At 73.3% G+C, this 55,361-nt stretch carries 52 protein-coding genes and 3 pseudogenes (2 of these 55 cut by a window edge); 26 read left to right on the top strand and 29 right to left on the bottom strand.

The features are described 5' to 3' along the window. Positions 1-1,101, bottom strand: the 5' portion of a protein-coding gene (locus ACIOC0_RS32270; protein WP_402159277.1) for a dihydrolipoyl dehydrogenase family protein. It extends 345 nt beyond the left edge of the window; the window shows 1,101 of its 1,446 coding nt (coding positions 1-1,101); the start codon lies at positions 1,099-1,101; its stop codon lies beyond the left edge, outside the window. A 143-nt stretch (positions 1,102-1,244) separates the two neighbouring features. Between ACIOC0_RS32270 and trxA the strand changes: the two genes are divergently transcribed. After that, the gene (trxA, locus tag ACIOC0_RS32265; RefSeq protein ID WP_356685148.1) at positions 1,245-1,625 is read left to right on the top strand and encodes a thioredoxin; all 381 of its coding nucleotides are present in this window, start codon (positions 1,245-1,247) and stop codon (positions 1,623-1,625) included. 73 nt (positions 1,626-1,698) lie between these two features. Here the strand turns inward: trxA and ACIOC0_RS32260 are convergent, their stop codons facing one another. The 4 genes and pseudogenes from ACIOC0_RS32260 to ACIOC0_RS32245 all read right to left on the bottom strand — a co-directional run bounded on the left by ACIOC0_RS32260 (position 1,699) and on the right by ACIOC0_RS32245 (position 5,203). Beyond that, positions 1,699-3,135 carry an aldehyde dehydrogenase family protein gene (locus tag ACIOC0_RS32260; RefSeq protein WP_402159276.1) on the bottom strand — a complete coding sequence of 479 codons (1,437 nt, stop codon included), beginning with the start codon at positions 3,133-3,135 and terminating at the stop codon, positions 1,699-1,701. Positions 3,136-3,165: 30 nt separating this feature from the next. After that, positions 3,166-3,350, bottom strand: a pseudogene (locus ACIOC0_RS32255) (4-hydroxybenzoate 3-monooxygenase); the annotation flags it as partial. 70 nt (positions 3,351-3,420) lie between these two features. Further along, positions 3,421-4,455: a LacI family DNA-binding transcriptional regulator gene (locus ACIOC0_RS32250; protein ID WP_402159275.1), complete on the bottom strand. Its 1,035-nt coding sequence runs from the start codon at positions 4,453-4,455 to the stop codon at positions 3,421-3,423. Positions 4,456-4,552: 97 nt separating this feature from the next. Then, positions 4,553-5,203 carry a TetR/AcrR family transcriptional regulator gene (locus ACIOC0_RS32245; RefSeq protein WP_402159274.1) on the bottom strand — a complete coding sequence of 217 codons (651 nt, stop codon included), beginning with the start codon at positions 5,201-5,203 and terminating at the stop codon, positions 4,553-4,555. Between the two features lie 120 nt (positions 5,204-5,323). On the opposite strand from ACIOC0_RS32245, the gene ACIOC0_RS32240 reads away from it, so the two are divergent. The 6 genes and pseudogenes from ACIOC0_RS32240 to ACIOC0_RS32215 all read left to right on the top strand — a co-directional run bounded on the left by ACIOC0_RS32240 (position 5,324) and on the right by ACIOC0_RS32215 (position 10,711). Continuing rightward, positions 5,324-5,887 (top strand): NAD(P)H-dependent oxidoreductase, encoded by a 564-nt coding sequence (locus ACIOC0_RS32240; RefSeq protein WP_402159273.1) that lies wholly within the window; start codon positions 5,324-5,326, stop codon positions 5,885-5,887. A 334-nt stretch (positions 5,888-6,221) separates the two neighbouring features. Continuing rightward, positions 6,222-6,760, top strand: a pseudogene (locus ACIOC0_RS32235) (PucR family transcriptional regulator); the annotation flags it as partial. 142 nt (positions 6,761-6,902) lie between these two features. Next, positions 6,903-8,336: an amidase gene (locus tag ACIOC0_RS32230; RefSeq protein ID WP_402159272.1), complete on the top strand. Its 1,434-nt coding sequence runs from the start codon at positions 6,903-6,905 to the stop codon at positions 8,334-8,336. 26 nt (positions 8,337-8,362) lie between these two features. Further along, positions 8,363-8,581, top strand: a complete 219-nt coding sequence (locus tag ACIOC0_RS32225; RefSeq protein WP_352253522.1) for a hypothetical protein — start codon at positions 8,363-8,365, stop codon at positions 8,579-8,581. A gap of 133 nt (positions 8,582-8,714) precedes the next feature. After that, complete coding sequence (locus ACIOC0_RS32220) at positions 8,715-10,205, top strand: SPFH domain-containing protein (RefSeq protein WP_352253520.1); 1,491 nt, start codon at positions 8,715-8,717, stop codon at positions 10,203-10,205. Positions 10,206-10,264: 59 nt separating this feature from the next. Beyond that, positions 10,265-10,711, top strand: coding sequence for a type II toxin-antitoxin system PemK/MazF family toxin (locus ACIOC0_RS32215; protein ID WP_351098415.1), 447 nt, complete (start codon positions 10,265-10,267; stop codon positions 10,709-10,711). Here ACIOC0_RS32215 and ACIOC0_RS32210 read toward each other — a convergent pair. Further along, complete coding sequence (locus ACIOC0_RS32210; RefSeq protein WP_402159271.1) at positions 10,696-11,556, bottom strand: TIGR02452 family protein; 861 nt, start codon at positions 11,554-11,556, stop codon at positions 10,696-10,698. The two genes, ACIOC0_RS32215 and ACIOC0_RS32210, sit on opposite strands and share 16 nt — an antisense overlap. 311 nt (positions 11,557-11,867) lie before the next feature. On the opposite strand from ACIOC0_RS32210, the gene egtA reads away from it, so the two are divergent. Genes egtA through egtD form a run of 4 tightly spaced genes read left to right on the top strand, consistent with a single transcriptional unit; the run spans position 11,868 to position 16,280 of the window. Beyond that, complete coding sequence (egtA, locus tag ACIOC0_RS32205) at positions 11,868-13,181, top strand: ergothioneine biosynthesis glutamate--cysteine ligase EgtA (RefSeq protein WP_402159270.1); 1,314 nt, start codon at positions 11,868-11,870, stop codon at positions 13,179-13,181. Further along, positions 13,178-14,533, top strand: a complete 1,356-nt coding sequence (gene egtB / locus ACIOC0_RS32200; protein WP_402159269.1) for an ergothioneine biosynthesis protein EgtB — start codon at positions 13,178-13,180, stop codon at positions 14,531-14,533. Before egtA ends, egtB begins: the two co-directional genes overlap by 4 nt. Further along, on the top strand, positions 14,533-15,321 hold the full coding sequence (gene egtC / locus ACIOC0_RS32195) for an ergothioneine biosynthesis protein EgtC (RefSeq protein WP_402159268.1): 789 nt from the start codon (positions 14,533-14,535) through the stop codon (positions 15,319-15,321). Before egtB ends, egtC begins: the two co-directional genes overlap by 1 nt. Next, complete coding sequence (gene egtD / locus ACIOC0_RS32190; protein ID WP_402159267.1) at positions 15,318-16,280, top strand: L-histidine N(alpha)-methyltransferase; 963 nt, start codon at positions 15,318-15,320, stop codon at positions 16,278-16,280. The genes egtC and egtD overlap by 4 nt, the downstream gene beginning before the upstream one ends. Positions 16,281-16,331: 51 nt before the next feature. Here egtD and ACIOC0_RS32185 read toward each other — a convergent pair whose 3' ends face one another. Continuing rightward, complete coding sequence (locus ACIOC0_RS32185) at positions 16,332-17,801, bottom strand: glycosyl hydrolase family 28-related protein (RefSeq protein WP_402159266.1); 1,470 nt, start codon at positions 17,799-17,801, stop codon at positions 16,332-16,334. Between the two features lie 61 nt (positions 17,802-17,862). Between ACIOC0_RS32185 and ACIOC0_RS32180 the strand changes: the two genes are divergently transcribed. Beyond that, positions 17,863-18,564, top strand: a complete 702-nt coding sequence (locus ACIOC0_RS32180) for a CDP-alcohol phosphatidyltransferase family protein (protein WP_402159265.1) — start codon at positions 17,863-17,865, stop codon at positions 18,562-18,564. A 24-nt stretch (positions 18,565-18,588) separates the two neighbouring features. Here the strand turns inward: ACIOC0_RS32180 and ACIOC0_RS32175 are convergent. From ACIOC0_RS32175 to ACIOC0_RS32155, 5 genes and pseudogenes are all read right to left on the bottom strand, one after another. Then, a pseudogene (locus ACIOC0_RS32175) lies at positions 18,589-18,999 on the bottom strand (adenylyltransferase/cytidyltransferase family protein); the annotation flags it as partial. Beyond that, positions 18,996-20,627, bottom strand: a complete 1,632-nt coding sequence (locus ACIOC0_RS32170; RefSeq protein ID WP_402159264.1) for a fibronectin type III domain-containing protein — start codon at positions 20,625-20,627, stop codon at positions 18,996-18,998. The gene ACIOC0_RS32170 and the pseudogene ACIOC0_RS32175, both read right to left, overlap by 4 nt. Before the next feature lie 85 nt (positions 20,628-20,712). Next, the gene (locus ACIOC0_RS32165; protein ID WP_402159263.1) at positions 20,713-22,260 is read right to left on the bottom strand and encodes an oligosaccharide flippase family protein; all 1,548 of its coding nucleotides are present in this window, start codon (positions 22,258-22,260) and stop codon (positions 20,713-20,715) included. Continuing rightward, positions 22,257-23,837 (bottom strand): hypothetical protein, encoded by a 1,581-nt coding sequence (locus ACIOC0_RS32160; protein WP_402159262.1) that lies wholly within the window; start codon positions 23,835-23,837, stop codon positions 22,257-22,259. Before ACIOC0_RS32160 ends, ACIOC0_RS32165 begins: the two co-directional genes overlap by 4 nt. Next, a complete protein-coding gene (locus ACIOC0_RS32155; RefSeq protein WP_402159261.1) occupies positions 23,834-25,327 on the bottom strand; it encodes a hypothetical protein in 1,494 nt (497 codons plus the stop codon). The genes ACIOC0_RS32160 and ACIOC0_RS32155 overlap by 4 nt, the downstream gene beginning before the upstream one ends. 259 nt (positions 25,328-25,586) lie before the next feature. Here ACIOC0_RS32155 and ACIOC0_RS32150 point away from each other — a divergent pair, with 259 nt between their 5' ends. Together ACIOC0_RS32150 and ACIOC0_RS32145 are read left to right on the top strand one after the other, a co-directional pair. Continuing rightward, on the top strand, positions 25,587-26,567 hold the full coding sequence (locus ACIOC0_RS32150; protein ID WP_402159260.1) for an NAD-dependent epimerase/dehydratase family protein: 981 nt from the start codon (positions 25,587-25,589) through the stop codon (positions 26,565-26,567). 39 nt (positions 26,568-26,606) lie between these two features. Next, on the top strand, positions 26,607-27,806 hold the full coding sequence (locus tag ACIOC0_RS32145; RefSeq protein WP_402159259.1) for a glycosyltransferase family 4 protein: 1,200 nt from the start codon (positions 26,607-26,609) through the stop codon (positions 27,804-27,806). Between the two features lie 66 nt (positions 27,807-27,872). On the opposite strand, the gene ACIOC0_RS32140 is transcribed toward ACIOC0_RS32145, so the two are convergent. The 3 genes from ACIOC0_RS32140 to ACIOC0_RS32130 form a co-directional block, all read right to left on the bottom strand. Further along, positions 27,873-29,000 carry a glycosyltransferase gene (locus tag ACIOC0_RS32140; protein WP_402159258.1) on the bottom strand — a complete coding sequence of 376 codons (1,128 nt, stop codon included), beginning with the start codon at positions 28,998-29,000 and terminating at the stop codon, positions 27,873-27,875. Further along, positions 28,997-29,575: a DapH/DapD/GlmU-related protein gene (locus tag ACIOC0_RS32135; protein ID WP_402159257.1), complete on the bottom strand. Its 579-nt coding sequence runs from the start codon at positions 29,573-29,575 to the stop codon at positions 28,997-28,999. The genes ACIOC0_RS32140 and ACIOC0_RS32135 overlap by 4 nt, the downstream gene beginning before the upstream one ends. Positions 29,576-29,727: 152 nt before the next feature. Further along, positions 29,728-31,200 (bottom strand): sugar transferase, encoded by a 1,473-nt coding sequence (locus ACIOC0_RS32130; RefSeq protein ID WP_402159256.1) that lies wholly within the window; start codon positions 31,198-31,200, stop codon positions 29,728-29,730. Positions 31,201-31,435: 235 nt separating this feature from the next. Between ACIOC0_RS32130 and ACIOC0_RS32125 the strand changes: the two genes are divergently transcribed. Further along, complete coding sequence (locus ACIOC0_RS32125; RefSeq protein WP_351096401.1) at positions 31,436-31,651, top strand: dodecin; 216 nt, start codon at positions 31,436-31,438, stop codon at positions 31,649-31,651. A gap of 24 nt (positions 31,652-31,675) precedes the next feature. Here ACIOC0_RS32125 and ACIOC0_RS32120 read toward each other — a convergent pair whose 3' ends face one another. Then, entirely contained in the window at positions 31,676-32,167 is a 492-nt protein-coding gene (locus ACIOC0_RS32120) for a hypothetical protein (protein WP_402159255.1), read from the bottom strand. 63 nt (positions 32,168-32,230) lie between these two features. Here ACIOC0_RS32120 and ACIOC0_RS32115 point away from each other — a divergent pair, with 63 nt between their 5' ends. Beyond that, positions 32,231-33,229 (top strand): LLM class flavin-dependent oxidoreductase, encoded by a 999-nt coding sequence (locus ACIOC0_RS32115; RefSeq protein ID WP_402159254.1) that lies wholly within the window; start codon positions 32,231-32,233, stop codon positions 33,227-33,229. 10 nt (positions 33,230-33,239) lie between these two features. Here ACIOC0_RS32115 and ACIOC0_RS32110 read toward each other — a convergent pair whose 3' ends face one another. The 6 genes from ACIOC0_RS32110 to ACIOC0_RS32085 form a co-directional block, all read right to left on the bottom strand. Continuing rightward, a complete protein-coding gene (locus ACIOC0_RS32110) occupies positions 33,240-33,437 on the bottom strand; it encodes a hypothetical protein (RefSeq protein ID WP_402159253.1) in 198 nt (65 codons plus the stop codon). A gap of 89 nt (positions 33,438-33,526) precedes the next feature. Beyond that, positions 33,527-34,348, bottom strand: a complete 822-nt coding sequence (locus tag ACIOC0_RS32105; RefSeq protein WP_402159252.1) for a lysophospholipid acyltransferase family protein — start codon at positions 34,346-34,348, stop codon at positions 33,527-33,529. Beyond that, positions 34,348-35,121 carry a GNAT family N-acetyltransferase gene (locus ACIOC0_RS32100; protein ID WP_402159251.1) on the bottom strand — a complete coding sequence of 258 codons (774 nt, stop codon included), beginning with the start codon at positions 35,119-35,121 and terminating at the stop codon, positions 34,348-34,350. Before ACIOC0_RS32100 ends, ACIOC0_RS32105 begins: the two co-directional genes overlap by 1 nt. 205 nt (positions 35,122-35,326) lie before the next feature. Further along, positions 35,327-36,073 (bottom strand): succinate dehydrogenase/fumarate reductase iron-sulfur subunit, encoded by a 747-nt coding sequence (locus ACIOC0_RS32095; protein ID WP_402159250.1) that lies wholly within the window; start codon positions 36,071-36,073, stop codon positions 35,327-35,329. Beyond that, complete coding sequence (locus ACIOC0_RS32090) at positions 36,070-38,019, bottom strand: fumarate reductase/succinate dehydrogenase flavoprotein subunit (protein WP_402159249.1); 1,950 nt, start codon at positions 38,017-38,019, stop codon at positions 36,070-36,072. Before ACIOC0_RS32090 ends, ACIOC0_RS32095 begins: the two co-directional genes overlap by 4 nt. A 1-nt stretch (position 38,020) precedes the next feature. After that, positions 38,021-38,692, bottom strand: coding sequence for a succinate dehydrogenase (locus ACIOC0_RS32085; RefSeq protein ID WP_402159248.1), 672 nt, complete (start codon positions 38,690-38,692; stop codon positions 38,021-38,023). Positions 38,693-38,812: 120 nt separating this feature from the next. Here ACIOC0_RS32085 and ACIOC0_RS32080 point away from each other — a divergent pair, with 120 nt between their 5' ends. Beyond that, a complete protein-coding gene (locus ACIOC0_RS32080; protein ID WP_402159247.1) occupies positions 38,813-39,700 on the top strand; it encodes a LysR family transcriptional regulator in 888 nt (295 codons plus the stop codon). 456 nt (positions 39,701-40,156) lie between these two features. On the opposite strand, the gene ACIOC0_RS32075 is transcribed toward ACIOC0_RS32080, so the two are convergent. From ACIOC0_RS32075 to ACIOC0_RS32060, 4 genes are all read right to left on the bottom strand, one after another. Continuing rightward, complete coding sequence (locus tag ACIOC0_RS32075) at positions 40,157-40,543, bottom strand: DUF4440 domain-containing protein (protein ID WP_402159246.1); 387 nt, start codon at positions 40,541-40,543, stop codon at positions 40,157-40,159. A 49-nt stretch (positions 40,544-40,592) separates the two neighbouring features. Beyond that, positions 40,593-42,728, bottom strand: a complete 2,136-nt coding sequence (locus tag ACIOC0_RS32070; RefSeq protein ID WP_402159245.1) for a putative bifunctional diguanylate cyclase/phosphodiesterase — start codon at positions 42,726-42,728, stop codon at positions 40,593-40,595. Then, positions 42,725-43,537, bottom strand: a complete 813-nt coding sequence (locus ACIOC0_RS32065; RefSeq protein WP_402159244.1) for an SAM-dependent methyltransferase — start codon at positions 43,535-43,537, stop codon at positions 42,725-42,727. Before ACIOC0_RS32065 ends, ACIOC0_RS32070 begins: the two co-directional genes overlap by 4 nt. 289 nt (positions 43,538-43,826) lie before the next feature. After that, a complete protein-coding gene (locus ACIOC0_RS32060) occupies positions 43,827-44,828 on the bottom strand; it encodes an SCO0930 family lipoprotein (protein ID WP_352252815.1) in 1,002 nt (333 codons plus the stop codon). Positions 44,829-45,630: 802 nt separating this feature from the next. On the opposite strand from ACIOC0_RS32060, the gene ACIOC0_RS32055 reads away from it, so the two are divergent. Continuing rightward, positions 45,631-45,759 (top strand): hypothetical protein, encoded by a 129-nt coding sequence (locus ACIOC0_RS32055; RefSeq protein WP_402159243.1) that lies wholly within the window; start codon positions 45,631-45,633, stop codon positions 45,757-45,759. A gap of 21 nt (positions 45,760-45,780) precedes the next feature. Continuing rightward, entirely contained in the window at positions 45,781-46,545 is a 765-nt protein-coding gene (locus ACIOC0_RS32050) for a hypothetical protein (protein ID WP_351096372.1), read from the top strand. Between the two features lie 70 nt (positions 46,546-46,615). Here ACIOC0_RS32050 and ACIOC0_RS32045 read toward each other — a convergent pair whose 3' ends face one another. Continuing rightward, positions 46,616-47,131, bottom strand: a complete 516-nt coding sequence (locus ACIOC0_RS32045; RefSeq protein ID WP_402159242.1) for a hypothetical protein — start codon at positions 47,129-47,131, stop codon at positions 46,616-46,618. A 347-nt stretch (positions 47,132-47,478) separates the two neighbouring features. On the opposite strand from ACIOC0_RS32045, the gene ACIOC0_RS32040 reads away from it, so the two are divergent. Beyond that, the gene (locus ACIOC0_RS32040; RefSeq protein ID WP_402159241.1) at positions 47,479-48,144 is read left to right on the top strand and encodes a class F sortase; all 666 of its coding nucleotides are present in this window, start codon (positions 47,479-47,481) and stop codon (positions 48,142-48,144) included. A 40-nt stretch (positions 48,145-48,184) separates the two neighbouring features. On the opposite strand, the gene ACIOC0_RS32035 is transcribed toward ACIOC0_RS32040, so the two are convergent. Continuing rightward, on the bottom strand, positions 48,185-49,024 hold the full coding sequence (locus ACIOC0_RS32035) for a polysaccharide deacetylase family protein (protein WP_402159240.1): 840 nt from the start codon (positions 49,022-49,024) through the stop codon (positions 48,185-48,187). Between the two features lie 167 nt (positions 49,025-49,191). Here ACIOC0_RS32035 and ACIOC0_RS32030 point away from each other — a divergent pair, with 167 nt between their 5' ends. Next, a complete protein-coding gene (locus tag ACIOC0_RS32030) occupies positions 49,192-49,653 on the top strand; it encodes a universal stress protein (RefSeq protein ID WP_402159239.1) in 462 nt (153 codons plus the stop codon). A 51-nt stretch (positions 49,654-49,704) separates the two neighbouring features. Here ACIOC0_RS32030 and ACIOC0_RS32025 read toward each other — a convergent pair whose 3' ends face one another. Then, complete coding sequence (locus tag ACIOC0_RS32025; protein ID WP_402159238.1) at positions 49,705-50,853, bottom strand: CapA family protein; 1,149 nt, start codon at positions 50,851-50,853, stop codon at positions 49,705-49,707. Positions 50,854-51,074: 221 nt separating this feature from the next. Between ACIOC0_RS32025 and ACIOC0_RS32020 the strand changes: the two genes are divergently transcribed. The 5 genes from ACIOC0_RS32020 to ACIOC0_RS32000 form a co-directional block, all read left to right on the top strand. Then, complete coding sequence (locus ACIOC0_RS32020) at positions 51,075-51,623, top strand: sigma-70 family RNA polymerase sigma factor (protein ID WP_351096361.1); 549 nt, start codon at positions 51,075-51,077, stop codon at positions 51,621-51,623. 149 nt (positions 51,624-51,772) lie between these two features. Next, positions 51,773-52,285 (top strand): hypothetical protein, encoded by a 513-nt coding sequence (locus ACIOC0_RS32015; protein WP_402159237.1) that lies wholly within the window; start codon positions 51,773-51,775, stop codon positions 52,283-52,285. Between the two features lie 141 nt (positions 52,286-52,426). Continuing rightward, positions 52,427-53,080, top strand: coding sequence for a zf-HC2 domain-containing protein (locus tag ACIOC0_RS32010; protein WP_402159236.1), 654 nt, complete (start codon positions 52,427-52,429; stop codon positions 53,078-53,080). A 164-nt stretch (positions 53,081-53,244) separates the two neighbouring features. After that, positions 53,245-53,631 carry a hypothetical protein gene (locus tag ACIOC0_RS32005; RefSeq protein WP_402159235.1) on the top strand — a complete coding sequence of 129 codons (387 nt, stop codon included), beginning with the start codon at positions 53,245-53,247 and terminating at the stop codon, positions 53,629-53,631. A 7-nt stretch (positions 53,632-53,638) separates the two neighbouring features. Further along, positions 53,639-55,361, top strand: the 5' portion of a protein-coding gene (locus tag ACIOC0_RS32000) for a caspase domain-containing protein (RefSeq protein WP_402159234.1). Its footprint extends 86 nt past the window's final position; the window shows 1,723 of its 1,809 coding nt (coding positions 1-1,723); the start codon lies at positions 53,639-53,641; its stop codon lies off the right edge, out of view.

The raw sequence follows: 55,361 nt of genomic DNA, 5'->3' as shown, positions 1-55,361 counted from the left end.
CTGCGGTACGGCGTGGTGGTCGGCGGTGGCGGTGTGCGGTCCCCACGGTTCGCCGTCCTGGCCGGATCCGGGGGCGGGCGCTCCGCCGGCGCGGGCCGCGATGGCGGCGCCGGCGATCCGGGCCTGGTACTTGCCCTGGTGGGTGAGGAGGGCGCGGTGGTTGACGTCGCCGACGGCGTAGAGCCAATCGGTGCCGGTGACGCGCAGGCTGTCGTCGACGGACAGCCAGGAGCCGGGTTCCAGGCCGACCGTGTCGAGGCCGAGGTCGTCGGTGCGCGGGGCGCGGCCGGTCGCGAAGAGGATCTCCTCGGCCTCGAAGCGGTCTCCCTGGTCGGTGACGGCGACGACGACGCCGTCCTGCCGGGTGACCGACTCCACCGAGGTGCCCGTGCGCAGGTCGACGCCGGCTTCGGTGAGCGCCTCGGCGACCAGCTCGCCCGCGAAGGGCTCCATGCGGGGCAGCAGGCCCTTGCCGCGGACCAGGACGGTGACCTCGGAGCCGAGGGCGCGCCAGGCGGTGGCCATCTCGACGGCGACGACGGAGCCGCCGACGACGATCAGGCGGGCGGGCGCGGTCTTGGCGCTGGTGGCCTCCCTGCTGGTCCAGGGCCGGACGTCCGCGAGACCGGGCAGTGGGGGCAGCTGGGCGCGTGTGCCGGTGCACACCGCGACGGCGTGCCGGGCGGTCAGGGTCCGCTCACCGCCGTCGGGCGCGGTGACCGTGACCGTGCGTTCTCCGGAGAGGCGGCCGTGTCCGCGGTGGAGGTCGGCGCCGATGCCGTCCAGCCAGGCGACCTGGCCGTCGTCGTTCCAGCCGGAGGTCTTGTGGTCGCGGTGGGCGAGGACCGCCGCGGTGTCGAGGGGGCCGTGCACCAGGTGGGCCAGGCCGGGCACGCGGCGGGCGTCGGCGCGGGCGATGACCGGTCGCAGCAGGGCCTTGCTGGGCATACAGGCCCAGTACGAGCACTCGCCGCCGACGAGTTCGCTCTCGACGACCGCGGTGGTGAGGCCGGCCGCGCGGGTGCGGTCGGCGACGTTCTCCCCCACGGGCCCGGCCCCGAGCACAACCACGTCGTACAGGTTGGTTTCCGTTTCCGTCATGGGGTCAGTCTGGTGGGTGGTGTGCGAGGTGGCCACACGGGTAGGGGCGCGGAATATCCGACCGGCCGGCCGCGTTGTGCGGGCGGCTTCACCCCATGTCAGGACGCACCCTGGCAGAAGACACCGGGAAGAGGTAACACGCCATGAGCAGCACCGTGGAGCTCACCAAGGAGAACTTCGACCAGACGGTCCTGGAGAACGACTTCGTCCTGATCGACTTCTGGGCGACCTGGTGCGGGCCGTGCCGTCAGTTCGCGCCGGTCTACGAGCAGGCCGCCGAGGACAATCCGGACCTGGTGTTCGGCAAGGTGGACACCGAGGCGCAGCCGGAGCTGGCAGCGGCGTTCGGCATCCAGTCGATCCCGACGCTGATGATCGTCCGGGACCGGGTCGCGGTGTTCGCGCAGCCGGGCGCGCTGCCCGAGGCCGCCCTCACGGACGTCATCGGGCAGGCCCGTGAGCTGGACATGGACGAGGTCCGCAAGTCGATCGAGGAGCAGCAGGCCGCTCCCGAAGGTCAGTGACTTCGGGACGGCCGCCCCTCGCGAAGGGTGCGGCGGCCGCCCCGCGCCCGCGCCGCCTACTGGCGCGTCGTCTCTAGAAGGGGTACGGCGCCACGTCGCCGCGTACCGTCGTCCAGCGCACGTCGGTGAAGGCCTCCAGGTTGGCCTCGCCGCCGAAGCGGGCGCCGGTGCCGGAGGCGGCGATCCCGCCGAAGGGCGCGACGGCCTCGTCGTTCACGGTCTGGTCGTTGATGTGGACGATGCCGGTGGGTATGCGCTCGGCGAGGTCGAGTCCGCGGGCGGCGTCCCTGGTGACGATGCCGAGGGAGAGTCCGTAGGAACTGGCCGCGGCCAGGGTGGCGGCCTCGTCGGGGGTGCTGAAGGCGCGCACCGGGGCGACGGGGCCGAAGACCTCCTCCGCATAGGCGGGGGTGTGGTCGCCGACGCCGGCGAGGACGGTCGGGCGGTAGAAGCGTTCTTCGTGCGTGCCGCCTGCGGCGAGCTTGGCGCCGGCGGCGGTGCTGGCCTCCACCAGGCCGTGGACCTTGGCGAGTTGGCCGTCGTCGATGAGCGGACCGAGGTGGACGTGCGCGCGGTGCGGGTCGCCGACGGCGAGCGACTCCGCCTTCGCGGCGAGCCGTTCGACGTACTCCTCGTAGAGCGAGGCGTGCACGAGGTGGCGGCCGGTGGTCATGCAGATCTGGCCCTGGTGGAAGAAGGAGCCCCAGGCGGCGGTGGAGATCACCGCGTCGAGGTCGGCGTCCTCCAGCACGACCAGGGCGGAGTTGCCGCCGAGTTCGAGGTGGGCGCGCTTGAGGTGGCGGCCGGCGGCCTCGCCGACCACGCGGCCGGCCGCGGTGGAGCCGGTGAAGGAGATCACCGGGACGAGCGGGTCGGCGACCAGGGCCGCGCCGGCCTCCGCGCCGCCGGGCAGGACGTGCAGCAGCCCTTCGGGCAGTCCCGCCTCGGCGAAGACGGCGGCCAGGGAGAGGCCGCCGCAGACGGCGGTACGCGGGTCGGGCTTGAGCACGACGGCGTTGCCGAGCGCGAGGGCGGGCGCGACGGAGCGGATGGACAGGATCAGCGGCGCGTTGAACGGGGATATCACGCCGACGACGCCGACCGGGACCCGCCGGGTGTACGACAGCCGGGGCGCCTCGCTGGGCAGCACCTGGCCGGCCGGGCGGGAGGCGAGGGCGGCGGCCTCGTAGCACTCCTGGGCGGCGACGTGGAGCTCGAAGTCGGCCTTGCCGGGGACGGATCCGGACTCGCGCACGATCCACTCGCGCAGTTCCCCGGCGTGCGCCGTGAACAGGTCGCCTGCCTTGCGCAGCACGCCGGCGCGGACGAAGTGCGGCAGACGGGCCCACTCGGCCTGGGCGGCGCGCGCGGCCTCGGTGGCCGGGGCGACGTCCGCGGCGTCGGCCAGGACGACCGTGCCGAGGGCGTCGCCGGTGGCGGGCTCGGTGACGGTGTGCCGAGGGCCGGACAGCGAGCGGGGCTGCCAGGACGTGGGGTCGAGCAACGGCATGAGGGCTCTCCGATCAGTGACCCGCGGGACTCACTCGGGGAGCTGAAGTCCCGTGTCGTTCGCCGCCGGTTCGGCGGCCGCATGGCGGGATGAGGTGATCCGGCGCAGCCGTGCGAGCTGCATCCGGTGGTCGAACGCATCCCTAATTGGTTGAGCGCGCAACATCCTAGTCATGCGCGGGAGAAGCGCGTTGCCTGCCGTACGCGTTCCGGACAGGGGCGTGGTCGCGTCGACGGCCGTTTCCGCGACCGAAGTCGAACCCCGCACCTGCGGGTTGTCCGTGGATCAGGTGGAGTCGCGGTGCACCACCGTGGCCTCGAACAGTTCGTGCGACTCGGGCGCCACACCGGGGTTGCGGACGGCCCGGTCGACCAGCTCGGCGAGATCGCCTCCGGAGGGCAGCGCGATCCGGACGGTGCTGAGCCGGGGGCGCAGCAGCCGGCCGAGCATCAGGTCGTCGGCGCCGATGACCGCCGTGTCCTCGGGGACGCGTACGCCCTCGTCCTGAAGGGCGCGCATCAGCAGCATGGCGTACTCGTCGTTGTAGGCGTACACCCCGTCGATCCCGAGGGCGGACCAGCGGGCGGCGAGCGCCGCCGCGGACTCCTCGGTGTACGCGAGGGGCAGCTCGACCACGGTGGCGTCGGTGCCGTCGAGCGCCTCGCGGGCGCCGCGGAGGCGGGGCCGGGAGAACATCTCCAGGCGGCGTTCCCGGGGGACGACCACGCCGATGCGGCGTCGGCCGCGGGCGTAGAGGTGCCGGGCGGCGCTGCGGCCGACGCCCGCGTGGTCCAGCAGCAGCGCGTGGGCGCCGTCGACGGCCTCGGAGCCGACGGTGACGACGGCCCGGGCGCCGGAGCGCTTGAGCACGGCCACGCCCTCGGGACCGAGCCCGGGGCCCGGCACCAGGACGGCGACCGGCCGCAGCTCGGCCCAGGCGCGGGCGGCGTCGTCGCCGCGCAGCCCGCCGGCGCCGTACTGCACGACGATGTAGTCCAGGCGGCTCAGCGCGCCCTGGAAGTCGTGCACGAACTGGCTGTAGAGGGGGCCCGCCGGTACGGGCGGGGCGGGCATGAGGACCATGCGGCTGTGCCCCGCGCGCAGACTGCGGGCGGCCGCGTGCGGCACGTACCCGAGGTCCTTGGCGGCCTGGTGGACGCGGCGGCGGGTGGGTTCGCTGATCCGTACGGCGCTGGTGTTGTTCAGCACGTAGGAGACGGTCGCGCGGGAGACGCCGGCCAGACGGGCCACGTCGGCGCTCGTGGGTACGGAGCCCGGCGCCGGCGATCCCGGCACGGGCGTGTTCGGTAATTGCACCATGACGAGCGCATTTTGACAGAAGCGGTCACTCCGCGACCCGGCGGGTCCGCATGGGTCCCGCCGGACTCCCCACGGAGGGAAGGCATCTGACGTACGGTCAGCTTCCGGTGACCCGGTCGACCAGGTCGCTCCAGCCGGCCTCCAGCCGCTCCTGCGACATCGCGCACTGGCGGGTCAGGTGGTGGATCAGGACCGGGTTGAGGTAGCCCAGCAGCGTGTGGGCGAGGAGTTCGGCGTCGGCGCCCGGGACGGCCTGCCTGAGCAGCAGCACGACATGTCCGTGGTGCAGACGGCGCACCCCCACCGAGTACCTGCGCTCCGCGCCCGGCTCGGCGGCCAGCTGGAGGTCCAGCTCGTCGGCGGCGCGCCGCAGCATGGCCACGCCGAACGCGCGCAGCCGCTCCACGGGCGGCGCGCCGGGGCCCAGCGGCGGGGGGCCGGCGAGGAAGGCGGCCTGGAACTTCCTCTCGGAGTGGTCCAGGAGCGCCGTCAGGAGTCCGGTCCGGTCGCCGAATCGCCGGAAGACGGTTCCCTTGCCGACGTTCGCCGCGGCGGCCACGGCCTCCATGGTCACCGCGGCGGCGCCGTGCTCGGCGATGAGGCGGGCGGCCGCATCCAGCAGCCGGGCCCGGTTGCGGGCCGCGTCGGCGCGCAGACAGGGCTCGTCCTCGGCCGGTCCGAGCTGCAGCAGCTCGGGCTCGCCGGTGATCTCCTCGGGACTCGGGAAGGGGGTGAGAGCGGCGGACATGAACTCAGCGTAAAGCACCGGGGATGAAACTGGACCACGGTCCGGTTAGGGTGGTACAACGATAAACGGACCCCGGTCCGGATCGTTACGGCAATGTTTCAGCCTCTGGGAGAGTCAGTCATGTCTGTTCGTATCCTCGCGCTCGTCGGCAGCCTCCGCGCCGGTTCGACCAACCGCCAGCTCGCCGAGGCGGCCGCCAAGCTCGCCCCCGAGGGCGCCGAGGTCGAGCTCTACGAGGGCCTGGCCGAGATCCCCTTCTACAACGAGGACATCGACGTCGAGGGCAGTGTCCCCGCCGCGGCCGCGAAGCTGCGTGAGGCCGCCCAGGCCGCCGACGCCTTCCTGCTCTTCTCGCCGGAGTACAACGGCACCATCCCGGCCGTCCTGAAGAACGCGATCGACTGGCTGTCCCGCCCCTACGGCGCCGGCGCCTTCGCCGGCAAGCCCGCCGCCGTGGTCGGCACCGCCTTCGGCCAGTTCGGCGGCGTCTGGGCGCAGGACGAGGCCCGCAAGGCCGTGGGCATCGCCGGCGCCCGGGTCATCGAGGACCTCAAGCTCTCCATCCCCGGCTCGCTGACCCGCTTCGCGCAGACCCACCCTGCGGACGACGCCGAGGTCGCCGCGCAGCTGACCGAGGTCGTCGCCCGTCTGCACGGTCACGCGGGCGAGGTCGCGGCCGCCTGAACGGCGTGAGGCGCGGCACAGCCGTGGAGGGGCCCGGGAACGTCTCCGGGCCCTTTCCCGTTTCCGGTGACGGGGAACGCCTCCAGGCCGTATCCGGTGGCGCCGCTGCGGCGGCCCGCGCGGTCACCCGCCGGAAGGCGGGCAGCTCCCGCCGGACGGCGGCGGCGCGGCGGGCGGCCCCGGGCGAATGACGGGTCGCGGAGAGCCACCGGCGGCACCGGCCGTCGGGGCCGTGAGCCGCGTGAACCGACGCGTGCGTCCATGAGGCGGCGCGTGTCCGTGCGACGCGGCGCGTGTCGTGTGGAAGCCATGACGTCCATCCCGCCGCCGTTCGACGCCGGGCGGGTCGCCGGCGCTCCGGCTGGAGCGGACCGGGGCGGCGCCCGGAGTCGTCGACACCGTGATCCTGGAGCGGGCCGCCGGCGCGATCCGGCTCGTCCTGGACCATACTCGCGGCCGGGCTCCGCTGGACGACCCGGCGCTGGTCGAGACGCTCCTGGACGCGACGGCGTCCGACGCCGCCCGGCTGCGCGCGGCCCGTGCGCTCGGTCTCGACCCCGTCGCGCCGGCCCGTGCGCCGGCCACGCCCGACGGGCGGCCCCGCGTGCTGCCCGCCACGGCCGGTGGGCCGGTGGCGTCCACGGGGCGCGCGGGTGCCGGCCCGGCCGTCGCCGTGCTCGACCTGCCCCGCTCGTGACGGCCGCCCGCACCGCACTGCTGCGCTTCACCGCGGAGGGCACACCGCAGGATCCCGGCCCACGGGTGGCGTACGCCGATGAGCTGGGCGGGCTCGCCCCGCGAGCCGACCTCGCGGCGCCCGGCGCCGAGACCCCGCCCGATGTGAAGGCGTTGGAGGCGGGAGCGCCAGGCGCGGACAGCCGCGGGCCGGTTCCTCCCGGCCGCTCACCCGGAACGGGGCGGGGTCCCGGCCGCGTCGACACCGCGTGGGACGTTCCGCCTCCCACCGGCAGACGTTACCGTTCGGTAGACAACGCGCTCCCGGAGGTGTCCCGCAATGACGCTCGACCGTTCCGCAGGTCTGGTGGAGACCGCCCGCGCGCTGGCCGCGGGAGAGCTGTCGTCCGGCACGCTGGTCGAGCGGGCGCTCGCCAGGATCGAGGCCACCCAGGACACCCTGAACGCGTTCCGGATCGTCCGCACCAAGGCCGCGCTCGCCGAAGCCGAGGCGGCCGACCGGGAGTTGGCCGACGGAGTGCGCAAACCGCTGCTCGGGGTGCCGGTCGCGGTGAAGGACGACATGGACGTGGCGGGCGAGCCGACCGCCTTCGGCTGCCGGGGCGAGCACCCGGCGGTCGCCGAGGACGGAGAGGCGGTACGGCGGCTACGCGCGGCCGGCGCGGTCATCGTCGGCAAGACCAACACCTGTGAGCTCGGGCAGTGGCCGTTCACCGAGGGCCCGGCCTTCGGCGCGACCCGCAACCCGTGGAGCACCGGGCACACCCCGGGCGGCTCCTCCGGCGGTTCGGCGGCGGCCGTGGCGGCGGGACTGGTACCGGCCGCGCTCGGCTCGGACGGGGCGGGCTCGGTCCGCATCCCGGCCTCCTGGACCCATCTCGTCGGCGTCAAACCGCAGCGCGGGCGCATCTCCACCTGGCCGCGCGGCGAGTCGTTCCAGGGCATCACCGTCAACGGCACCCTGGCCCGGACCGTGGCCGACGCGGCCCTCCTCCTGGACGCGGCAAGCGGCAACCACGAGCGCGACCCGCACCGGCCGCCCGCCGTCGAGGCCTTCGCCGCGGTGGGCCGCGACCCCGGCCGGCTGCGCGTCGCGCTCGCGCTGAAGCCGCCGTTCACCGCGGTGCCGGCCCGGCTGCTCCCCGAGGTCCGCGCCCGCGTCGTCGAACTGGCCGAGAAACTGGCGGGGTTGGGTCACGTCGTCGAGGAGGCCGACCCGCCGTACGGGCAGATCGGGCTGGCCTTCGTGCCGCGGGCGACCGCGGGGATCGCCGAGTTCGTCACCGAGTCGCCCTTCCCCGCCCTGCTCGACCGGCGCACCCATGGCGCCGCCCGGCTGGGCCGGCTCCTCGGCGGCGCACCGCTGCGGGCGGCGCGGCGCGCGGAGGCGGTCCTGCACCGCCGTATCGGCGGCTTCTTCGACGGGTACGACGTCGTCCTCGCGCCGACCACCGCCGCGCCGCCGCCGCGGATCGGGGCCATGGCGCGACTGAGCGGGTTCGCCACCGACCGCGCGATGATCGCCGCGTGCCCGTACGCCTGGCCGTGGAACGTGCTGGGCTGGCCGGGCGTGAACGTGCCGGCGGGCTTCACGCCCGGCGGGCTGCCGGTCGGGGCGCAACTCCTCGGCCCGGCGAACAGCGAGCCGCTGCTGCTGTCGCTCGCCGCGCAGTTGGAGGCGGAGCTGCGCTGGCACGAGCTGTGGCCGCCGCGTCCGGAGCCGGAACCGGCCGTGGACGTCACGGCCGGATGACCACGTTCCGCCCGTACGCTGGCCGTATGGACGATGCGTCGATGGTCGGGCTGATGGGGCGGGTCACCGGGACGGTCGGGCCGGGCCTGGTGGGCGAGGTGATCGTCCGGGTGCGCGGCGGCGCCGAGCACTTCCTCGCCCATCCGGCGAACGGCGCCGGCCGCATCGCGCCGGGCACGGTGGTGATGGTCGTGGAGTATCTGCCGCCGAGGACCGTCTACGTGACGCAGGCGTACGACGGCTGAGCCGCGCGCGGCGTGTTCGGGCAAGGCGGTCGTCAAGACTGCGACAAGGATCCGTCAGCGGCTTCATAACGGGCCCGCGCAGGCGCACACTCCCTTCGTTCGGCGCTGACAGGGCGCCATTCGAAGGGGGCGTATGCCGATGTTCATCGGCGTCGTGGCAGGGGCGGCGGTCGTCGCCGTCCTCGTGCTGATCGGTCTGTTCAAGATGATGTGGCGGGTCGCGGAGCCCAACGAGGCACTCGTCATCTCCGGTTCCACCCACCGTACGGAGGGGCTGGAGGCGGGGATGGGCTTCCGGATCGTCACCGGCCGGGGCACGCTGGTGCTGCCCGGCGTGCAGGTGGTGCGCAAGCTGTCGCTGGACCTCAACGAGACGGAACTGCACGTGGACTGCGTGACGCACCAGGGCATCCCGCTCAAGGTGCGGGGCGTGGTCATCTTCAAGGTGGGCGACGACTTCGTGTCCATCGCCAACGCGGCGCGGCGGTTCCTGGACCAGCAGAAGCTGATGTCGGAGCGGGTGCACAACGTGTTCGCCGGTCATCTGCGGTCCATCGTGGGCGGGTTGACGGTCGAGGACATGATCCGCGACCGGGAGAAGCTCACCGGGCAGACGCGGGCCGCGTGCGGCACCGAGATGGAGAAGCTGGGTCTGATCGTGGACTCGCTGCAGATCCACGAGATCGAGGACCCGACCGGGTACATCCAGAACCTGGCGATGCCGCACGCGGCGGCCGTGCAGCGGGACGCGCGCATCGCGCAGGCGGAGGCCAACCGGCTGGCCACGGAGGCGGAGCAGCAGGCGTCGGCGCGGATGGCGGAGGCCACCCGGGACAGCGAGATCCTCCAGGCCGGCTACCAGGCCGAGCGGGACAAGGCGGCCGCGGCGGCACGGCAGGCGGGCCCGCTGGCCGAGGCGGGCGCCCGTCAGGAGGTCGTCGTCCAGGAGACCCGGGTCGCCGAGCTGGAGGCGCACCGGCGCGAGCAGCAGCTCCAGGCGGACGTCCGCAAGCCCGCGGACGCGAAGGCGTACGAGAAGCGGACGCTGGCCGAGGCCGAGCGCGACGCCCGGATCTCGGCGGCGCAGGCCAAGGCGAGGGAGACGGAGCTGGCGGCCGCGGCGGAGGCGACGCGGGTCAAGGCTGCCGCGGGCGCCGAGGCCGAGGCGACGAAGTCGCGGGGCGCGGCGACGGCGGCGGCGACCCGGGCCACCGGTGAGGCCGAGGCGGCCGCCGCCCAGGCCAAGGGTCTCGCGCAGGCGGAGGCGGCCCGGGCGAAGGGCCTCGCGGAGGCGGAGGCGATCAAGGCGCGCGCCGCGGCCCTCGCGGAGAACCAGGAGGCCGTCGTCGCCCAGCAACTCGCCGAGAACTGGCCGGAGATCGTGCGCGCGGGCGCGTCCGCATTCGGCAGCGTGGACAACATGGTGCTGCTGAACGGGGCTGACGGCATGGCCGAGTTGTTCGCCAAGGCGCTCACGATGGGCGGGACGGGGCTGGGGCTGGCGCGTCAGCTGCTGGCGTCCATGAACCAGCCCGGGACGGCCGCGCAGACGGCCTCCCTCAACGGCGTCCCCGCGCCTGCGGCCCCGCCGTCCGGGCAGAAGGTGCCGGTGGACGGAGTGTGACGCGTCGCGCCACGGGGGCCGCCCACCGCCCGGCACGGGGCACACCCTAGGGTGCCCCCGTGAGCGCCTTCACCGATGAACACGTCCCCGGCCGTTCCGGCCCCTCCGCCACCACGGAGGCCGATCCCCGTGAGGTCGGCCGGGTGCGCACCGAGTACTCCCCCGCGCACGACGGCGACCCCGATCCGGGCGAGATCGTCTGGACGTGGGTGCCCTACGAGGAGAACGACGGGCGGGGCAAGGACCGTCCGGTGCTCGTGGTCGCCCGCGAGGCGGCCGGGACGTTCCTCGCCGTGCAGTTGTCGAGCAGGCGCCACGACGGGGACCGGGAGTGGGTGCCGATCGGGAGCGGGCCGTGGGACCGGTCCGGGCGCGAGTCGTGGGTGGACGTCGAGCGGGTGCTGCGCCTGCACGAGGGCGGCATGCGCCGCGAGGCCTGCGCCCTGGACCGCATGCGGTTCGGCCTGGTCCGCCGCCGCCTCCACGAACGCTACGGCTGGACCTGAAACGCCTGCTCGAAGGCGCTCAGCGCCCGCTGTCCCGGCGTGCGGTCCAGCACGGCGAACACGACCTGGCCGAAGGCCCGCTCGAACCGGCCGCCGGGGCCCAGCAGCGCCCGGAACGCGGCGGCCACCTGCGTGGGGTCGTTGCGGAACACCCCGCAGCCCCAGGCGCCGAGGACGAGCCGGTCGTAGCCGTACGCCACGGCCGTCTCCAGCACCCGCTCGGCCCGCACGGCCAGCGCCCTCGGCAGTTCCCCGGCCCGCTCCGGTTCCGTGCGCAGCACCACCCCGGCGTTCGGCGCGGCGGCGGCGAGGAAGCCCACGGTGCGGGGCTCGTCGAGGAGCCGGCCCCGGTCGTCGCGGAAGACGGGCACCGCCGGCGCGTGAATCACCCGGTCGGAGTAGAACGGGTCCCGGTGTGCCCGATGGTGGTCGTGGAACCCGCGGGCCTGGAGCAGGCACGTGTGGAGCGCCGAGGCCCGGCACAGGGCCTCCTCCTGCGCCTGGGCGCCGTTGAGGTAGCCGCCGCCGGGATTGCGGGCCGAGGCGAAGTCGAGCACGGCGACGGACGCGCCCGGGCCGTCCGCCTGGTCCGCCCCGTCCGTCAGACGGCGGGCGGCCTGCAGGCTGCTCTCGCCGGTGACCTCGATGTGCGGCCGCCGGGCTCCGGCGGCAAGCAGGGCGGAGGCGGGGAGCGGGACCGCGCCCGGGCCGGTCATCCGGGTCCCGGCCCGGGCGGCCTCTACGGCCGCCGCGAGCGGCACCTCGCGTCCGTCGGACGCGCGGTAGGAGCCCGCCGCGACGATCTCCTCCGTCTCGCGCGCGATGCCGCGCAGCCGCGCGCTCATGGCGTCACCCCCGTGGACGCCACAGCCGCGGGCCGCGCGGCAGCGCGCGTCTTCCCCGTCATGCTCACGCACGCATCGTCAGCGATGCTTGACGGGCGGTGCAACCGGGTTTTCCGGGCAGATGAACTCCTCGACGACAACCGCGCGAACGCCCCGACAACAACACGGAAGCAGAGATTCCCGGTCACCGATGCCCCGATTTGCACCCTTGTGCGAATGAGCCCAAGGGTCTTGGGTGGGACGAGTGATGCCGGTCGGGTCCACACCGACGCCCGACCGGTGGCATGGTGGAATCTCAGGAGGATCCTGGCATGTCCGACATATCAAGCGCCGCTTCGCTGGGCGACTGTACGCAGCCCCTCGGGCCCCGTACGCCGCTCACCGAAGCGGAGGTCGAGGCCCTGGTGAGGGGCATCTGCTTCAAGACCGGACCGCCCCGCACCCTCGGGGTGGAACTCGAATGGCTCGTCCACGACGCGCGTGAGCCCCGGCTCCCCGTGACCCCCGAACGACTGGAAGCGGCCTACGCCGCACTGCGTCCCCTGCCCCTCCGCTCGGCGCTCACCGTCGAGCCCGGCGGCCAGCTGGAGCTCAGCTCGCAGCCCGCCGCCTCCCTCACCGAGTGCGTGAACGGCCTCCGCGCCGACCTGGACGCCGTCCGCGCGGCCTTGCGCCGGGAGGGTCTGGCCCTCGCCGGGTCCGGCACCGACCCCTGGCACCCGCCTCGCAGGTTCCTGCATGAACCCCGCTACGACGCGATGGAGACCTGCCTGGACCGCACCGGTCCGGCCGGCCGGGCCATGATGTGCTCCTCCGCCTCCGTCCAGGTCTGTCTGGACGCCGGCCACGAGGAGCCCGGCCCGCTGGGACACGGACGGCGCTGGCGGCTGGCCCACACCCTGGGCGCGGTCCTGGTCGCCGCGTTCGCCAACTCCCCGCTCCTCGACGGCGCCCCCACCGGCTGGCGCTCCACCCGGCAACTGCTGTGGACGCGGATCGGCCCCGGCCGGGCGGGCGCCCCGGTACCGGACGCCGAGCCGCGCGCGGCCTGGGCCCGGCACGTGCTGGACGCCCCGGTGATGTGCGTACGGCGCGAGCACGGCCCCTGGGAGGTGCCCGACGGGCTGACGTTCCGGGAGTGGACGCGGACGGGGTCGCCCACCCGGGCGGACCTCGAATACCACCTGTCCACGCTGTTCCCGCCGGTCCGCCCGCGCGGTCACCTGGAGCTGCGCATGATCGACGCGCAGCCCGGCGACGACGGCTGGATCGTGCCGGTGGCGGTGACGGCGGCCTTGTTCGACGACCCGGAGGCCGCCGAGAGCACCTACCGCGCGGTGAAACCGCTGGCGGAGCGGGGGATGTCGATGCCCGCGCCGCACAACCCGCTGTGGACCGACGCGGCCCGCGACGGGCTGGCCGACCCGGAGCTGCGGGAGGCCGCCGTCGCCTGCTTCACGGCGGCGCTGGAGGCGCTGCCCCGGCTCGGCGCGGCGGACGCCGTCCTGGACGCCGTCGCCGCGCACCTGGACCGCCACGTCCTGCGCGGTCGCTGCCCCGCCGACGACCAGCTCGACCGACTGCGCGGCACGGCCCGCGCCCACGGGAAGGACACCCCCGCATGACCGCCCCGGCCTCCCAGTCCCCCGCACCCCGGTCCCCCGCGCCACGGGCCTCCGACGGCGAGGCGCTGCGCGAACGGGCGCTGACCACCCTCGTCGCGGCCCGCGAGCGCACCACGCTCCTGACCACCTGCGTGGAGGACCCCGACCTCACCGCCCAGCACTCCCCGCTGATGTCCCCGCTGGTGTGGGACCTCGCCCACATCGGCAACCAGGAGGAGCTGTGGCTGCTGCGCGCGGTGGCCGGCCGGGACGCCATACGCCCGGAGATCGACGGCCTGTACGACGCCTTCGAGCACCCGCGCTCCGAACGGCCCTCGCTGCCCCTGCTGCCGCCCGCCGAGGCCCGCGCCTACGCGGCCGAGGTGCGCGGCCGGGCCCTGGACGTGCTGGAGTCGGCCGACTTCCACGGCACGCGGCTGACCGAGGCGGGCTTCGCCTTCGGCATGATCGCCCAGCACGAACAGCAGCACGACGAGACGATGCTGATCACCCATCAGCTGCGCACCGGCCCGCCGGCCCTGACCGCCCCCGACCCGGACCCGGCCCCGCTGTTCACCGGCCCGGCCGAAGTCCTCGTCCCCGGTGGCCCGTTCACCATGGGCGCCACCGCCGAACCCTGGGCGCTGGACAACGAACTGCCCGCGCACGAACGGGAGGTGGCCCCGTTCCACATCGACACCACCCCGGTGACGAACGCCGCCTATCAGGCGTTCATCGAGGACGGCGGCTACGACGACGAGCGCTGGTGGGCGCCGAGGGGCTGGGCCCATGTGCGCGCCCACTCCCTGCGGGCCCCGCTGTTCTGGCGCCGTGACGGGAAGCAGTGGCTGCGCCGGCGCTTCGGCGTCACCGAGGTCGTCCCGCCCGACGAGCCGGTGCTGCACGTGTGCTGGTACGAGGCGGACGCCTACGCCCGCTGGGCCGGACGCCGGCTGCCCACCGAGGCCGAGTGGGAGAAGGCGGCCCGCCACGACCCGGCGACGGGCGGCTCCCGGCGCTACCCGTGGGGCGACGCCGACCCGGGTCCCGAGCACGCCAACCTGGGCCAGCGGCACCTGCGCCCGGCTCCCGCGGGCAGCTACCCGCAGGGCGAGTCCCCGCTCGGCGTACGGCAGTTGATCGGGGACGTGTGGGAGTGGACGGCGAGCGACTTCCAGCCGTACCCCGGCTTCCGGGCGTTCCCGTACAAGGAGTACTCGGAGGTGTTCTTCGGGCCCGACCACAAGGTGCTGCGCGGCGGTTCCTTCGCGGTGGACCCGGTGGCCTGCCGGGGCGCGTTCCGCAACTGGGACCTCCCGATCCGGCGGCAGATCTTCGCCGGCTTCCGCACGGCCCGCTCGGGGGCCGTCTGATGTGCCGTCACATGGCCAGTCTGGGCGAGGAGTCGCCGCTCGGCGCGCTCCTCGTGGACCCTCCGCACGCTCTGTACCGGCAGTCCTGGGCGCCCCGGCGGCAACGGCACGGCACGGTCAACGCCGACGGTTTCGGCGTGGGCTGGTACGCCGAGGGCGATCCGGCGCCGGCCCGCTACCGCCGGGCCGGACCGATCTGGGCGGACCTGTCCTTCGCCGACCTGGCGCGTGTCGTGCGCAGCCGGGCGCTGCTGGCCGCCGTGCGCGACGCGACGCTGTCCGGCGCCGACGCGGAGGCCGCCGCGGCGCCGTTCGCCGCCGGGACCTGGCTGTTCAGCCACAACGGGGCGGTCACCGGCTGGCCGGGCTCCCTGGCGCCGCTGGTGCGGACCCTGCCGGCGGTGGACGTGCTGTCGATGGAGGCCCGCAACGACTCGGCGTTCGTGTGGGCCCTGGTCCTCGCCCGGCTGCGCGCGGGGGACACCGGGGCCCAGGCGCTCGGCGACACCGTTCAGGAGGTCGCCGCGGCGGCACCCGGCTCCCGCCTCAACCTGTTGCTCACCGACGGCCGCACGATCACCGCGACGGCCTGGGGCGACACCCTCTGGTACCTGAGGGGGCCCGGCCGCACGGTCGTCGCCTCCGAGCCCCACGACGACGATCCGCACTGGCAGGAAGTCCCTGACCGGACCCTGCTCACGGCGACCCGCACCGAGGTCCTGCTCACCCCGCTGAAGGACCCGGGAGCGGACGCCGCGATGGCACCATCCGAGGAGGCCGGCACGTGAGCCCGTTCCAGATCACCCGCACCCTGCCGAAGGACGCCACCGGCGCGGCTCTGCGCGCCGACGTCCTGAGCGGCCTGACCGCCACCCCCAAGACCCTGCCTCCGAAGTGGTTCTACGACGCACACGGCAGCGAACTCTTCGAGCAGATCACCGAGTTGCCCGAGTACTACCCCACCCGTGCCGAGCGGGAGATCCTTCTCGACCGCGCTGGTGAGATCGCCGCCGCTTCCGGGGCCCGCACGCTCGTCGAACTGGGCTCGGGGTCCTCGGAGAAGACACGTCATGTGATCGACGCGCTGACGGGACTGCGCGCCTACGTGCCCGTCGACGTCAGCGAGAGCGCCCTCACCGGGGCGGGAGAGGCGCTGGCCGCCGAGCGGCCGGACCTGGAAGTCCACGCCCTCGTCGCCGACTTCACCGCGCCGTTGACGCTGCCGGACACTCCCGGCCCGCGTCTGCTGGCCTTCCTCGGCGGCACCATAGGCAACCTCCTCCCCGAGGAGCGGACGGTGTTCCTGGAGTCGGTGCGCGCGCTGCTGGCGCCGGGCGACGCGCTGCTGCTCGGCACCGATCTCGTCAAGGACGAGGAGGTGCTGGTCCGGGCGTACGATGACGCGGCCGGGGTGACGGCCGCGTTCGACAAGAACGTCCTGAGCGTCGTCAACCGTGAACTGGGCGCCGACTTCGACCCGGACGCCTTCGCGCATGTGGCGCTCTGGGACGCGGAGAACGAGTGGATCGAGATGCGGCTGCGCTCGCTCGCCGAGCAGACCGTGAAGATCCGCGCGCTGGACCTGGCGGTGGACTTCGCGGCCGGCGAGGAGCTGCGCACGGAGGTGTCGGCGAAGTTCCGGGAGGACGGGGTACGGTCCGAACTGCGTTCCGCCGGGATGGAGTTGTCCCACTGGTGGACCGACCGTGAGGCACGTTTCGCGCTGTCGCTCAGCGTGGTGCGCTGAGCGACAGCACGGCGAGCGGCCGGCCGTCGCGCGTGCGGCGGCCGGCCGCGGTCAGCGCTGCGGGGCCGCGGCCGGTTCGGCGGCGGCCGCCGCCGAACCGTTCGCGGTCTGCGGCGCGGCCGGGGCCTGAGGGCCGTTCGGGGTCTGGGGCCCGGCCCCCGGCCCCGGTTCCTGCGGTGCGGCAGGGGCGAGCCGGCCGTCGTCGCCGGCCCCGTCCAGGCAGTCGACGAAGTCGACGAAGTCGGACCGCGCCAGGGCCCCTTCGGCGATCACGAACTCGTTCTCCGGGTGGCTGCGGAGCACACACATGTCGTAGCGGGCGACCGTCGGGACGGTGCCCTGCTCCCCGGTCGACCGGTACTCGTGACGGCCGACCAACTGGCAGGACTCGTAGCGCACCAGCGGGCCCCGCGGTCCCACCGTGTAGCGATGGGCGCGGACTTCGGGGGAGAAGGACTTGAAGGCGAGCCCGGTGTCGTCGCAGTCACTGAAGTGGACGGTGCCGCCGCGCCACGCGCTGTCGATGATCCGCACGTCCGGGTTGCGCACCTCGAAGCGGATGTCCTGAGCGTGGAAGCGCTGCACCGAGTCGTGGTGCCCGGCGACGGGGAAGCGGAAGAACGTGCTGGCCGTGCCGTACTCCGGGGTGGGGCGCGGGCGGGTGCCGGTGATGATGTACGAGCCGCCCCGGCAGGTGATCGACCCTCCGTAGGGGAACTCCAGGAAGTTGCCCCACTCGTACTCCACCTTCATGTCGGTGAACCAGTAGTTGAGGAACTGGTCCTGGACGTTGGGGTCCGTCTGGCCGTGTCCGGTGACCCCCGAGTAGAGGAACGCCTTGCGGTAGGCGCCGCCGACGCGGCAGGCCTCCCACCGCATCTCGGAGTTGGTGTTGGTGCCGTCCAGGGCGATGCCGTACTCCCACTCCCCCATCCATTCGCACTCGGTGAACCGGTAGTCCTGCGCCTGCCCGGTGGAGTGGGAGTCGAAGAAGGACGCGCCCGGCGTCGCCGAGCGGAACTGCATGCGCTCGAAGGACACGTTCGACCAGATGTCGTCGTTGCGGCACAGGTAGGAGCCGGGCCCCTGGGCGGGGCGGAAGACGAGCGTGGTCATGCGTTTGCCCGCCCCCGAGAAGCGCAGACCGCTGGCCGGGCCGAGCGGGGGCGCGCCGTCCATCAGGGCGTGCGGGCGGGTGATGAGGTACTCGCCCGCCGGGATCTCGATCACGACGCGCCCCACGCCGCGGGTGATGCGGGCGGCCGCGACCGCGTAGGCGGTCATGAACGCCGCGCTGTCGTCGGTGCGTCCGTCGCCGACCGCGCCGAGTTCGGCCACGCTGACCACCCGGGCTCGCCGCAAGGCGGCGGGGACCTCCCGCCCGATGCCGACGAGGTCGGGCGGTGCTCCGGGGCGGTGGCCCGGTCCGGCGGCGGCCGAGGCGCTGGTGGCGGTGAGGGCCGTCGCGGCCACGACCGACGCCCCGCCACGCAGAAGTTGCCGACGGCTGACAGGGGACATCCCGCCTCCCCGTTCTGCCATAATTGCCTTCTTTCCAGCGATTTTGTGACAAAGGTGGGAAATGACCGAATTTGCTGAGGTGCTCAGGCATCTGTCGGCGGCGCAGAAGCCCGCGAAGGGGGTCTCGCTCTACACCCGGTTCGTCAACCGTCCGGCCGGCCGGGTACTGGCCGCAGTGGCCTACCGGGCGGGGGCCACGCCCAATCAACTGACCGTCCTCAGTGCTCTGTTCACCTTCCCGGCCTTGGCCGCGGTGGCTCTCGTGCCGCCCGGGCCGACGATGGCGGTCTGCGTCGGGGCGGCCCTGGCCGTGGGGTTCGTCCTGGACTCGGCGGACGGTCAGCTCGCCCGCGGACAGCGCTCGGGAAGTCCGGCGGGCGAGTGGCTCGACCATGTCCTGGACTGCGTCAAGATCGTCGTCCTGCACCTGGTGGTGCTGGTGTCGTTCTACCGCTTCTTCACGCTGCCCGACCCCGTCTTCCTGCTGGCGCCGATGCTCTTCGAGCTCGCGGCGGTGGTGATCTTCTTCGCCGGGATCCTGACGGAGAAGCTCAAGAAGCGGAACCCCGGGCAGGGACCGCCGCCTTCGCCCCGGGCACTGCGCTCTGTGCTGCTGCTGCCGGTCGACTACGGACTGACCTGCCTCGCGTTCCTATTCCTGGGACGTCAGGACGTCTTCCTTGCGGTGTACTGCGCGCTGCTGCTCGCCCATGTGGTGTTCATGGCCGCCTTTCTCGTGAAGTGGTTCCGGGAACTGCGCTGAGGGGACCGGCGGTTCGTGCGCGGAGAGCAGTTTCAGCGCTCCGCGCAGCAGGGTGCTGGAGGTGTGCGCGGTGTACGGGAAGTAGACGACCTCCACACCGACCTGCGCGAAACGGCGTTCGTACTCCTCCCACTTGGGCGTCCCCTGCCAGTCGTCGCCCTTGAAGATGACGTGGAAGCCGAGCCGCTTCCACGTCTTCAGCTTGTCGACCTCGGACTCCACGACGACCTCGTCGACGTAGCGCACGCTGCGGACGATGTCGACCCGCTCGGCCAGCGGGACCACCGGGACCTTGCCCTTGAGCCGCACGGTCAGGTCGTCGGAGGTGACCCCCGCGACGAGGCGGTCGCAGTGCCGGCGCGCCTCCCGCAGGATGTTGAGGTGCCCGATGTGGAACAGGTCGTAGACGCCGGGCGCGAATCCGATGCGCGTCATCGCGTCTCACCGGCCTGGCCCGCGGCGGCCTGCCCACCCGGTGCGGACGTCTCGTCCTGCGCCGCGGTCTCGTCCGGGGCGTTCTGCGACGGTCCGGCCGCCGCCCGCTGCGCGGGCTTCGGCGCGGTCGCGATCACCGTGCGGGACTTGCCCGAGGTGTTCGTGCCGTCCGTCACCTCGATCGTGTACTGGTGGGCGGCGCCGTCGCCGACGGTGTCGGTGTAGGTCAGCCGCGGTCGGTCCCAGTAGGTGGAGGCCTGCGTCTTGCGGCCGACGAGCTTGCCGTCCCGGTAGACGCGGTACGTCAGCGAGGCGTCGTCCCGGTCCCAGGCGGCGAGCCAGGTCAGGGTGACCCGGCCGGGGTCGATGTCGGACACGCCGAGGGAGGGGACCGCCGGCGCGCCGGTGTCACGGGAGCCGAAGCGGGCGATGCCCTGCTGCGGTTTGTCGTTGACCCGGGTGAACTCGCCGCCGACCCACAGGTGGCCCTTCGACACCGCCAGGGCGCGGGGGCCGACCTGCTCGCCGAGGCCGTCGTTGGTGTCGGGGAACCAGTGCAGGATGTGCCGGTCGTTCAGCGACTGGGCGAGCAGGTGCTGACGGTCGCCGCGCTCGGGGAAGCCGCCCGGCGTCTCGTTGCAGTCGTGCGCGTGGGAGGCGCTGAACAGGACGCCCTTCCAGGGCATCAGGGCCTGGGTCGCGCCGCGGCAGGTGTCCTTCCACACCATGGTGCCGTTGGCGAGGAGTCCCGCGATCCGGCCGTCGAAGATGCCCGGCCCGTGGCCCTCGGCGCCCACGTAGAAGCGGGTCTTGTCACGGGCGATCGCCTTCACCGACGACTGGTAGGGGAACCAGCCCGGGTAGGCGAGCAGCGTCTTGCCGGTGGCCGCGTGGAGGGCGACCAGCGAGCGGGCGGGCCGGCCGTTGACGGCCTCGAAGTCGCCGCCGACGAAGATCCGGCCGTGCGAGGCGACGGCCGACAGGGCGCGCACCGGCTGGTCGATCTGAGCCTTGAAGGGCAGCAGCGCGCCCTTGGTGGTGACGGCCGCGATCCGGTTCCTCGCCTGGTTGTTGACGCGTCCGAAGTCGCCGCCGAGGTAGACCGTGCTGTCGGTGGCGTCGATGGCCCGCACCGTGGCCGACACCGACGGCCGGAAGTCCTTGCGCAGGCCGCAGCCCGCCGTGTTGAAGGCGACGGCGCTGTTCGCGGGCGAGGAGCCGACCTTGTTGAAGGAGCCGCCGACATACAGCACCTTGCTGTCGGGGGAGACCTTCAGGGCCCGCACGGTGCGGCCGAGGCCGGTGAACTGCGGGGCGCAGGGCAGCAGTCGGCCGGTCCTGGAGTCGAACGCGGCGAAGTTGTGGCGGGGCACCTCACCCTGGCCCGGCGCGGCTCCCGGGGGGCGTACCGAGTCGAAGGTCCCGCCGACGTAGACGACGCCGTTCGCGGCGGCCATCGACCAGACGATGCCGTCGGTCTGCCAGGTGTCCAGCAGGTCGGCGGAGACCGGGGGCGTGATGTCGGCGGCCACGGCGAGGGAGACGTCCAGCAGCGCGGTGGTGCAGGCGAGGACCGTGACGGCGGCAGCCCGGTTGACCGGTTTCGTACGGAGCTTTCTCAGGTGCAAGGGGAACCCCGGATGGCAGTGGTGTGAGTGGTACGAGGGGAACGGCGCCGCTGGGTCCGTCCGGACGGTGCGACCGTGTCCGGTCTCATGCGGCGCGGCGGCGCAGCACTCCGACCAGTTCGCTCACCCTCAGCGACGTCCGATAACGCCACAAAGTAGTAGCAAATACACACATTCCCAAGACCATCCCGACGGCGAGTCCTGACGGTGTGTCACCTGCCGCCATCCGTCCGGTGCCCGCGGCCACGGAGACGACGAGTCCGATGATGACGGCGTTGGTGTAACCGCCGTCGACGGTGCTGAAGCCGAGTCTGCGGCGGACCAGCACGGCGGCCGTCACGTTCTCCACGACGATGGCCGCGCCCCAGGACACGGCGGCGCCGAGCACGCCCCAGGCCGGCACGGCGAGCAGGCCCACGGCGAGCTGCACCCCGAACGCGGCGGCGGTGACGGCCAGATGCCAGGTGCTGCGGCCCGCCATCAGCAGCACGGTCTGGGCGTTGCCGACCGCCACGTTGACCATGGAGGCGGCGCACAGCACCGCCAGGGCGGGCGCGCCGACGGCGAACTCCGGCCCGAAGACGGACAGTACGGTGCGGGGGAAACCGGCCACGAAGAGGAACAGGGGCCAGGAGAAGAGCACGATCCAGCCGGTGGAGACGCGGTGCAGATGGCGCGCCTCGGCCACGTCGTCGACGGCGAGCAGCCGGCTCACCTCGGGGGCGACGGCGAGCCGGACGGCGAGCTGGACGAGGGTGCAGGCGGTGACGACGCGTCCGATGGCGGTGTAGACCCCGGCCTCGTCGGCGGTGGTCATGGCCGACAGCAGCAGCACGCCGACCCAGACGGCGCTGATGTCGAAGACGGAGGAGACCGCGCGGGGCGCGGCGAAGCCCCAGAAGGCCCGCCAGGACACCGCGGTCCGGGGTCCGGTGCGGGGCGGCGGGGCGGGGCGGGCGGCGCGGCAGCGGCGCAGGGTGACCCAGGCGGCCGCGAAGCCCGCCAGGGTGGGCACTAGCCAGGCGGCCGCCAGGGAGAGCAGCCCGGGCGCGAGGAAGGCCACGGGGAGGGCGAGCAGCATCCGCAGCACCGGTTTGCCGATCTGCTCCACGCCGACGAAGGGCACCACGGTGCCGTAGCCGCGGGTGGCGCCGAGCAGGATCATGCCGACGGTGGCGGCGGGCAGGAACAGCCCGAAGAGGCGCACCAGGGCGACGGCGTCCGCCGGGGGGAGGTCGGGCAGCAGCAGGGTGGCGACCGTGGGCGAGAGCACCAGCGGGACGGCGGCCGCGGTGGAGGCCGCGGCCGCCGGCAGGACGGCCGTGCGCAGCAGCGCGCCCACCGAGCGGCCGTCGTCGACGGCCAGGTCACGGGGGACGAAGCGGACGAGCCCGGTGTCGGCGCCGAGCTTGCAGGTGTTGCTGAGGATGGTGAACAGGGCGACGCCGGTGAAGACGGCTCCCGCCCCGCTCGCCCCGACGGCCCGGGTGATCAGGCCCACGAGGAGAAAGGAGAAGACGGCGTTGCCGAGGGAGCCCGCCATCCCCCACCAGCCGCCCCGGGCGGCCGCGGCCACCCCGCTCGGGGCCGTGGCCCCGGAGCGGGCGGTCGCGGTCGCTTCGGGGGCATTCATCGGTGGGAGGCCGTGAGCGCGCCGTCCTGTGCGGGGAGTTCCATGGAGGAGGCGTCGACGTGCGACGCGGGGGCGTACTTCGGGCGGCGGCGCAGGACGCGCAGCCGCCGGCGCGCGCGACCGGCGTCGAGGACGGCGCCGAGGAGCCGTCCGCCGGAGCACTCGACCAGCTCCTGCACCTGCTTGAGCTCGTCGCGGCGGGTGCGGTCGAGGTTGACGACGACGATGACGCCGTCGACGCGCTGGGCGATGGCGAGCGCGTCGGCCTGGGCGAGGAAGGGACCGGCGACGACGACGGTCGAGGAGTCGGGCTCGGTGAGGCGGCCGGCCTCGGCCGTGGTGATCCGGCGGGTGCGCGGGGAGGTGACGCCGCTCGAGGAGAAGGCGAGCCGACCGGCGACGTCGGCGTCGACGAGGACGCTCCCGGCGGGCAGGAACGCCTCCTCCAGGGTGGGCGCCTCGTACGGCATCAGCGGCAGGTGCCCGGCGAGGTCGGAGGTGTCGGGAGCGGCGTCCAGCAGCAGCACGTCGTCGCCGTTCTCGGCGAGGGCGGCGGCCAGGTTGGCGCCGACCTCCTCGACGGCGCCGCCGCGCCGGGGCGACACGACGAGGATCTGGCCGGGGCCGGAGTGGCCGCCGAGCTGCCGCAGCCGGAAGGCCAGGGCCCGGTAGGCCTCGGTGCGGGCGCCGCCGGAGCGGCCGACGGTCAGCAGCGCGTCGTTCCCCGGGTCGCCGGAGGGCAGGATGCCGAGGACCGGGGCGCGCAGGGCGGCCTGCACCTCGCGCACCGACCGGACACGGGTGTCCAGCGAGGAGCGCACCCAGGCGAGCACGATGCCGAGGAGGAGTCCGCAGGCCAGCCCGAGTCCGAGCAGGGTGCGCAGACCGGGCCCGGCGGGCATGACCGGGACGGCGGCCCGGCGGACGACGTCGCCGCCGTCGGTGTCGCGGGAGCGGATGTCCAGGACGCGCTTTTGCAGGTTGTAGAGCTGGTTCTGGGCGGCGGGCTTAGCCGTGTCCTTGTCCAGCTGCTCCTTCGCCAGCCGCTGGTTCAGCACGGCGATCTGCTGGTCCAGGGCCTCGGTGGCGCGTTGGACGGTGGCCTCGTTGCGCGTCTTGCGGTCGGCGAGGTAGGCCTCGGCGAAGGCGTTGGCTCCGCGTGCCGCGCGCTCGGGGGCGCGGGCGGTGAACTCGAAGCGCAGCACCTGGGACTTCTGCGGGTTGGTGACCCGCAGCCGGGCGCCGAGCGTGCCGGCGTCGCTCGCGGGCCTGCCCAGGACGCGGGCGGCGCGCTGGGCGACGGCCGCGCTGGACGCGATCCGCTGCTCGGTGCTCATGCTGACCTGGTTGTCCGCCGAGACGCCGACCGAGCCGAACGGGTCGGCGGTGGAGCGTACGAGGACCTCGCTGGTGGAGGAGTAGGTGTGGGCGCGTTCCAGGGACAGGGCGGCGCCGCCGGCCAGTCCCAGCAGGACGCCCAGCGAGATCAGGCCTCGGTGGCGCAGGAGCCGGCGCAGTTGGTCGCGTAGCTGGTCCGGCTCGTCGTACCGGTCGTCGAGATGGATGGGGCCGGTCACGGGTGCCCTCCTGTTCCGGGGATCGATGCTTGACGGATGGGTGCGCTCGGCACCGCCGATGAGGGAAGCCGGGATGCCCGGGCGGTGGGGGTGCTGATGAGCAGCGGGATGACCACCAGCAGCGTCAGCGGGCCCGCGATGCCGAGCAGGCTGCCGCGCAGGAAGACCATCTGGTAGAAGGCGAAGGCCGGGATCAGGAGCGCGGCGACGGTGCCGCGCCGCTCGCGCAGCCGGTGGCGGATGTCGTCCACCCGGCGTCCGGCCGCGCCGAACAGGCAGAACACGATCACGACCGCGAGCGGGCCGCCCCACAGGTAGCTCTCGATCCACAGGGGGGCGGAGAGGTTGAGGAACTCGTATCCCGCGTAGTCCGCCAGCGTCTTGCCGGTGTCGTCCGGTTTCCCGGGCCACATCGAGCGGGGCACCATGAACAGGGGCGGGCCGAGCACGTCCTGCGGGGAGAAGCCGTACTCCCTCGCGTAGTCGAGGCCGGTCTGCACCTGCTGGAAGGCGTCGTAGTCGCCGTTGCCGGTGAACTGCTCGGCGAGGGAGACGACGGCGACCTCCTCGCGGTCGCTGTAGCGGAAGTAGTCGCTGTAGGGGAAGACGAACAGCAGGGCGGCGAGCAGGCCGGCGGCGGTGACGCGGAAGGCGCGCGGCCGGGTCAGCCTGGGGACGGTGAACACCAGGGCGAGCACGACCATGCCGGCCCAGAACCGGGGTTTGCTGATGGGGTTGTTGACGACGACGTTGAGCACGATCAGCGCCGGCAGCAGCAGCCATCGCACACCGCGCAGCCACCGGTCGCCGCCGGCGGCGCGCGGGATGCGCAGCAGGCCGAGCAGCGCCCAGAAGGCGGGCACGGACAGCGACCAGCTGATCAGGGACTGCATGAAGGCGTCCTGGCCGGCGCTCGCGGCGCCGACCTCGGTGATCGCCTGGCGGCTGGTGAAGTAGGCGGCCAGCCGGCCGGGTTGGGCCGAGATCAGCAGGGCCGAGCCGGCGAGGGCGAGCGCGCACAGCGTGAGCAACCGCCAGGGGGCGACCCGGCGGGACAGCAGGCGTTCCAGGAGTCCCGGCGGGGCGGGGACCGGGCGGGCGGCGAGGTTCCTCTCCCGCCGGGCGGCGAGGGAGGTGCCCGCGCTGTAGGCGAGGAGACCGAGTTCGACGACGGCCACGGCGGCGACGGCGGTGCGCTCGCCGCTGCGGTAGGGCCAGGGGTAGACGTCGGCGGCGAGCATCGCCACCGGTGCGAGACCGAGCCAGATGTAGGCGAAGACCCAGAAGCCGAAGGCGACGAGTCGCACCGTGGGCGCGGTGAGCACCCGGGCGAGCGCGCCGCCGGCGTGGACCACGACGACGGCTTGGAGGGCGAGGGCGACCGACATCCGCGCGGGCTGCGCCTGGAGGATCAGCCCCGGCAGCAGAACGGTCAGCACCACGGCCCAGAGGGAGACCGCAGCCACACTGCGGACGCGAGCGTCCTGCATCCCGACCTCTCTGCCGAGCGAGTATTCAGGCTGAAACATCACTGAAAGATATATAGCGCCCATACCTCGCTATTCGTCCCAGGCGCGCACGAGACATCCACTTCGGCGCGGTTGTCCCCGAACAGAGTCATCGGGTGATTGCGGGCGATCCGGCGGCGCGCCATTTGTCTAAAATCATGACAAATCTGCATAACTTGTCGCGCAGGTATCACCGCCTGATCCCCCATCACATCCCGGTGCCCTCAGAGGAGTTGCGCGCATGAGCAAGCAGGTCGACGTCGTCGTCGCCGGAGGCGGCGGATTCATCGGTGGTCATCTCGTGAGCGATCTCCTCGCCCAGGGGCTGACCGTCCGCTCCGTCGACATCAAGCCCCGCCACGAGTGGTACCAGGCCCACGAGGGCGCCGAGAACACGGTCGCCGACCTGTCGCTCCTCGACAGCGCGCGCGCCGCCGTCGAGGGCGCCCGCACGGTGTACATGCTGGCCGCCGACATGGGCGGCATGGGCTTCATCGAGAACAACAAGGCCGCCTGCATGATGTCGGTGCTCACCAGCACCCACATGCTCCAGGCCGCGCACGAGGCGGGCGTGGAGCGCTACTTCTACTCCTCCTCGGCGTGCGTGTACGCCGCCGCGAAGCAGACCGACCCGAACCTCACCGCGCTGCGCGAGGAGGACGCCTACCCGGCGCAGCCGGAGGACGGCTACGGCTGGGAGAAGCTGTTCTCCGAGCGGATGTGCCGCCACTACGCCGAGGACTTCGGCTTCGTCACCCGTGTCGCCCGCTACCACAACGTGTACGGCCCGCACGGCACATGGACCGGCGGCCGGGAGAAGGCGCCGGCCGCGGTGTGCCGCAAGGTGGCCGAGGCGGCCGTCTCCGGGGAGCACCGGCTGGAGATCTGGGGCGACGGACAGCAGAGCCGTTCCTTCATGTACATCGACGACTGCGTCCACGGCAGCCAGATGATCCTCAACGGGGACAGCGGCGTCCCGGTCAACCTCGGCTCGTCGGAACTGGTGACGATCAATCAGCTCGTGGACATCGTCGAGCAGATCGCCGGCGTCCGCTGCGAGCGCACCTACCGGCTCGACGCCCCGCAGGGCGTGCGCGGCCGCAACTCCGACAACACCCTGATCCGCGAGATCTACGGCTGGGAACCGTCCGTGGCGCTCGCCGACGGCCTGGAGAAGACCTACGCCTGGGTCTACGACCAGGTCAAGCGCTCCCACCAGTGACGCGCGCCGACACCGACGAGAAAGGCGGCGGAGCAAGCGATGAGGATCCTCGTCCACGACTACAGCGGCCATCCGTTCCAGGCCCAGCTGAGCCGGGAGCTGGCGCGCCGCGGTCATGACGTCGTCCACTCGACGTGCACGGCGTACGTCTCCGGGAAGGGCGACCTCGTCTCGGACACCCCGGGGCTGCGCTTCGTCACCATCGGCGACGGCACCGCGCTGCGCAAGCAGGCCTACTTCCGCAGGCTGCGCCAGGAGACCCTGCTCGGCTTCGAACTGGCCCGCCAGGTGCGGCGTGAGAAGCCCGATGTGGCGATGCTGTCCAACCTGCCCATCCCGGTGCTGGTGGTCGCGGCGGCGGTGCTGCGGCGGATGGGCGTCCCGTGGGTGCTGTGGCACCAGGACGTGACGGCCGTGGCGCTGCGCAACTTCGCCGCCGCCGACGTCGCGCGGGCGATGGGGGTGGCCGCGCGGGTGTTCGGGGCCGGTGAGAAGTGGGCGGCGCACCGGGCCGCGGCGATCGTGGTGATCGCCGAGTCGTTCGTGCGGGTCCACGAGGAGTGGGGCACCGCCGGCAAGGTCACCGTCATCCCCAACTGGGCGCCGCTGGACGAGATCGTCCCGGTGGATCGGGCCAACGCCTGGTCCGCCGAGCACGGCCTCGACGGGGTGCGCACGGTGCTGTACTCGGGGACGCTGGGCCTCAAGCACAACCCGGAGCTGCTGGTGCGGCTGGCCGAGCGGCTGCGGCAGGAGGGCGCACCGGTGCGGCTGGTCGTCGTCAACGACGGTCCGGCCGTGCCCGTCCTCAGGGAGGCCGCCGCCGCCCGCGGCGTGGAGCTGACGCTGCTGCCCTTCCAGCCCTACGCGCGGCTGCCCGAGGTGCTGGGCTCGGGCGACATTCTGGTCGTGCTGCTGGCGGCGGACGCGGGCGAGTTCTCCGTGCCGTCCAAGACGCTGTCGTACCTGTGCGCCGGGCGGCCGGTGCTCGGTCTGATGCCCGCCGACAACCTGGCCGCGCACCTGCTGCGGCAGGCGGGCTCGGCGGTCTTCGCGCCGGAGGAGTCCTCGCTCGACGAGGCCTGCGCCTGGGTGCGGGACGTCCTGGCCGATCCGGCGCGGGCCGACGCGCTGGGCAAGGAGAGCCGCGCCCTCGCCGAGCGGGAGTTCGCCCTGGAGGACTGCGCGTCCCGCTTCGAGGACATCCTCCGCTCGGTGCACCTCACTTCGGCGCGCTGAACCGGCCGCGCGCAGTCGGGCTGCCGGCCTCCTCAGGTCCCTGAGGAGGCCGGCAGCCGGCGTGTGTCAACGGCGTCGCGGCCGGTCGCCGTAGACGCCTTCGAGGCGGTCCACCACGGCGCGGATGGAGAAGACCTCGTCGATCGCGCGACGGCCGGCGTCGGCCAGACGGCGGCGCAGGTGCTCGTCGAGGAGCAGAGCGGCCACCGCGTCGGCCAGTGACTCCGGACTGCCGTCGGTGACCAACGCGGCGTCACGGCACTCCAGTTCGGCCGCGATACCGCTGCTGTCCGTGCACACGACGGGAGTTCCCTCGGCGAGGGCTTCGAGCACCGTCATGGGGAACGGCTCGTGCACGCTCGGCAGGACGTAGACGGCCGCCGAGCGGTAGGCCTCGATCGCCGCCGCGTGGTCGAGCGCGCCGCCGTAGGAGACGACGTCGGTCAACCCACGTTCCGCGACGAGCCTGTTGACGGCCGGGAGCGAGCCCTCGTCCGCGCCGTACAGCGTGAAGCGGGCCTCGGGGATCTCCTTGTGGACCAGGGCGGCCATCTCGACGAACGCCTCGGGGCGTTTACGGGGGTGCAGCCGGGCCAGGAAGATCACCCGGTGCCCCTCCCGGGGACGCCGGGCGGCCTCGTCGGCCGAGGTGCGCAGTCCGTTGGGCAGGGACAGCAGCGGCGGCCCGGCCGGTCCCAACACTTCGCCCAGCGCCCGCCGTTCGCGGTCGGTCAGCACCAGGCAGCAGCGGGCGCGGCGCAGCAACGGCACATAGAGACGGTCGAAGAGCCGTGCGGCGCGGCCGGCCCGTGGTTCGACCATGCCGTGGGTCTGGGCGACGAAGTCGGCGCGCCGCAGCCGGGCCACGGTGAGCGCGGCGAGGGAGACGAGGTCGCGTCCGGTGTGAAGGTGGACGGTGTCGGCGCGGCCCATGGCGCGCCACAGGTCGCGCAGCAGCAGCGGGTGCATCATGCCGAGCAGTCCTCGGCTCGGTACGACGGACCGGGCCGGGCGGGAGACGAAGGGGACGGCGCCGATGTGCGAGGCGGCGCGCTCGCGTCCCCGCCACAGCGAGACCAGCGTGACGTCGTGGCCGCGGGCGGCGCACTCCTGGAGCTGTGCGACGGCCACGCTCGTGGGGCCGCCGAAGGCCCCGTCGTCGCTGACGAGGGTGACCACATGGACGAGTCTCATGACGCGACTCCCTCGACGGGGGCGTGGGCGGCGGTCGTAAGGGAGGCGCCGGCGAGGACCGCACCGGGGGCGAGGTCGCGGTGGGCGACCGCGCCGGCGCCCACCACCGCGCCCCGGCCGACCGTGACGCCGCGCAGCACGACCGCCCGGGCGGCGACCCAGCTGCCCGGCTCCAGCCGGACGGGCGCGTTGTCGAACTCGAAGGTGGCCGAGCGGCGCAGATGGCTTCCGGTGCACAGCAGCGCGCCCTGCGAGACGCAGCAGTCGCTGCCGATGGTGACCGGTTCGAGGTTGAGGATCCAGGCGTCCTCACCGATCCACACGTCGTCGCCGACGTCCAGTTTCCACGGCCAGTGGATGCGCACCCCCCGGCGGATCAGCACCCGCTCCCCGACGCGGGCGCCGAAGGCGCGCAGCAGGCGCGGCCGCCAGCGGGCCGGGAACCACCACTTGGTGAAGAGCAGATGGGAGGCGGCGTACCAGGCGGCCTGGTACGCCGTCGGGCGCCCTTTGTCGTATCCGGCGCCGGTGAAGCCGCGCAGGGAGCGCGGCGCGGGTGGCTCGGTGTGTGCCATGACGGTGTCCCTTTCCGGGGGCCCAAGACGTCCACGTCCGCGATCCTTCACGCCCCCCGGGAGGGATCACCCGCGATGGCCGCGTGTTGGCGGCAGACTTGCCCGGATGGCGGATGTGGCCCCGGTGGAGGCCACATCCGGCTCGAGGACCTTCAGTAGGCGCCCTGGCCGTCGAGCACGGCGCGCAGGGTTCGGGCCATGACGTTCATGTCCCCGGACAGCGACCAGTTGTCGACGTAGCGCAGGTCGAGGGCGACCGTCTCGCGCCAGGAGAGGTCCGAGCGTCCGCTCACCTGCCACAGACCGGTGAGGCCCGGCTTGATGCTCAGCCGGCGCATCTCGACGTTGTTGTACTTGACGACCTCCTCGGGCAGCGGCGGGCGGGGACCGACCAGGGACATGTGGCCGAAGAGGATGTTGAACAGCTGAGGCAGCTCGTCCAGGGAGTAGCGGCGCAGCACGCGTCCGACGGGGGTGACGCGCGGGTCGCGGCGCATCTTGAACATGTGCCCGTCGTTCTCGTTCTCCGCCTCCAGGCCGACCTTGAGGCGGTCCGCGTCGACGACCATCGTGCGGAACTTCCACATCGGGAACGGCTCGGTGTTGCGGCCGACGCGGGTCTGCCGGTAGAGGACGGGGCCGGGCGAACCCAGCCGAACGGCGAGCGCCAGCACGACGAGCAGCGGCGAGAGCAGGGCGATCAGCGCGAGTGCGCCCAGCCGGTCGACGGTCGACTTCACCACGGCGTGCACGCCGCCGCGCGGGGGCGGGGCGATGTGCAGCAGGGTGAGTCCGGCGGCCGAGGTGAGCCGCACGCGGCGGCGGGCGACCTCGACGATGCCGGGCAGGACCATCAGGGAGCGACCCTGGTCGTGCAGCATCCAGGACAGCCGTCGTACGCGCTCGCCCGACATGTGCCGGCCCGGCGCCACGAAGACCAGGTCGGCGGCGAGCTCGTCGGCCGCCGAGAGGACGGCCGCGGCGTCCGCGTCGGGCGCCTCGGGGGCCTCGCAGGGCAGCCGTACGCACACCGGGACGCCGGAGCTGACCTCGCCGTCGCCGACCGGGCAGGCTCCGACGATGACGTACTCGTGGTCGGTGCGCTGGGCGAGCTGCTCGACCACGGCGTCGATCGTGGGGCTCTCGCCGACGACCACCACATGGCGCAGGGCGCGGGCGTCCCGGCGGGCGGCGAGCAGATGACGGTGGATCGCCTTCTGGCAGACGCCGGTGAGGACGAGCGCGGGGATCAGAGCCGTGAACGCCTCGGCGGGCACGCTGTCCAGTCCGCAGACCACGCGGAGCGTCGCCAGCGCGCCGACCAGGACGAGCCAGTCTCTTATCACCGCCCTGAGGCCGCCTCCGTCGCCCCAGGCCGCAGGGGTGTACCGCTTGCTCATCACCCCGATGAGGGGCCACAGCAGGGCCGCGGCGGCCGCGAGGCGCAGCGGGTGGGGTTCCTGGACCTTCACGATCGTCGCGGCGACCGGCAGCGCCGCGCCGAGGAGGTCCACGCAGACCGAGAGGGGGACGTACCAGCGCGCCCGTGTCTCCTCCCGGTGGACGGGGCGGGGCGCCAGAGGTACCGGCGCCTGCCGGGACATCGCGATTCTGAATCGCCGCATGGTCTCCTTCAAACCCCCAGTCACGGAGAGCGGGCGGGAGCGCGCGGACCGTCGACGCGCGCAGCCGCACCCTGACATCGTGATCCTTATATCATCCGATACATAGGAATATCGGGCTTTGAGGTCCTCACTCTGCGTGGCTGACGCGAAGGGCCGACGTCTCGCGCTCCCGGGCGACTTGGGGCACGGTGGTGACAGCCGCAGTCGCATGTGCGGCCGTCGAGAGGAGCACCCGATGTCGAACCACACCTACCGGGTCACGGAGATCGTCGGCACCTCGCCGGACGGCGTGGACCAGGCGATCCGCAACGGGGTCACCCGGGCCTCGCAGACCCTGCGCAACCTGGACTGGTTCGAGGTGACCCAGGTGCGGGGGCAGATCGAGGACGGCGACATCGCCCACTGGCAGGTGGGACTGAAGGTCGGCTTCCGCCTGGAGGGCTCGGACTGAGGCTCGCCCGCCGGGCGGTGCGACTCAGGTACGCCCCTCCCGCTCCTGCGCCACACGCAGCGTGACCGAGGGGAGTGTCCAGCGCGCCCGGAGGACGGCGAAGCCGGCACGCTCGGCGTCGTCGCACACCAGCTCGTCGTCGTCGACCAGGATCCGCACCTCCCGGTCGCGGCCCAGCCGGCGCAGCACGTCCAGCTTGGTGCGGCGGGCGGGCCGGCGGTCGTCGTCGCGCCGCATGTACACACGCCCGTCCGGCAGGCCGTGCCGCGCGAGCCACTCCAGCGTGTCCCGCCGGCAGCGCTCGGGCCGTCCGGTGAGGTAGACGACCTCGCACTCCCGCGCGCTCTCCACCGCCAGGGCCACGCCCTCAGGGATCGGCGGGTCCTGCGGCGCGGCCGCGAAGAAGGCGTTCCAGTCCCGCGGCCGGCGCTCCAGGAACCGCTGCCGGTGGGAGGTGTCGGCGAGGGTGTTGTCCAGATCGAACACGGCGAGCGGCCGGTTCCTGCTGTCGGTCACCTCACCACCTTAGGGGTCCTTGCAGGCAGGGAATCACAGCGGTCGTCCCTTGTTGGACAAGGGGTGAGCTCTGTGATCGAAGGCGCCCGGTTCTCCGTGCTGGACCGCTCCCGCGTCCGGGAGGGGCATTCCGCCGGCGCCGCCCTGCGGGACACGGTGGCCCTGGCCCGGAAGGCGGAAGCGCTCGGCTTCCACCGTTTCTGGGTGTCCGAGCACCACGGCGTGCCCGGCGTCGCCGGTTCCGCGCCGACCGTCCTCGCCGCCGCCGTGGCCGCCGCGACCACCACGATCCGCGTCGGCACCGGCGGGGTCATGCTGCCCAACCACCGGCCGCTGGTGGTGGCCGAGCAGTTCGGGGTGCTGGAGTCCCTGTTCCCCGGCCGGATCGACATGGGCCTCGGCCGCTCCGTCGGCTTCACCGACGGCGTGCGCAGGGCCCTCGGGCGCGGCAAGGAGGACGCCGAGGACTTCGCGGCCCAACTTCGTGACCTGCTCGGCTGGTTCCGGGGCACGTCCCCGACGGGTGTGCACGCACGGCCGTCCGAGGGACTGTCCGTGCCGCCGTTCGTGCTGGCGATGGGCGAGGGCGCGCGGATCGCGGCGGAGGCGGGGCTGCCGATGGTCGTCGGCGACCTGCGCGACCGCGACCGGATGCGGCGCGCCACGGACCTGTACCGGGAGCGCTTTCGCCCCTCCGCGTGGGCGACGGAGCCCTACGTCGTCGTCTCGGGCACGGTCGCCGTCGCCGGGACGCCCGAGGAGGCCCGGCGGCTGCTGATGCCGGAGGCCTGGTCGATGGCGCACTCCCGCACCCACGGTGTCTTCCCGCCGCTGCCGCCGGCCGAGCGGGTCGAGGCGCTGACGATGACCGCGAAGGAGCGCGGTCTGTACGAGGCCGGCCTCGCCGGACACATCGCGGGCACCGAGGAGCAGGTCGCCGAGGAGCTCCGGACGGTGCTGAAGGAGACGCAGGCGCAGGAGGTCCTCGTCACGACCAGCACGTACGACCGGCCCGCGCTGCTCGACTCCTACCGCCGGCTGGCCCGGCTCGTGCGCCCCTGAGAGGGAGGATTCACCCGTCCGAGTCGTCGGCCGTACCGCCGCGGGAGCCCCGGCGGCCGCCCCCGGCCATGCTCACCAGCTGTCCCAGGCCCACAGTGACGGCGGCGACCCCGCGTACCCAGCGCGGCCCGCCCCGCGCCGCCCACACCACGCAGACGCACCCTCCGACAACGAGCACGAGCACACACGACAAGACGAACACGGCCACGCCGTCCCCCCAGCTTCCTCACGGTCCGCGCCATCCTCGCAGACGGCCCGCGCGGGCCCGCGCCCGGTTCCGCCGCTGCTCGCGCCAACTCATCTGCGGCAGCTCGTTTCTTCCCCTGTCCTCGCCCCGCGTACCCGCGCCCCCGCCTCGGCGGCGAGTCGTCTGCGGTCGGGGTGGGCGCCCGGCTCGATGACCGGCAGCACCTCCACCTCGGCCATCAGCCCGCGGGCCGTCGCCACCCGCCACAGCGAGGCGAGCAGCGGGTCGTCGCCGACGAAGGCGGGCCTCGTGCTGGCCGCGCCGCCGGGGGCCCGGTAGCGGATGCGCACCGGCTGGACCGGCGCCCCGGCGTCCAACGCGGCCTGGAAGACGGCTCGTCTGAAGCGCCCCTGGTCCCGGCCGCACCAGGTGCTGCCCTCGGGGAACACCGCGACGGCCCGCCCGGCGCGCAGCTCCCCGGCGATCCGGCCGACCGTTCCGGGCAGGGCGCGCAGCCGGTCGCGCTCGATGAACAGGACGCCCCCGCGCGCGGCGAGCGCTCCCGCGAGCGGCCAGCGCCGGATCTCGGCCTTGGCGAGCATGCGGGCCGGGCGGACGGCGGCCAGCAGGGGGACGTCCAGCCAGGAGATGTGGTTGGCGACCAGCAGCAGCCCGCCGGCGGGCGCGGCGGCGCCGCGGGTGCGGATGCGGACCCCGGCCGCGCGTACGACCGCCCGGCTCCACGCCCGTACCGCGCCGGCCGGGATCCGGGTCCCGAGCGGCGAGAGGAGGGTCCCGGCGAGCACGAGCAGCGCCACCCCCGTGAGCCGCGCCGCCGCCCGCGGCACGGCGGCGAGCAGCGCCCCGTCGGGGGCGGCGGCCTCGACGCACGCCCGTGGGGTGCAGGGCGCGCCGGGCAGCCAGACGCTCATCAGGCCGGGACGAGGGAGAGGAAGTGCCGCAGGTAGCGCGGGTCGACCCGGCGCATCGACAGCAGCACGTAGAGGTCGGCGACGCCGAAGTCGGGGTCGTGGGCGGGCTCGCCGCACACCTGGGCGCCCAGGCGCAGGTAGCCGCGCAGCAGGGCGGGCAGTTCGGTGCGGGCGGGCGGTGTGACGCCGGCCGGCGGCGTCCACGGCAGCAGCGGCCGGACCCTGAACTCGGTCGGCGCGAGATGCCTTTCCCGCACCCGGTCCCAGACGCCCGCGGCGAGCGCCCCGCCGTCGGCGAGCGGGACGGAGCAGCAGCCGGCGAGCCATTCATGGCCGCGGTCCACCATGTACCGGGCTATCCCGGCCCAGATGAGCCCGATGACGGCGCCGTCGCGGTGGTCGGGGTGCACACAGGAGCGGCCGACCTCGACGAGGGCGGGGCGGATGCCGTCGAGGCGGGTCAGGTCGAACTCGCCCTCGGAGTACAGCCGTCCGGCGACCGCGGCGCGTTCCGGCGGCAGCAGCCGGTAGGTGCCGACGACCTGGCCGGTGGCCGTGTCGCGCACCAGCAGGTGGTCGCAGCAGGCGTCGAAGGGGTCGACGTCCAGGCCGGGCCGGGGAGAGGAGAGCAGGGCGCCCATCTCCCCGGCGAACACGTCGTGCCGCAGCCGCTGAGCGGCCCGCACGTCGGCCTCGTCGCGGGCCAGGCTCACGCTGTAACGGCCGGGTGCCATGTGCTGCGGGGGACGGTCGAGCGTGGAAACGCCGGTCATGGCTCACTCCAGGGACGGGCCACTACGGGGACGGTGGCGTACCCCTCGTTTCTCCCGATCCTGGTTGGCGAGAACATGACCGACGCCGGGAGCCCGCATGTGGGAATGCTGAACCCCAGGCGACCGCAACGCCTCAGGGGCGCGGGGAACCGCGCGACCAGCCCCCCACAGCCCACGCCCCGAGGACGGCGAGCCCCCTGCCGCGCTACCGCCCGGCCTTCCGCACGGCCCGCAGCCACTCCCTGTTCATCCCGGTGATCGACGCCAGCGGAATCCCCTTGGGGCAAGCCACCGCGCACTCGCCGGCGAGAGTGCAGCCGCCGAACCCCTCCTCGTCCATCTGCGCCACCATGTCCAGCACCCGCGTCTCGCGTTCGGGCGCTCCCTGCGGCAGCGCGCCCAGGTGGTTGACCTTGGCGGAGGTGAACAGCATGGCCGCGCCGTTGGGACAGGCGGCGACACACGCCCCGCACCCGATGCACTCCGCGTGCTCGAAGGCGAAGTCGGCGTCCGGCTTGGGCACCGGCGTGGCGTGGGCCTCCGGCGCGGAACCGGTCGGCGCGGTGACGTACCCGCCGGCCTGGATGATCCGGTCGAGGGCGGACCGGTCGACGACCAGGTCCTTGATGACGGGGAAGGCCGACGCCCGCCAGGGCTCGACGTCGATCGTGTCGCCGTCGGCGAAGGAACGCAGGTGCAGCTGGCAGGTGGTCGTCCGCTCCGGGCCGTGCGCTTCGCCGTCGATGACGAGCGAGCATGCTCCGCAGATGCCCTCGCGGCAGTCGTGGTCGAAGGCGACCGGGTCCTCGCCGCGCAGGACGAGATCCTCGTTGAGCGTGTCGAGCAGTTCCAGGAAGGACATGTCGGGCGAGACGCCGTCCACCTCGTACGTGGACATCGCGCCGTCGGCGTCGGCGTTCTTCTGCCGCCAGACGCGCAGGGTGAGCTTCATGCGTAGCTCCGCTGGGTGGGGTGGACGTACTCGAAGACCAGGTCTTCCTTGTGCAGGACGGGAGCCTCGCCCGGGCCGGTGAACTCCCAGGCGGCCGCGTAGGCGAACTCGTCGTCCTTGCGGGCGGCTTCGCCGTCGGAGGTCTGGGACTCCTCCCGGAAGTGGCCGCCGCAGGACTCGGCGCGGTGCAGCGCGTCGAGGCACATCAGCTCGGCGAGTTCGAGGTAGTCGACGAGGCGGTTGGCCTTCTCCAGCGACTGGTTGAACTCCTCGCCGGTGCCGGGAATCTTGACGCGCCGCCAGAACTCGTCACGGATACGGGGAATGCGTTCCAGGGCCTTGCGCAGTCCGGGCTCGGAGCGGGCCATGCCGCAGAACTCCCACATGAGCTCGCCGAGTTCACGGTGGAAGGAGTCGGGGGTGCGGTCGCCGTCGACGGCGAGCAGCAGGTTCAGCCGGTCCTGGGTGTCCGCCAACGCCTCCTGCACGGCCGGGTGTTCGCCGGTCACCTCGTCCTGGGCGGGGGTGCGGGCGAGGTAGTCGTTGACGGTCGCCGGCAGCACGAAGTAGCCGTCGGCCAGGCCCTGCATGAGGGCGGAGGCGCCGAGGCGGTTGGCGCCGTGGTCGGAGAAGTTGGCCTCGCCGATCGCGAACAGGCCGGGGACGGTGGTCTGGAGGTCGTAGTCGACCCACAGTCCGCCCATCGTGTAGTGCACGGCGGGGTAGATCCGCATCGGCACCTCGTACGGATCCTCGTCGGTGATCCGCTGGTACATGTCGAAGAGGTTGCCGTACTTGGCCTCGACCGCCTCACGGCCCATGCGCTCGACGGCGTCGGCGAAGTCGAGGTAGACGCCCTGCCCGCCGGGGCCCACTCCCCTGCCCTCGTCGCAGACGTTCTTCGCGGCGCGGGAGGCGATGTCGCGCGGGACCAGGTTGCCGTAGGAGGGGTAGACGCGCTCCAGGTAGTAGTCGCGTTCGTCCTCGGGGATGCGCTCCGGCGGACGGGTGTCGCCCTTCGCCTTCGGGACCCAGATCCGGCCGTCGTTGCGCAGCGACTCGCTCATCAGGGTCAGCTTCGACTGGTGGTCGCCGGTGCGCGGGATGCAGGTGGGGTGGATCTGGGTGAAACACGGGTTGGCGAAGTACGCGCCGCGCCGGTGCGCCCGCCAGATCGCGGTGGCGTTGGAGTTCATGGCGTTGGTGGACAGATAGAAGACGTTGCCGTAGCCGCCGCTGGCGAGGACGACGGCGTCCGCGAAGTAGGTGTCGATCCTCCCCGTGACCAGGTCCCGGGCCACGATCCCGCGGGCCCGCCCGTCGACGACGATCAGGTCGAGCATCTCGGTGCGGGGGTGCAACTCCACGTTCCCGGCGGCGATCTGGCGGGACAGCGCCTGGTACGCGCCGAGCAGCAGTTGCTGGCCCGTCTGGCCGCGGGCGTAGAAGGTACGCGAGACCTGGACGCCGCCGAAGGAGCGGGTGTCGAGCAGACCGCCGTACTCACGGGCGAAGGGCACGCCCTGCGCCACGCACTGGTCGATGATCTCGACCGAGATCTGCGCCAGCCGGTGCACGTTGGACTCGCGCGCCCTGAAGTCGCCGCCCTTGACGGTGTCGTAGAACAGCCGGCGCACGGAGTCGCCGTCGTTGCGGTAGTTCTTCGCCGCGTTGACGCCGCCCTGCGCGGCGATGGAATGCGCGCGGCGCGGAGAGTCCTGGTAGCAGAACTGGACGACGCGGTAGCCCTGTTCGGCGAGGGTCGCGCCGGCGGACCCGCCGGCGAGGCCGGTGCCGACGACGATCACGGTGTGCTTGCGGCGGTTGGCGGGGTTCACCAGCCCGGCCTCGAACCGGCGCTTGTCCCAGCGTTCGGCGACGGGGCCGGAGGGAGCCTTGTCATCGACGAGGGGCTCGCCGGTGCGGTAGTCGGCGTAGTCGGTCATGTCAGCTCACCACTTCGGTCATGACGGCCACGGGTACGGCGATGAAGCCGGCCGTGAGCAGCAGCGCGAGGACGTTCGCGGCGGTCTTCAGCGCGCGGTCCCGGCGGCGGCTGCCGACGCCGAGGGTCTGGGCGGCGCTCCAGAAGCCGTGCCGGACATGCAGGCCCAGCGCGAGCATCGCCGTGATGTAGACGGCGTTGCCGTACCAGGTGGAGAAGGTGTCCACCACGTTCTGGTAGGGGCGGCCCTCCTGGAAGCCGCCCGGGTGCACGGTCCCGGTGGTCAGGTCGAGGATGTGCCACACGATGAACAGGGCGAGGATGATCCCGCCCCAGCGCATGGTGCGGGTGGCATAGGTCGTGCGCGCCTTGCGGTGCACGTAGCCGATGGGGCGCGCCCTGATGTCGCGGCGGCTGAGCTGGTACGCGGAGACGGCGTGCGCGACGACCGCGAGCAGCAGGACGATCCGGACCAGCCAGAGCGTCCACTCGTAGTGCATGAACGGTTCGCCGACCGTGCGCAGCCAGTGGGCGTAGTGGTTGAACTCGGCCGCGCCGAAGAAGATCTTCAGGTTGCCGATCATATGGACGACCAGGTACAGCAGCATGATCACGCCGCTGACGGCCATCACCGTCTTCTTGCCGACAGAGGAGTCCCACACGGTGCGTGCCATGGACGGCCGTCGGTCCGACCGCGTTGCCAGAGCCATGGGTCAAGACGCTAGAGCGCGCTCCCCCGATCGGTCCAAGACATGGTCCGGTTCGTTTCGATAGGGCGCGCCTATCATGACGGGGTGCAGTTCCAGCAGCTCCAGTACTTCGTGGCGGTCGCCGAGACCCGGCACTTCACCCGGGCCGCCGCACTCGTCCATGTCGCGCAGCCGTCGCTCTCCCAGCAGATCCGGTCGCTGGAAAGGGAGCTGGGGGCTGATCTGTTCCTGCGGGCGCGCGGCAACATCACGCTCACCGACGCCGGCGAGGCGCTGCTGCCGCTGGCCCGCCGCATCCTCGCGGACGCGGAGACCGCGCGCCACGAGGTACGGGAACTGGTGCAGCTGCGGGGCGGACGGGTTCGCCTGGGCGCCACGCCCAGCCTGTGCACGGGTCTGCTGCCGGACGTGCTGCGCGCCTTCCACGACCGCTATCCCGGCGTCCGGCTGCTGATCGAGGAGGGCGGCTCCCACGATCTGGTGCGACTGCTGGCCTGTGGGGCGCTCGATCTCGCGCTGGTGGTGCTGCCGCTGCCGTCGCCGTCCCCGGCGCTGACGACGGTGGAGCTGCTGCGGGAGGACCTGGTCGTGGTGTCCTCCCCCGAGGCTCCCGAGCCGGGAGGCGGCGGCCGACGGCCGGTGCGCATCGCCGACCTGGAGGAAGAGCGCCTGGTGATGTTCCGGCACGGCTACGACCTGCGGGAGCTGACCGTCGCCGCGTGTCGCTCCGCCGGGTTCGAGCCGGACTTCGCCGTGGAGGGCGGGGAGATGGACGCGGTGCTGGGTTTCGTGCGGGCGGGGCTGGGGGTGGCCGTCGTGCCGCGGATGGTGGCCTCGGGGGCGGGGCGGGGCCTCCGGGTCACTCCGTTGGCCCGGCCGGGGCTCCACCGTACGATCGCGCTGGCGCACCGCAGCGATGTGGCTCCGCCTCGGGCTGCCCGGGAGTTGCAGCGGATGTTGTTCGAGCGGTGAGGTTGCGCTGCCGCGCCGGTGCGCCGTCGTACTGCGCGCGGTTCGTCGGGTGCGGGTCGTTTGTGGCTGGCCGCGCAGTTCCCCGCGCCCCTGGCGGGGTGCACTCCCGCCGGTCGCGCCTGCCGGGCGGTGCTCGTGGTCGCGCCCCCGCGGCGGAGCCGCAGATCGATACAGCCCCGCGCCCCTAGCCGCGTGCACTCCCGCCGGTCGCGCCTGCCGGGCGGTGCTCGCGGTCGCGCCCCCGCGGCGGAGCCGCAGATCGATACAGCCCCGCACCCCTAGCCGCGTGCACCCCCGCCGGTCGCGCCTGCCGGGCGGTGCTCGCGGTCGCACCCCCGCGGCGGAGCCGCAGATCGATACAGCCCCGCACCCCTAGCCGCGTGCACCCCCGCCGGTCACGTCCGTGTGGCGGGGCCGCACGTTGATGCAGCCCCGCCCCGTTCCTGCACACAGTGCTCAGGGTGTGTCCGGGGGGACCGGGGTGCCCTGGTGGTAGTACATGCGCCAGCCCGTCGCCTCGTCCTGCTTGCGCCAGAGGGAGGTGCGGCGGGCCCTCCGGCCCTCGAAGTGCGTCTCGTAGGTGAGCTGTACCAGGCCGGGGGCCAGGACGACGCCCGTGATGGCCGACGGGTCGTAGCGCGGGCCGTCCGCCGAACTGCCCGCGTGGTCGGGCAGCCAGGCCATCATGTCGTCGTACGTGTAGCGCCGGCCGGAGGAGCCGACCTCGACGAACTCCGGGTCGAGCAGTCGCTGGTAGCGGTCCCTGGAGGAGCGCACGGCCGGGTCCAGCAGGCTGAGTTCGCCCCGGATCGCCTCGTTCACGTCATCGGATTCCTGAGTCACCCGCACATGATCACCCGCGGCCGGGGCGCCCCTCAACCGAGTTGCGCGCTCACCCCGTGGCATCCACCAGGGTCAGTTCGTGCAGGCGGTCCGGCGGGCCGGGGCGGGCGTAGTACCAGCCCTGGGCCGTGTCGCAGCCCAGCAGCCGGAGCTGGTCGGCCTGAGCGCCGGTCTCCACGCCCTCCACCGTGACCGTGAGGTCCAGACTGTGGGCGAGGGAGACGATCCCGTCGACGATCTTCAGGTCGACGGGGTCGGCCGGGAACCGCTGCATGCTCTGGGTGAAGGAGCGGTCCAGCTTGAGGACGCTGACCGGCAGCCGGCGCAGGTTGGCCAGGTTGGAGTAGCCGGTGCCGAAGTCGTCGAGGGCGATGTCGACGCCCATCTCGGCGAGCCGGCGCAGCGGTTTGAGCAGGTCGTCGTCGGCGCCGATCAAGGCGGACTCGGTGACCTCCAGGCACAGCGCCCGCGGTTCGACGCCCGCGCGCTCCAGGATGTCGACGGTGTCCTGTACCAGCCCCGGATGAGTGAGCTGGCAGGGCGAGAGGTTGACGTTGACGCGGAGCGGGCCCGTCAGGCCGTCGCGCTCCCTCCAGTCGCGGGCCTGGCGCACCGACTGCTCCAGCACCCAGCGGCCCAGCGGGACGATCAGCCCGGTGTGCTCGGCGAGCGGGATGAAGCGGTCGGGGCCGAGGACGCCGTGCTGCGGGTGCAGCCAGCGCACCAGGGCCTCCGCGCCGCGCACGCTGCCGTCGCCGAGGTGGACCAGCGGCTGGTACTCGATGAAGAACTCGCCCCGCTCCAGCGCGGCCGGCAGCGCGGTGGTCAGTCCGTGCCGGGTGATGGCGCGGGCGTCGGCCTCGGGGTCGGCCAGCTCGAAGCGGTTGCCGCCGGCCGACTTGGCCCGGTACATCGTGATGTCGGCGCTGCGCAGCACCTCCGCCGGGCTGCGCTCCCCCGCGCAGCCCTCGACGATGCCGATGCTGCCGCGCACGGTCAGCTCCCGGCCCTCGATGCGCACGGGCGCGACCAGGGCGTTCTGGATGCGCGCGGCGAGGTCGTCGACCTCGCGGCGGGTCTCGGGGCCGGTGGTGAGCGCCACGAACTCGTCGCCGCCGAGCCGGGCCACCATCTCGCCCGGCGCGGTCGCGCAGCCCTGGAGGCGGTCGGCGACCTCGACGAGCAGCCGGTCGCCGGCCGCGTGGCCGAGGCTGTCGTTGATGGTCTTGAAACCGTCCAGGTCCAGGTAGCACAGGCCGAAGCGCTGCTCGTCCCCGGCGGCCAGCACCTTTTCCAGGCGCTCGAAGAACAGGGTGCGGTTGGGCAGCCCGGTGAGAGCGTCGTGGGTGGCCTCGTAGCGCAGCCGCAGGTTGAGCAGGCGGCGCTCGGTGGTGTCCTCCATCAGCGCCAGCTGGTACTGCGGCTCGCCGTCCGCGTCCCGCAGCAGGGAGACCGTCAGATTGGTCCACAGCGCGGTGCCGTCGGGCCGGTGGAACGCCTTCTCCACGTGGTAGTGCTCGCGTTCGCCGCGCACCAGCTCCTCGTAGAGCCGCCACACCTGGGGGGCGTCGTCCGGGTGGGTCCACTCCCGCACGTTGCGTCCGCGCATCGACTGCTCGCCGCCGCCGAACATCCGCAGCATCGCCCCGTTGACCTGGAGGACGTTGCCTTCGAGGTCGGCGATGCCGATCCCTATCGCCGCGCCCTCGAACACGGCGCGGAAGCGGGCCTCGCTGGAGTGCAGGGCCTGCGCCACCACGCCCTGCGCCCGCAGCGCGGCCTGGGCGATGGCCTCCTGCTCGGCGAGCGTCCGCTCGCGCAGGGCCTGGGCGAAGCCGGCCGCCATGGCGTGCTGGAGCCGGGAGCAGCGGCTGCGCAGGTCCTCCGGCGGGCCGTCCCCGCCGCAGTACAGCACCAGGTAGGCGTCGACGCAGTCCAGGCTGCGGCTGAGGGCCTCGGGGTCGGTGCAGTGCGCGTCGACGAGCGCGGCGCCGACCGCCCGGCCGGTCCCGGCGTCGAAGGTCCAGGCGTGCAGCGCCCCGCTCAGCCGCCGGGCCAGCGGCAGCAGCCGCTCCTCGAACTCCGCCCTGGTCAGCGACGTCGAGGTCACCGGGAACACCGCCCGGCTCCAGATCGTCGCGAACCGCCGCAGTCTGTCCTCCGGCCCGTCCGGCTCGGCGGTCACGAGGTGCGTCCCACGCCGGCGAACCCGGAGAAGGCGTACGGGTCCTCGTCCTCCGGTGCTGTCTCCGGCCGCCAGAGCGGCGGCGGCACCAGTCCCGGTTCCACCATGTCGTACCCCTCGAAGAACCGCGCGATCTCGTCGCGCGAGCGCATGATCAGCGGGTTGCGGATGTCCTCGTACACGTCCACCGCGCCCTCGGCCCGCTGCTGCGGCAGCGGGATCCCCTCGTAGGAGGCATGCGTGAGGACGAGCAGGCTGCCCGGCGCGAGCGCACCGGCCAGCTCGGCCACCGCCGCGTACGGGTCGTCCTCGTCCTCGACGAAGTGCAGTACGGCGACGAGCAGCAGCGCCACCGGCCTCTCCAGGTCCAGGAGTCGGCTCACCTGGGGGTCGGCCAGGATCTCCCGCGGCTTGCGCAGGTCGGCGGCGACGACTCCGGTGTTCTCGTCACCTTCCAGGACCGCCTGGCTGTGAGCGACGGCGACCGGGTCGTGGTCGACGTAGACGACCCGGGCGCCGGGGTCGGCGGCCCGGGCCACCTCGTGGACGTTGCCGTGCGTCGGTATGCCCGAACCGACGTCCAGGAACTGGGTGACGCCCTCGCCGATCGCGTGGCGCACCGCGCGGCGCAGGAACGCCCGGTTCGCCTGCATGATCTTCGGCAGTCCCGGCATGAAGTCCATGGCCCTGCGGGCCGCTTCCCGGTCGACCTCGAAGTTGTGCGAACCGCCCAGGTAGTAGTCGTAGATCCGCGAGACACTGGGCACGGAGACGTCGATGCTCCGGGGGGCCCAGGCGGGACGGTCCATCTATCTCTCCAAGGCGTAGGCGATCCGGTGTTCGAGCAGAGGCTACTGATCGCCTGCCAAACGGGCGAGCGGAAACGGAAATTGACCATCCGTTCCCGGTCACTGCCTGCGGCACGTGCCGCGACGGCACGTCCTGCCGGAGTCCCGCGTCCCGCCCGTCGCAAAGTACCCCAAGGGCGGCGCGCCGGACAGCACAAGGGTCCGCCCCCTCCGTGCGGCGCGGAGGGGGCGGACCGGGGGCCGGACGTGCCGGGCGCAGTATGCGGGATCAGCCCTGGGGAGGCGATCTCTACTGCTTGGGCGCGCCGACCAGCTTTCCGTCAGGGGCCACGGCGTACCACGTGCCGCCCACACCCTGGCCGTTGATGTCACCGGGGGCCTTGTCACCGGAGAAGGTGTAGATCGGCGAGCAGTTGACCGTCATCTGCTGGACGCCGTCGGACCGGGTGAAGTTCATCAGGCCCTTCTTCTGCACGCCCTGGGTGTCGTTGGCCTCGACCGGGGCGACGACCGGCCACTTCTCCAGGCAGGCGCCGTTGCAGTTGGAGACGGGCTTGGGCCAGGCCTTGTCCTTGAGGAAGCGGTAGACCGTCATGCCGTTCTTGTCGACGACGATCTCACCGAGGTTGGGGTCCTTGCGGACGGACAGGCCCGGCAGGGCGGAGTCGGCCTTGGCCTTCTTGCCGTCGGGGGCCAGCGCGAACCACTTGCCGCCCACGCCCTGGCCGTTGGTGTCGCCGGCGTTGGCGTCCTTGGCGTAACGGTAGACCGGCCAGCCGTCGACGGTGAGCTGCTTGCTGCCGTCGGAGCGGGTGACCTCGCCGAGCAGCGACTTGTCGATGCCGTCGCCGGCGCTCGCGTCGTCGGCGGAGACGGGCGGCCACTTCTTCGCGCAGTCGCCGTCGCAGTTCGACTTCGGCGGCTCGGCCAGGTCGGCGTCGAAGCGGTAGAGCGTCATGCCGTTGCCGTCGATCAACACCTTGCCGAGTTCGGCGTTGGCGGAGACGGCCAGCTCACCGGCGGAACCCTGCGCGTTCGCGCCGGTCCCGGCGCCGGCGGCCGCGCCGGTGCCCACGCCGCCCGCGACGGCCGGGGCACTGGTGCTGGGGCTGACGCCCGCGCCGACCCCGCCGATACCGGCGCCCACGCCCGCGATACCACCCGCCGGTGCCGTGACGCCGACGTTCTGACTCGATGCCGCCGAGCCGTCTTCCTGACCGCACGCCGTCGTCAGCGCCAGGACGGTCACGGCGCTCGCCACGAGTGAGGCGCTCCGCCAGGAGGTCTTCATCGTCAACAACTCCCCGATCATCACAAGGGTGTTGCAGCGCCCTGCTGCGCCGCCGCACGGCCATGGGTACGCACGGGGGTGGTCGATGTGTTCAAACGCAGCACAAATTTCTTTTCGCCGCCTGTGGCGGGCCCCCTTCAGGCCAACACCGGGGACCGCCCGGACGACCATGAATTCGTACGTACGTGCGGTGACTCAAACGGGCGAGCGTCACGGACGAATGCACAGGAAGCGGAACTTCCCTCGTTCGGGGCAATCGCCCTCGCACGCGGGCGTGCGCCGCACGGAAGGCCTCATGATCTCCGTCGTGCATGGACCCCGAACGCCCCGCTCCGCGCTCGCCGCCCGGATTCTCGCCCTGGTGACCACGGCGTGGCTCTTCGTGGGCGTGCCGGCCGGGGTCGCCGCGGCCGACGCGTGCGCGTACGCCTCGACCGGACCGGACGGCGCGGTGGCGGTGGCGGTCGCCGGCAGCCATGCGTGGCCGGCTCCGCCGGGGTGCCCGACACCGCCCCCGCCGGAGCCCGAGCCTGAACCGGAGCCCCCCTGCTCGCCGACGCCGCCTCCCGCACCCGCGCCGGAGCCCACCCCGGAACCCGAGCCGGTCCCGCTCCCGGAACCGCCCCCTCCCCCGAGGGCCCGCCCGACGCCCCCGCCCGCACCGCCGGCGCCGAGAAGCGCGGCGCCGGCGCCGCCCACGCCCGCAGCGCCCGCCCCACCGCCTGTGCCGGCACCGCCGCCCCCGCAGCCGCCGAAGCCGCCGAAGCCGGCGCCCCGACCCCCCGCTCCCCCGGTGACCCCCGTGCGCTACCCCGCGTACCACGCCCCGGCACACCAGCGGCCCGTCCGCGGCGGCCGGTCACCGGTCACCTATCTCCTGCTCGTCGCCCTGCCCGCGGTGATCGCCGTCGCCGCGCTGCGGCCCCGCTGACGCCCGCCCTGGAGGCTTCCCTTGCCGGAATGGCTTGTTCTCACCCTCGCGATGCTCGCCGCCTGCGCGGTGGTGGTCGTCATCACCCTCGTCCGGCACCGGAGGGCGGCGGAGGACGAGGACCCCTCCGAGACCCCGGACGTCATCGAGTACATGACGATGTGGATCGGAGTCGTCTACGCCATCGTCCTGGGTCTGGCCATCGCGGGCGTCTGGGAGGCCCGCAGCGCCGCCCAGGACCACGTCCAGGCGGAGGCGCAGGCGCTGCACGAGATCTCGGAGCGGGTGCGGGTGTACCCGGCCGACGTCCGTGACCGGATTCGAGCGGATGTCAACGCCTATGTCGGACACGTCGTCACCACCGAGTGGCGGAGCATGGCCGACGAGGGCCAGGTGACCGCGCGCGGCGACGCGCTCCTGCGGCAGGTCCGCGTGGACGTCACCGACTACCGGCCGGCGTCCGACTTCGAGGCGCAGGCCTACCAGCCGCTCCTGGACCAGATGGCCGCGGCGGACCAGGCACGCAACTCCCGCGCCGACTCCACCGGGCCGACCATGCCCGGCGTGGTGTGGTTCGGGCTGATCGTCGGCGGTGTGATCACCATCGGCATGATCTTCGCGCTGCAGATCCGGCGCACCGCCCGGGAACTGGTCCTGGCGGGGCTGTTCTCCGCCCTGATCGCCTTCCTGCTCTTCCTGATCTGGGACTTCGACGCCCCTTACAGCCGGGGCGTCACCGCCTCGGCCGAGCCCTTCCTGTATCTCTTCCCCGGCGCCGGGAACTGACCTGACGTCCGGCGGGGACGGCGGCGGACTCCGCGCCGCCGTCCCCGGCCGGGGGGACGACGCGCGGTGCTCAGGCCCGGCGCTCGGCGCGGCGGCGCATCCAGAACAGTCCGCCGCCCACGACTGCTGCGGCGACGAGGCCGCCGCCGATGGCGATGTCGGTCGGGGTGGCGCCGACGGAGGTGCTGCCGCCGAGGCCGCCGCGGACGCCGCCGATGACGGAGAAGGCGGCCGGGTTGCTCAGGGTGCGTCCGTTGCAGTTGACGGTGATGCCGTGCGGTCCGGGGCTCGCGTTGATGTCGACGGCCACCACGCCCTTGGAGGACCCCCTGACGCCGGGGAACGGCGTCAGGTTGGCGATCCGGAACGCGCTGGAGCTCATGGTGCCGCCGGTGGGGCAGCCGTCCACGGTGATGGTCAGCTGACCGCCCCGGGCGATGACGCTGGGCAGGGCGAGGATGTTGCTGGGGCTGTTGGGGCTGATGGGGATGCCGTCCCGCGCGACGGCCGCCGGGGCGGCCGTCGAGAGAGCGGCGGCCACGGCGGCCGAGACCGCCGAGGCCCGCAGAAGACGAGTCGTACGCATGTGCTCCTCCGCGGGAGGCGTCCCGGGACCCGTCCCCGGTCTGTCGGCGAGTGAACGCCTCCCGAATAGACCCTCAGATGCCGTGCGGGCAGCCGCATTTCGGGGATGGTCCGTCCCGGTGAGAGGACACGCCGGGCGAGATGCGCCCGATCGGACATCGCCGCAGGTCACGGACCGTCAGAAATTTCCTCCCGGACGAACCTCGGATGGCGCACGCGAAATCCGCCCGCCACCCGTTCGCCCCCCGCCCCGTCGCCGGTTTCCCGGGCGGCGCTTAGCGTTGCCGTACACGCGCTGTCGTGTGCGCGAAAGGACGTGGCGACGGCCGCGCCGGAAGGGGATGGCGAATGTACGGGTACGGGCTGTCCACGGAGGAAGAGGAGGAGCGGCCCAGGAAGCGCGCGCCGTGGGGGGTGATAGCGCTGGTGCTGCTGACCGGCCTCGCGCTCATCCGCAACGGTTCGGGCGAGTTCGACATGGGCCCGCCGCAGCCCGCTTCGGCGGCCGCCGCCGACGCCGGCGCCCGGAGCGCCCTCGGCGGCGCTCCCCAGGCGCTGCCGTACGCCGAGCCCGACCGGGTGCGCATCCCCGCCATCAGCGTCGACGCCCCCGTCATGGCGGTCGGTCTGGACCCGGACGGCTGGGTGGGCGCGCCGCCGCCCGAGGACCCCAACCTGGCCGGCTGGTTCACCGGCGCCGTCTCGCCGGGCGAGAAGGGGACCGCCGTCGTCGTCGGCCATGTCGACAACCAGCAGGGGCCGGCGGTCTTCTACGGGCTGGGCGCCCTGAAGCAGGGCAACCGTGTGGAGATCCCGCGCCGGGACGGCAAGACCGCGGTGTTCGAGATCTACGGCGTGGAGGTGTTCGCGAAGAACGACTTCCCCGGCGACCGGGTGTACGCCTCCAAGGGCGCGCCGGAACTGCGGGTGATCACCTGCGGCGGCGGTTTCTCCAAGGCGAACGGGTACGACGGCAACGTGGTCGCCTTCGCCCGCCTGGCCGAGGTCCGCTGAGCGGGTCCCCGGCCGGGCGGGCGCCCGACGAGGTCCTGCTCTATGCCCAGGTGCGGCGGGGCACGGTGAGGTGGTAGCCGGAGTCGAGGAGCCGCGGGAGGTAGTCGCGCAGGGCGTGGACGCTCGCGGTGCGGTCGCCCCCGGCGTCGTGCGAGAGCACCACGACGCCGGGGGCGGCGCCGTCCTCGACGCGGTCCACGATGGTGTGGGCGCCGGGGCCCGCCCAGTCGAGGGTGTCGAGCGTCCAGGCGAGGGGCTCCATGTCGAGTTCGGCGCCGAGCTGGAAGGCGGCGCGGTTCCAGGCGCCGTAGGGGGCCCGGAACCAGCGGGGGCGCGCGCCGTAGGCGTCCTCGATGACGTCGCAGGTGCGGGACATCTCGGAGCGGATGCGGCGGCGGCTGAGCCGGGTGAGGAGGGGGTGGGACCAGGTGTGGTTGCCGACGACGTGGCCCTCGTCGGCCATCCGGGCCAGCAGGCCGGGGTGGGCGGCGGCCATCTCCCCGCACACGAAGAACGTCGCGGGGACGCCGTACTCGGCGAGGGTGTCCAGGATGTCGGGGGTGTAGCGGGGGTCGGGGCCGTCGTCGAAGGTCAGCACCATGGTCCGGCCACGGGCGGGGACGCTCAGCAGCGGGGCGTGCCGCACCGGCGGGCGGCGGGGCGTGGTGGGCGGCGGGCCGTCTCCGGTGAGCGGCTGGAGGCGGTGGGCGGAGGGCTTCGCCGGCGGCCGGCGGGCGGGGGCGCCGGCGGCGGGAGGGGCGGGGCGGTGCGGCGCGTCGCCGGAGTCCCCCGGGAACAGGCCGGCCGCCCCGGCCGCCCCGGCGGCGGCGACCCCGGCGATCAGCAGCCGGCGCCGTGTGAAGAACTGATCCTTCTGCATGCCCCATCAGTCGCCCGTCCGGTGCCCGACGCTCTCCAACGACACCGCGCCGCCTGCCGATTCCACCCGCCCGGCCCAGCGTCGGGCGGCATCGTGGGCGCGGTCCGCCGCCACGGTGGACGGCCCCGGCGGGTCCGGCGCGGGCCGGGTGTGGATAGCCTCGGGGTGTGACGGAGCAGCGGGAACAGGGATTCGAACGGGGCACGGACGGGCCGAAGGTGATCGTGGCCGGAGTGGACGGCTCCGACTCCTCGCTGCGGGCCGCCGCCTACGCGGGGGGTCTGGCGCGGCGTCAGCACGCGCTGCTGGCCCTGGTGTACGTGCAGCCGGTGACGGCGGCGGGCGCGGTGCTCGGGGCGCCGGTCGCGGAGGTCTCCGAGGAGATCGCCGAGGACATCGTGGCGCAGATCAGGGAGGCCGCCGAGCGGAACCGGGGGCTGTTCGAGGTGCGCTGGGAGTTCCACACGTTCCGCGGCGACCCCTACTCCGGCCTGGTGCGGGCCGCGGACGAGCTGAAGGCCGACGCGGTGGTGGTGGGCGCCTCGGAGCAGGCCGGCCACCGGCTGGTGGGCTCGGTGGCGGTACGCCTGGTGAGGGCGGGGCGCTGGCCGGTGACGGTGGTGCCGTAGAGACTCTTCGTGGCGGCCGCCGCCCGCACGGCGGCCGCTCACCACGCGTATCTACCCCGCCGTCAGGCCCTGCTGGGCCGCTCCACGGCTGAGGACGACGCTGCGGATGCGGTCGCGGACGCCCTGGACGTCGGCGCCCCGGGCGAGGGCCTCGTCGAGGTCGACGGTGCGGCCGGCGTCGAGGTCGTAGACGTACGGGACGAACGCGGCCTTCGTCACCTCCCAGCGGCCGCCGGGCCGGGCGGGCCGGGTGAAGGTGAAGCGGGCGACGCTGGACTGGCCGGCGCGCGGTTCGGGCAGGCCGCCGCGGAACATCTGGCCGGCGATCTGGTCCCCCATGCCGTACACCACCCAGGTGCCGTTGACCTTCTCGTAGGGCTGCGGGACATGGGCGTGGGTGCCGAGGATGAGGTCGATGTCGGGGCGGCCGCCGGTGCGGGAGGCGGTGAGCGCCCTGGCGAGGGCCGTCTGCCGCCGGTCCGGCGCCTCCTGCCACTCGGTGCCCCAGTGGAGGGAGACCACGACCACGTCCGCGCCCGCCCGGCGGGCGGCTCTGGCGTCGGCGACGATCCGGTTCTCGTCGATGCGGCTGACGGTCCAGGGGCGGTCCGGCGGCACGGGGTTGCCGCCGGCGTCATGGGTGTAGGCGAGGTGGGCGACGCGCGCGGGCCCGGCGGGCAGGAGGGTGACGCCGTTCGCCTCGGCCTCGGTGCGGGCGGTGCCCGCGTGCCGTACGCCGACGCCGTCAAGGGCGTCCAGGGTGCGGCGGACGCCGTCGGGGCCGTCGTCGAGGCTGTGTTCGGAGGCGGTGGAACAGCCGTCGTAGCCGGTGGCGGCGAGGGCGTCGGCGATCTCGGGCGGGGACCTGAAGAGGGTCTCGCCGCTGTAGGCGTCGTTCGCGCCGTACACGGTCTCCATGTGGCACAGGGCCAGGTCGGCGCCGGAGACGAGGGTGCGCACGCCTTCGAACATGGGGCGGAAGTCGTGGCCGCTCCCGCCGGCGTCGGCGTGGGCCCGTTCGATGACCGAGGTGTGCGGGATGACCTCCCCGGAGGCGACGAGGGTGAAGGTGCGGGCGGTGGCGGCGGGGGCCGGCCGTCCGGCGCGCGCGGCGGGCCGGCGGGCGTCGGCCTGGCAGGCGGCCGCCGCGGTGAGGACCCCGGTCAGGACCAGGGCCACCAGATGTCTGCGGCCGATCACCGGATCACCCCGTTTCCCATGAATTGTCATATGTGAGCACGTATTACTACTAATTCATGTACGGGATGCGTAGGGTCCGGCACTCCCGGCGTCCGGCGCGATGCGCGCGATCGGCGTAGCCCGGACCGTTCGTCGAACCGTTCGTCGACGCGATCGACCGTCCGTCGCAGACCCGTGTGCGTGGCCTGTCCCTTCCGGCCGACCTGAGGTGGCATACGGCCATGACGGCACCGGCCACCCTCACCGCCCCGACGACGACCGCCGAGCACGAGCTCGCCGCACTCCAGCGCGAGCACGGCAGGCCGCTGTTCGCGCTGCTGCTGAGGCTGTGCGACGGCGACCGCCAGCGCGCCGAGGACCTCGTGCAGGAGACCCTGGTGCGCGCCTGGCAGCACCCCGAGGCGCTGCGCGCCGACGCCTTCGACTCCGTCCGGCCCTGGCTGCTCACCGTCGGCCGGCGGCTCGCGATCGACGCGCGGCGGGCGCGGCAGGCCCGGCCGGCCGAGGTCGGGGACGCGGTGCTGGAGAACGCCCCGGTGTGCGCCGACCACGCCGAGCGGGCCGTCGCGACCCTCGATGTGCGCGAGGCTGTGAAGACCCTCACTCCGGAGCACCGTGAAGTTCTGGTGCTGGTGTATTTCCAGGGGGCCAGTGTGGCGGAGGCCGCCGAAGCCCTCGGCATTCCGCCCGGTACCGTGAAGTCCCGCGCGTACTACGCGCTGCGCGCCCTGCGCCGGGTGCTACCGGGATACGCGGCCGACCTGGGCTGAAACCCACGGACGGGTCAAGCCTCCGTAAAGCGCCTTGCCGAGGACCCCTGTTGAGTAATCGGGTGTCCTTATCCGTGTTCCCGAGGGGGCCCGTCGCCCCGGGCCCCGGCATCGGGTGACGCGCTCGCACCGGAGGAAGGCAGGAAGGGATGCAGCACAGAGGTCATCAGAGCACGGACGGCGCCGACGGCGAACTGACCGTCCCCATGGCCTGGTTGTACGCCGAGTACATCGCCGACGAACTGCTGCGGACCGGCGATCTGATGCCGCCGACGTCCTTCGAGTTCCGTGCCGGGCGCGACGCTCTGGCGCTCACCATCTTCCTGTCCGACACCGACGGCGAACTCTCCGGCATCCGGGTCGTCACCCAGCTGGAGACCTGGCTCTCGCTGACCGCCTACGACCAGCCGTGGCAGGACTGGGTGGCCGAGAGGATGGCCCAACTCACCCTGCTGGCAGCGGAGTCGGACGCTCCCGCACCCGATCTCGAACTGGCTGCTGCGGCCTGGCGCTGGCTGGAGGAGACCGAGCTGCTCGCCCCCGACCTCAACGCCGTGCCGGGGGGCTCGCCGGGGGCCGGCGAGGACGAGGGACCCAAGGTGTGGACCCCTGCGTGGCAGCTCGGACTGCCCCTCGGCCATCTCGCCATCCATCTTTTTTAGATTCCGACCAATCCGCGGGCCCGGCCGCTCCGAACGTCTGGGTCACGATTTGGTACGGGCCTTGAGTGATTCGGCTGCCGGGTGCGTACCGGTGGGAGCAAGGAGTAACCCCACTGGCACCCAACGGCACGAGGTTTCGGCATGAGGTCCCTGGAGAGGCATCGCGACGTCGCCGCGTACGCGCTCGGCGTGCTGGACGAGGCGGAGGCCTTCCGTTTCGAGGACCACCTCATGGAGTGTCCTCAATGCGCGGCACAGGTAACCGAGTTCGGCCCCACCACCCGGCAGATGATGTTGTACCGGCGGGCGACGCCCCGCACGGTGCACCCCTTCGCCGGGCCCGGCCCCCGGATGCTCGACAAGCTCCTGGCCGAGGTGGCCACCCGGCACCGGGCCGTCCGCCGCCGGCTGCTGTACGCCGTCGCCGCCTCGGTGGTGATCGCGCTCGCCGCGCCCGCGCTGGCCATGACGGTGGGCGGCGGCGGGGACGACGCGGTACGGGTCACCGCCACCGACGAGAAGACCGGCGTGTGGGCCGAGGTCACCATCGAGGACGAGGTCTACGGCAGCCACGTCGAGCTGAAGGTCAAGGACGCGGCCGGACCGCGCGCCTGCCACCTGGTCGCCATCGGCCACGACGGCACGGAGGAGACCATCACCAGCTGGACCGTCCCCCGGCAGGACGCCCGCCCCAACACGATGCAGGGCGGCGGCGCCCGCCACCCCGACGAGGTCGCCTGGTACGAGGTCCGCACGATGTCCGGCGAGCCCCTGGTCCGCCTGAACGGCAAGTAGCCCTGGACAAGGGCGAGTCGAAGCCCCGGACGCGATTTGCGACCGTCCGGGTGACGGCGGAGACTGGTGTGAGGGACGCGGAGCCGTCGTCACACCTCACCGCCACCGGCGATCCGGCCCCGCGCCGCCACCCCGCGAGCACCTTGCCGAGAAGGGGCTGTCCGGTGGAGAACACCCTGCGGATCCTCCTGACCGAGGAAGGCGCCGACGCCGAGGACGTCGACTACCTGACCGGCTGTCTGCGGGAGGAACTCCTGCGACTCGACGTGGACGACGTGAGAGCCGTCCCCGGCGGCGAGCCCCCGCCCGGCGCACGGGCCGTGGGCATCGACACCATCGGCGCCCTCCTGGTGAGCCTGGGCAGCACCGCCGGTGCGCTGACGCAGGTGCTGAGCGCCGTCCGCGCATGGCGCGCCCGCTGCGGCGAGTCCCGCCCCTCACTGAGGCTGACCATGGACGACGACGTCCTGGAGATCTCCGAGGCGACGACCGAACAGGTGACGGAGGCCTTCGACCTGTTCGTCCGCCGCCATTCCACCGTCGGGACGTGAACACTCCATGGACCGGCCCCGGCATGCCCTGATCATCGCCAACGACCGCTATGAGGACGGGGGGCTGCGGCAGCTGAGGGCGCCCGCACAGGACGCCGTCGCGCTCGCGGAGGTCCTCGGCGATCCCCAGGTCGGCGACTTCGACGTGGACGTGCTGAGGAACGAGCCCGCGCACACCATCCGGCGGACCGTCGAACATTTCTTCTCCGACGGCCGGCGCGACGACACGCTGATGCTGCACTTCTCCTGCCACGGCCTGAAGAGCGAGTCCGGCCATCTTTACTTCGCCGCCCGCGACACCGAACCGCGGCTGCTGGAGGCCACCGCGGTCTCCGCGGCGTTCGTCCGCCACTGCATGGCCCGCACCCGGGCCCGCCGCACCGTGCTCTTCCTCGACTGCTGCTACGGCGGCGCCTTCTCTCGGGGCTCCTCCAGCGTGCGGGCCGGGGGCGACCTGCACGTCCTGGACTCCTTCGCCGGCGAGAAGCTGGGCGGTGGCCGGGGCTGGGCGGTGATCACCGCCTCCGACGCCATGGAGTACGCCTTCGAGGGCGCCGAACTGGCCGAGGGCGCCGCCCCGCGCCCCTCCCTGTTCACCCACGCGGTCGTCGAGGGCCTCACCAGCGGCGAGGCCGACCTCGACGCGGACGGCGAGATCTCCCTCGACGAGCTGTACGACTACGTCTTCGACCACGTACGGCAGCGCAACCCCCACCAGACCCCGGGCCGCACCGTCGACATGCAGGGCGACGTGTACCTGGCGCACAGCCGCAGGCGGCGCGTCGTGCCCCGCAAGATCCCACCGGCGCTGCGTGCCGCGATGGAGGACCCGAACTTCTACGCCCGCCTGGGGGCCGTCGCCGAGCTGCACACGTGCGTGGAGAGCCCCGACCTCTCCCTGGCACTGGGGGCCCGCCTGGCCCTGGAGGAGATCGAGCAGAACGACATCCGGGTGGTCGCGGACGAGGCGCGGCGGGCCCTGGCCAGGACCGAGCTGCGGCCCGACCCGGTACGGCTGGACTTCGGCCGGGTGCCGCAGGGCTCGGCCGCGCCGCACCGCGGCGTCCAGCTGCTCGGCCCGCCGCTGGCCCGGAGCTGCACCGCGCATCCCGCCGGCGACTGGATGCGGACCGAGGAGACCCGCGAGGGGCTGGACGTGAGCATCGACACGTCCACGCCGGGTCGTCTCGTCGGCGACCTCCTGCTGAAGGGGGCCGCCGGCGAGGCGGTAATGCGCGTCGAGGCGGAGATCCAGCCGACCCAGGCGACGCCGCCCGCACCTCCCGCCGCTCCCCCGCCGCCCCCGCCTGCGCAGCCGCCGCCCACCGTGTCGAGGCCGACGGTCTCGACGGCGTCACCGGCCTCGCCCCCGGCACCCGGGCGGCCGCCGCACCCGCCGGCGACGCCCCCACCCACGACGCCCCGGCCGGTGGCGCCGCGCTCCTCCGCGCGCGCCCCGCTGCTCGCGGGCGCGGCGCTGGTACTGGCCCTGGTCTCCGTGGGCGCGGTGGTACGGACCGGCGTGAAGGCCCAGGCCGCCGCCGATCTCGGACGCCACGGCGGAGACCTCGGTGAGCACCTCGGCGCGTTCGGCATCGCGACGACGCTCGCCGTCGCCCTGGCCACGGCGGTGGGCGCCCTGATCCTCGGCGCGCTGGCCCGGCACGCCCTGACCGCGCCTCCCACCCGACGGCCTCCGCCGGCGTCGGGCACGACGAGGTCGTTGGCGT

The sequence above is a fragment of the Streptomyces sp. NPDC088254 genome (assembly GCF_044740925.1).
In the GTDB taxonomy this organism is placed as follows: Bacteria; Actinomycetota; Actinomycetes; order Streptomycetales; family Streptomycetaceae; genus Streptomyces.
The sequence above is the reverse complement of the archived record's forward strand: the minus strand, read 5'-3'. Positions and strand labels throughout refer to the sequence as shown.

Coding starts and splice junctions, on each gene's coding strand:
- ACIOC0_RS32105 (WP_402159252.1), bottom strand. CDS start 34,348: ATGAGCGTCTGGCTGCCCGGCGCGCCCTGCACCCCACGGGCGTGCGTC.
- ACIOC0_RS32140 (WP_402159258.1), bottom strand. CDS start 29,000: ATGAGACTCGTCCATGTGGTCACCCTCGTCAGCGACGACGGGGCCTTC.
- ACIOC0_RS32150 (WP_402159260.1), top strand. CDS start 25,587: ATGAGCAAGCAGGTCGACGTCGTCGTCGCCGGAGGCGGCGGATTCATC.
- ACIOC0_RS32145 (WP_402159259.1), top strand. CDS start 26,607: ATGAGGATCCTCGTCCACGACTACAGCGGCCATCCGTTCCAGGCCCAG.
- ACIOC0_RS32125 (WP_351096401.1), top strand. CDS start 31,436: ATGTCGAACCACACCTACCGGGTCACGGAGATCGTCGGCACCTCGCCG.
- ACIOC0_RS32155 (WP_402159261.1), bottom strand. CDS start 25,327: ATGCAGGACGCTCGCGTCCGCAGTGTGGCTGCGGTCTCCCTCTGGGCC.
- ACIOC0_RS32060 (WP_352252815.1), bottom strand. CDS start 44,828: ATGAAGACCTCCTGGCGGAGCGCCTCACTCGTGGCGAGCGCCGTGACC.
- ACIOC0_RS32035 (WP_402159240.1), bottom strand. CDS start 49,024: ATGCAGAAGGATCAGTTCTTCACACGGCGCCGGCTGCTGATCGCCGGG.
- ACIOC0_RS32210 (WP_402159271.1), bottom strand. CDS start 11,556: ATGAGCGCGCGGCTGCGCGGCATCGCGCGCGAGACGGAGGAGATCGTC.
- egtA (WP_402159270.1), top strand. CDS start 11,868: ATGTCCGACATATCAAGCGCCGCTTCGCTGGGCGACTGTACGCAGCCC.
- ACIOC0_RS32085 (WP_402159248.1), bottom strand. CDS start 38,692: ATGGCACGCACCGTGTGGGACTCCTCTGTCGGCAAGAAGACGGTGATG.
- ACIOC0_RS32230 (WP_402159272.1), top strand. CDS start 6,903: ATGACGCTCGACCGTTCCGCAGGTCTGGTGGAGACCGCCCGCGCGCTG.
- ACIOC0_RS32095 (WP_402159250.1), bottom strand. CDS start 36,073: ATGAAGCTCACCCTGCGCGTCTGGCGGCAGAAGAACGCCGACGCCGAC.
- ACIOC0_RS32040 (WP_402159241.1), top strand. CDS start 47,479: ATGTACGGGTACGGGCTGTCCACGGAGGAAGAGGAGGAGCGGCCCAGG.
- ACIOC0_RS32130 (WP_402159256.1), bottom strand. CDS start 31,200: ATGCGGCGATTCAGAATCGCGATGTCCCGGCAGGCGCCGGTACCTCTG.
- ACIOC0_RS32135 (WP_402159257.1), bottom strand. CDS start 29,575: ATGGCACACACCGAGCCACCCGCGCCGCGCTCCCTGCGCGGCTTCACC.
- ACIOC0_RS32165 (WP_402159263.1), bottom strand. CDS start 22,260: ATGAATGCCCCCGAAGCGACCGCGACCGCCCGCTCCGGGGCCACGGCC.
- ACIOC0_RS32065 (WP_402159244.1), bottom strand. CDS start 43,537: ATGGACCGTCCCGCCTGGGCCCCCCGGAGCATCGACGTCTCCGTGCCC.
- egtC (WP_402159268.1), top strand. CDS start 14,533: ATGTGCCGTCACATGGCCAGTCTGGGCGAGGAGTCGCCGCTCGGCGCG.
- ACIOC0_RS32045 (WP_402159242.1), bottom strand. CDS start 47,131: ATGCGTACGACTCGTCTTCTGCGGGCCTCGGCGGTCTCGGCCGCCGTG.
- ACIOC0_RS32100 (WP_402159251.1), bottom strand. CDS start 35,121: ATGACCGGCGTTTCCACGCTCGACCGTCCCCCGCAGCACATGGCACCC.
- ACIOC0_RS32020 (WP_351096361.1), top strand. CDS start 51,075: ATGACGGCACCGGCCACCCTCACCGCCCCGACGACGACCGCCGAGCAC.
- ACIOC0_RS32090 (WP_402159249.1), bottom strand. CDS start 38,019: ATGACCGACTACGCCGACTACCGCACCGGCGAGCCCCTCGTCGATGAC.
- ACIOC0_RS32010 (WP_402159236.1), top strand. CDS start 52,427: ATGAGGTCCCTGGAGAGGCATCGCGACGTCGCCGCGTACGCGCTCGGC.
- ACIOC0_RS32240 (WP_402159273.1), top strand. CDS start 5,324: ATGTCTGTTCGTATCCTCGCGCTCGTCGGCAGCCTCCGCGCCGGTTCG.
- ACIOC0_RS32180 (WP_402159265.1), top strand. CDS start 17,863: ATGACCGAATTTGCTGAGGTGCTCAGGCATCTGTCGGCGGCGCAGAAG.
- ACIOC0_RS32015 (WP_402159237.1), top strand. CDS start 51,773: ATGCAGCACAGAGGTCATCAGAGCACGGACGGCGCCGACGGCGAACTG.
- trxA (WP_356685148.1), top strand. CDS start 1,245: ATGAGCAGCACCGTGGAGCTCACCAAGGAGAACTTCGACCAGACGGTC.
- ACIOC0_RS32260 (WP_402159276.1), bottom strand. CDS start 3,135: ATGCCGTTGCTCGACCCCACGTCCTGGCAGCCCCGCTCGCTGTCCGGC.
- egtB (WP_402159269.1), top strand. CDS start 13,178: ATGACCGCCCCGGCCTCCCAGTCCCCCGCACCCCGGTCCCCCGCGCCA.
- ACIOC0_RS32250 (WP_402159275.1), bottom strand. CDS start 4,455: ATGGTGCAATTACCGAACACGCCCGTGCCGGGATCGCCGGCGCCGGGC.
- ACIOC0_RS32245 (WP_402159274.1), bottom strand. CDS start 5,203: ATGTCCGCCGCTCTCACCCCCTTCCCGAGTCCCGAGGAGATCACCGGC.
- ACIOC0_RS32185 (WP_402159266.1), bottom strand. CDS start 17,801: ATGTCCCCTGTCAGCCGTCGGCAACTTCTGCGTGGCGGGGCGTCGGTC.
- ACIOC0_RS32225 (WP_352253522.1), top strand. CDS start 8,363: ATGGACGATGCGTCGATGGTCGGGCTGATGGGGCGGGTCACCGGGACG.
- ACIOC0_RS32220 (WP_352253520.1), top strand. CDS start 8,715: ATGCCGATGTTCATCGGCGTCGTGGCAGGGGCGGCGGTCGTCGCCGTC.